The sequence below is a fragment of the Vibrio sp. R15-SG3-ISO1B genome (genome assembly GCF_059833835.1).
Genome location: NZ_JCBDGG010000029.1, coordinates 230,687 through 288,001, shown reverse-complemented (window position 1 = coordinate 288,001; position 57,315 = coordinate 230,687). Strand labels below are relative to the sequence as shown.

The following is a 57,315-nucleotide window of genomic DNA, read 5'->3' as shown; positions in this document are numbered from 1 at the left end:
TTCGATCTCCTTGCGCGCTTTGTGCATGTGGCCAGGAAACCATTGAATTGTGTTGTTAACCATTTGAATACCTTGTAATTACTCTTTTGTGCTTGAGCCAGATGAGAAATGAGTCATCCCATTCATCTCAGGTTTGGCACTGATACCGCGGGCTGACGATGTGTCTGCTTGCTCAATACACCTTTATCTATTGGCGCGATGTTACCATTTTATTCTACTCAGCGTTATGGCTAGCGTGCTTTTTACTGAATCGGGATGTGGAGATGTAATAAAAAGTCGCGGCCTATTTACCGCGACTTTTAGAGCATGAGTGCTTACCTGGGGAAGGTCAACACGTTGGCGGAGGTAGGGGAGCTCTGAAGTGTTTAACTATCGAGTATCGCGAGTGTGCGCGCGTTAGCTGAGCGATCAAAATGGACTTGAATTTTTGTGCCCAAGCGTTCGAAGATCACTTGGTCAAAGTCGGTGTTGATAATCTTGAAACCGTTCATGGCAAATAGACTTGTCACTTGGGTACGCTGTTTGAGTTCCAGTGCTGAAGCGAAGAGTTTTTCCATAGGTAAGCCCTCATTATGTCGTTATTTTAGTCATCCTAGCGCGTGCGAATCAGCGACTCAAATGACGAAAAAATAGCAATTTGACATAGTTTGCTGTCTATTTATTGAACAATGATGACAATGAATATTACTGAAGGCTTTTAGATGAATTTCATATACATTGACGCGGTTTTTGTGAACTCGGTGCAAGTTGTTTAATAGTGTATGGATTCATTTTTGTCGTGAATGACAAGCTTGGTTACAACTTTTTTGTTCGATAGGTCTATTTATTATCTTACCGCTAAGGTGGTGAGCTTTTTAGGCCAACGGCAGTGCGCTAAGGCAGCGGCGACATAAGCAAAGATTACGAGAAGTATCGTCATTGAGCGTCGATTTGTCTCGTTCTTCGAGCGAAAAGCACCAACATGTTGATTTTCCGAGGCTAATGTCACACTGAGTAGGGCTAGCACACTGAGAACACGTGTGTGTACTCTGTTGCCCGCTGATTGAGTCCATGATGTGATCACGTTGTTCATCAGAGTGCTGAGACCACTGAACGATTTCGTCCATAGTACGGTGACAACCGCTACAGATTCCGCCATTGTTTTTACATGCTGCAATGCAGGGTGTTTTCATAAATCGCTAGGTGTTAGAAGATAGGTGCGCAGAGGATAACACGTTCGAATCGCGCGTAAAAATGACTTGTTTTTGATAATGGTTCTCATTAATATTTAAGCCAAATCATAATAAAGAGTCACCTATGTTGTCTTTGTTTGCTGCTCTACTTTTCTCACTCGCGCTCGGGTTAAAACTGCACTTACCGCAATGGTTTATTATCGGCTATTTGGTGGTTATCGCTTTAGTTGAGCAATGGGCACCGGGCAGCGCCTTGTTGGTACTGATTGGCCTGTTTGTATGCTCACCCGTACTCATTCATCAAAAAGGTCGTTGGATCCCTTTATGGGTCTATGGGCTGTGCGTGGTCATTCCCGCCGCGTTTATCAAACTTTCTGTCTAACGCTTGTCCACTAAGGTGCATTAAGGTTGCTTGGCGTTCGCTGCCTTCGGTTTGACAGTATAGGGTTTGACAGTAAAAGCGACCGACTGATCATTTTTTAAAAAGACGTTGCTGGCGATAATACTGCCAAGCGAGATACAGCCGAGGGCGAGCAAGCTCACCGCGTTGGCACTTTCTTGCAAGAAAAACCAAGCTAAGAGCGTCGCGATAGCAGGTGTCGTCGCTGCAAACGCCGCGCTGCGCTCGGCGCCCAGATGAGCAATGGCATAAAGGTAGGTAAAGGCTGCAATAATGCCCGCTCCAACGCCTTGCAGTAAAAGATGGCGGAGTAATTCATCGTACGGCCACAGGGTGACGTCGACACTGGCTAAGGTGCTTGGCGCGGTCCCAGTCCCTATCAAGAGTGCTAACGTAAAGCTTGAAAGCAAGGATACCCATCCGGCGACGGCTAAGGCATTGAGCGCGGCGACTCTGGCGCAAATCGTAAACACACTCCACATGAAACTCGCCACAAGCAAGACAAGGTAACCATTAAGCTGATGGTGGCCCGCACTGGCCCCATAATGCAGAAATATCGCGATGCCAACCACAATCAGGCATAAACCTATCACTCTATGGTGGCTCAGTGATTGACGGTAAACCAACACCGCAAGCGCCGTGACAAAAAGCGGTAAGGTGCCGGGGATGAGTGCGCTGCCATCGGAAACCGGTGCAAGCTGCATTCCATTACCCGCGACCCATAGATAGGGAAGGCCGCAACCGATCAACAAGCCTAGTTTCAGCCTCCAAGGCGTATCTCGAATTGCCGCTCTGTGTTGGATGACAAACGGCAACAGAACAATTGCGGGCAGCATAAAACGCAGCAGCGCAATATCAGCCAGAGTCAATGTAGATTGAGCGCCCATACGTAGCGAAAGAAAAAAGCCTGACCACATCAGGAGGGTTGCCAGCATGGCAAGATAGCCTGTGAACATAATGCTTTAACATTTAATTATCATTTGCTAAGTATGAATCGTATGATGGGGTTAAAGATGGCAAAGTGAGTAGAAATCTACTTAATATGTGCCAAATTTTGCTAATGATAGAAGGTTATTTGATTGATATGGGCAACGTAGTATGGATCGAATTGATAAACACATTCTCTCGCTATTGCAGCGAGATTCGCGTCAATCTGCGGCGCAAATAGCGGAGAAAGTCGGACTGTCACCGTCACCTTGTGCGAGGCGAATTAAACGCTTAGAGGAGAGTGGGGTGATCAGCGGCTATCATGCAAAGTTAGACACGAGGCATATTGGGGTTGGAATGACAGTATTTGTCGAAGTGAGCTTGAATAACCATCAGGCGAGTTCTATTACCAGTTTCGAACAAGACGTGATTGAGATGGAAGAGGTGGTGAGCTGTCATGTGGTGTCGGGGGCGTACGATTATCTACTTGAGGTCGCGGCGCGCGATTTGAGTGGCTATGAAGCATTTACACGCAAGTTACAGACTCTCAATCATGTGAAAGACATTCACACCCATTTATCGATTCGCCAAGTGAAAGCATCGAGTGAGTGGCCAATCTACCGTTAGCCACTCACCTTGATCATGTGCGTAACGCGGCGAATTATTCTGGCTTGATGATGCTACCCAGCTCTAGCACTGGTGCCGCTTCGATGTCTTCGGCATTCATCATGGCGGAAATGCGTTGTACTGACGAGAGCAGCAACGACTGTTCCCACTCCTCCAGCTTTTGAAACTTATTGATGAAGCTTTGTTGCAGTGGCATTGGCGCTTCGCTGAGCACTTGGCGGCCTTTGTCAGTTAAGTGAGCGTGTACCTTGCGTTTGTCTTGCACGCTGCGCACGCGCTTAACCAGCTCATTGCGCTCGAGGCGGTCAAGGATGGTGGTGGCCGTCGCCTGACTCATGTTGGTGTGGTTAGATAGCTCACGAATGGTCACTTCACCGAGTTCTCGAATAGAGCGCATGAGTATTAATTGTGGCCCGGTTAGGCCTGACTCTTTACTCAGTTTCTTCGAGTGCAAATCAATAGCGCGCATGATTTGGCGGAGTGAAACCAAGACTTCTTCGTGCTTATCCAACTTGATACCTCTATTAACGTCGCGATGGAGCGGGGAAAATACCTTAATTAGTGAATCATTTGAAGTGTAAAGATCAACGTTCTTTCAGGCGTTTGACTGACCACCCATCGTGTAAATTATCATTAAGAAGAAGTGTAGTGATGAATTTAGTAGAGTTCAAATGTTTAGAATTCAAACAAAACCATTTCAGCGTTGAGTAAGGGTTTTGTTTAAAAATTGAACTTCTGCTAACCTTTTTGGGTGAAAAGTGAACGTTTAACCGAGGTTTAATGGAACATTTTATATGGGTGAGTACAATATGTGCGTTCGCGACGAGCTTGAACTTCGTTAGGAATGCGTCGTAAAGCGCAAGATATTAGTTTTACGACTAATGATTTTTATGTCAACAAGCTCGAACACACGCACTAATCATCTAAGAGAGGAACGATGACTAAGGGTATAGATAAGTACAGTATCGATAGCACCGACTACACCGTCGGGCAAGATAATGTGCAAAAATGGGGGTTTGATGTTCACAACCCTGTTTTTGGGATCAGCGCGGGTTTGATCGCGTTGTTCTTGGTAGCGACGCTAGTGCTTGATGCGGAGTCGGCTAAATCTGCGTTAGATGGCCTAAAATGGCAAATCATTGGCAGCTTTGATTGGCTGTTCATTTGGTCGGGCAACATTTTCGTGATCTTCTGCCTGGCGTTGATTGTCTCACCGCTTGGAAAAATCCGACTGGGCGGTCAACAAGCGACGGCGGACTATTCGTTCATCTCCTGGCTCTCTATGCTGTTTGCTGCTGGTATGGGTATCGGACTGATGTTCTGGAGTGTGGCAGAGCCCGTTGCGTATTTCACCGGATGGTATGAAACGCCACTAGGTGTGGAAGCCAACACAGAAGCCGCCGCCAAACTGGCTATGGGCGCAACCATGTTCCACTGGGGTCTGCACCCATGGGCTATCTATGGCGTGGTGGCACTGTCACTTGCGTTCTTTGCGTACAACAAAGGCTTACCGCTCTCAATTCGCTCAATTTTTTATCCACTTCTGGGCGATCGCGCTTGGGGCTGGGCAGGTCACGTGGTGGACATCCTCGCGGTTTTGGCTACCTTGTTTGGTTTGGCAACGTCTCTTGGTCTTGGCGCGCAACAAGCGGCCAGTGGTATTCACCATGTCTTCGGTATTGATGCCGGCCTAGGGCTACAGATTGTCGTGATTACTATTGTGACATTACTGGCGGTGGTATCGGTTGTTCGTGGTATCGACGGTGGCGTAAAAGTGATCAGTAACATCAACATGTTGGTAGCGTTCGTGCTGCTGATTTTGGTGGCTCTGATTGGTTATGCGGTTACGTTTGGCAACATCGGCACAACGCTGATGGCGTACGTTGAAAACATCATCCCGTTAAGTAACCCGCATGGTCGTGAAGACGTTGCTTGGTTCCAAGGTTGGACTGTTTTCTACTGGGCTTGGTGGATTTCATGGTCGCCATTTGTTGGTATGTTCATTGCGCGCGTTTCTAAAGGTCGTACCGTGCGCGAGTTTATGACCGCAGTATTGCTTGTCCCTACCGCCGTTACCTTGCTTTGGATGTCGGTCTTCGGTGGCATTGCGATTGATCAAGTGGTCAACAACATTGGTGAGCTAGGTGCCAACGGCTTGACGGATGTGTCGCTGGCGATGTTCCAGATGTTTGATGTGCTGCCAATGGGCACGATGCTCTCTGTGATTGCTGTGGTACTGGTCTTGGTGTTCTTTATCACCTCATCGGATTCAGGCTCACTGGTTATCGACAGCATTACCGCTGGTGGTAAAGTGGATGCGCCTGTCCTGCAACGTGTATTCTGGGCGTTCATGGAAGGGGCGATTGCGGTTGCGCTACTCTGGATTGGTGGTACGGAAGCGATTCAAGCGCTCCAAGCGGGTGCGATTTCAACCGCGCTGCCGTTCACGATTGTCCTGCTGTTGATGTGTGTCAGCTTGATACTCGGTATGCGTACTGAGAAATACAACCAGTAACTTATTCCATCAATAAGTGAAAATAAAACGGGAGACTCGAATGTCTCCCGTTTTTTATGCCTCGCTAAAATCGAAATCCACGACTTAAAGCCAATTAAATCCACAGTTTGCCAATGGGCGTTGAAGGTGCAAAGCGATAGGCGATTTGCGCTTGAAGAAGCTCAGCAGTTGCGATCGCATCGGTCAGGGCATGATGTGGCGTGTATTGTGGCAGACCGTAACGTGTGCGACTGGCCGCTAAACGGACCGATTGTGGTTTTTTGCCTTTAATCCGATTGATGATGCCCTGGGTCTGTTTCTTCTGCCATTCGATTTCAAGTTGCATGGTATCGACCACTGGAAACTCAATGCCTTCATTGATGCGAGTGCGCAGCGCTTGATCGAAAAACTCACGTTCGATTTTTTGATAGTGAACCACGGTGATCTTACCCGCCATTTGCTCTAATACTTGATCAAACACAGCAGACAAATCCGGAGCGTCCAGCACATCTGAGTGGGTAATGCCATGAATGACCACCGACTCTTCCGCTAACTGCTGACGGGGGCGAACGGTCCAGTGCTTGGCCTGATTCATGTAGATTCGATTAGAATCAAAGGGCACAGTCCCTATGGTGATGATGTCATCTTGATTGGCATCAAGGCCGGTGGTTTCAAAATCCATCGCAAGAAACTTCACCTCTCTAATTGGGGTGTCGAGCGCAGGCACACCCGCTTGGTAGTAGCGCAGCAGTCGCTCATCTTGAGTCAGTGCGAGCTTTTGTTGGAACTTGTTCGGCCAGTCTATGCTGCCAGCGAATTTGAGTCGATTTAGCATAGTGTCGCCTACTTAAAGTTGTTGCTCGCTTGATAGCGGAACTTGAGGAAGTTCTGCGCATTACTCAATATCTGAAACGCATCTTTGAGGTTGCGTCGTTCAAAATCAGACAAGTGCTCAGGCTCGATGTTGTTGTCTGGTTCAATCTCATTTTCCACATCATAGGCTTGGTGGCGGATACGTACCATAGAGATAAATTCCAACGCGTCACGCAAATCTCGCGCTTTGCCTTTTGGCAAAATACCCGCTTCTTGAATGTCATCAAGACGTTCGAATGAATTTCTTGAGCGAGAGCCAACGGCCAGTGCATGCACACGGATAAGGTCAGCGAGTGGCGCGGTGCCACGACGTTTTAAGTTGATCGAGTTTTTGTGCTGACCGTCTTTTTCCATCACAAAATCTTTAAAAAAGCCAAGTGGTGGGGTGCGGTTCATGGCATTGCGCGCCAAACACGCGAGAAAACGGTTGTTCTTACGGGCGCGGCGGACGATAAAACCATTGAGTTGCTCAGCGAACTTGAGCCTGCCATACACGCCATCTAAGTCAAAGAAAATAGAGGCATTGAGCAGCGCCTTAGGGTTTGGATCGTCAATCCAATCGGCAAAACACTCTTCCCATTCGGTGCGTGTCATTCGCCAGTCGGGGTTTGTCGCCATAATGTCGCCGGTGCAGTATTGGTAGCCGCAGCGATCAAGCCCATCACAGACGCGTTTGGCGAGCTGTGCAAAATAGTCATCGTGCAGATTTTTATCGAAACTGTTATCGAGAATAATGGCGTTGTCTTGGTCGGTAACTAATAGCTGCTCATCCCGCCCCATCGATCCCAGTGCGACAAAGCAGTAGGGAATGGGCGCTTCGCCGAGCTCTTCTTCCGCCAACTCGATGATACGCTGCTTAAAGCTGCGACCAATCACCGACATCGCGCTGCCGACCATGTGCGAGTTGGCGTCTTCGTTCACCAGACGGACGAAACTGTCCTTCACTTGTTGGGACAACACCGCCAATTCATCAATGCTTTGTTGCTGGAAGATGGTGCTCACAAGTAGCAGAGAGTTTTGCGACTCGTAGCGAACGATATCGGTAGCCTCAATGATGCCTATCGGTTTTTTGTCTTTTAGCACAGGTAAATGGTGCACGTTGTAGCGCAGCATGGTGAGCATGGCTTCATAAACGTAGGCGTTGTGATCAAGGGAGATGAGTTCGGTGGTCATCACGTCCGCCACTTGGTCTGCGGGGTTAAGACCCTGCGCGAGCACCCGTGTGCACAAATCGCGGTCGGTAATGATCCCGACTAATGGGTTGGTGTCTTCTTCATCGCTCTCGACGATATCAGCATCATAAATCAACAATGAAGAGACATTCTCATCGGCCATCTTGATTGCCGCATTTTGAATCGACTCGGTTTTGTAGATGTACGGTGCTTCACCGGTCAGCAAGGTGCGCACTTTGGATGTGGTGAGATCGTTTTGCTCGGTTGAGGTGGAAATCGCATGGCGCAGACGCGCACTGTCTTGCACTTCAACAAAATCGGCAAAGGATTCGTAGTTGTCGTAGAGGTGCTGGAACACCGCTTCTGGAATGCAATAGAGTAGGGTGTCGGTGATCGCTTTCGCCGGGAAGCGGACTTTGTTGTTGGTTAGTAGCCCCATTTGGCCAAATAAGGCGCCCTCATCGATTCGGTTATAGAGCTCCCCTTTGCGGCGGTAGACTTCAATGACGCCACTGCGAATCATATACAGATCGTGAATCTCATCGCCAAAGTGGATGACGGGTGTATCTTCACGAAAATAGGAGATTTCTATGCTTTTCGTGACGGTGTTGAGCACCTCATCTTCGAGTTCATCGAAAGGCGGGTGTTGGGCGAGGAAGTTTTTGATTTCGAGTAGTTCGGCTTCCATGACGGGATCCACTGTTGGCTGACTGAATGTCAATGGTACAACATCTAGGGTGGAAAGTGGCGCAGTGGCTTAAAAAATAAAGGCTTAGGCACAGTGCCTAAGCCTGGTTACAACTAAAATGAAATTCTAACTCGCTAAGGTTTAGCTCAGCCCGATGATGTTGCCGTCATCGTCGAGATCAAGATTCATAAACGCCGGTTTATCAGGGAGACCAGGCATCGTCATCACATTGCCACACAGGGCGTAGATAAAACCGGCACCTGCACACAGCTTGAGTTCCCGTACTGGCACATCAAAGTGACTAGGCGCCCCTTTGACTGCGCCATCAGTTGAGATGGACATGGGCGTTTTTGCCATACAGACGGCAAGGTGATCAAAGCCCTGCTGCTTGAACTGGGCCAGTTGCGCTTTCGCCAGCTCACTGAGCGTTATGGACGCCGCGCCATAGCCTGTTTCTGTTACCGCCATCAGTTTCTCTTCCACTGATTGGGAGAGTTTATACAGTGGCTTAAAGCTCGCGTTCGTCTGCGTTTGTTCCACCACCTTGGCGGCAAGCTCACGAGTGCCTTCACCACCAAGGGCAAAGCCTTCGCTGATAGAAACGGCGACATTGTTTGGCAGAGCTTCGATCAGCGCCTTCAGCTCAGCGAGCTCTTGTTCGCTGTCTTGCGGGAATCGGTTGATGGCCACAACCGCCGGTACGCCGTACTTGTTGACATTGTCGATGTGCCATTTTAGGTTTTCAAATCCAGCGTGCAGCGCGTTTTTATCATCATGGAATAGGGCGTCGGGCAAGGCTTGGCCTGGCTTTAAGTCGTAACAGCCAGAGTTGGCTTTAAGTCCGCGCAACGTTGCCACAATGACGGCGCAATCAGGCGCTTTGCCAGAGAATTGTGCTTTGATGTTGCACGCTTTTTCAAAGCCCATGTCTGAGCCAAAACCGCCTTCGGTGACCGTGAAATCGGCTAATTTGGTGGCGATATTGTCTGCGATGATGGAAGAGTTACCGTGAGCAATATTGGCGAAAGGCCCAGCGTGGATCAAGGTCGGCACACCTTCGAGCGTTTGCATTAACGTGGGTTCGATGGCGTCTTTCATACACACCGCCATTGCGCCGGCGACTTGCAAATCTTCTGCAGTCACGGGCTGCCCATCGAGATCATAAGCCAGTACGACACGGCCGATACGCTGGCGTAAATCGCTCAGGTTGCTGGCAAGGGCTAGAATGGCCATCAGTTCAGATGCGGCTGAGATGTCAAAGCCATCTTGGCGCTCAAACCCATTGATGGTTTTACCTGGCTCGTTCTGACCCACGCTGATCATGCGCAGTGCACGGTCATTATGATCCATTACTCGTTTCCATACGATGCGCTCTGGATCAATACGCAGTGCTTTGAGTCCACTGCGCGTTTCGAAATCGTCATAGCCGTTGCGCTGTTCATGATACAGACGCGCGTCAATGGCGGCCGCCGCGAGGTTGTGGGCAGCGCTCACAGCATGAATATCGCCAGTGAGGTGTAAGTTCAACTCTTCCATCGGTGCGACTTGAGAGTAACCGCCGCCGGCTGCTCCGCCTTTGACGCCAAACACGGGCCCCATAGAAGGTTGACGAATGCACGCCATTACTGAGCGCCCCAACTTTTTCAATCCTTGCGCAAGGCCAATCGTGGTGACGGTTTTGCCTTCGCCAAGAGGGGTTGGAGTAATCGCAGTCACGACGATCAGCTTGCCTGTAGGTTGATCATCGAGCCTTTTCAGTGTGCTCAGTGAGATTTTGGCCTTATATTTTCCTTGGCTGTGAAACTCTGATTCCGTTAATCCAGCGTTAAGCGCAACCTGATCGATAGATTGCAGTGATGTCGTGCGACAGATTTCAATATCGGACAGCATAAAACCCTCAAAATACAGACTCAAAAAGTGAGGCAAACGTTTGCGCACGAATGATAGCGTGTAATACTGCGTTGTAAAGCGCTTTTTAGTGACGGATTATTTTAGCGGATTGGGCGAAGAACGCCTACGAAAATTGGGTTGGACATGTAGGCCAACAAGTCAACGAACAATGTTGGAGTGAACAGAGCGAGTGACAGAATAATAAAACGCCCTGCAAGGCAGGGCGAGTGAGCCGGCCCAGTTGACTGAGCAACTATAGTTAGTACCAGTCGTCTTCCGGATAGAGCTTCCCTTCGGGTGCATAAGGGGAGTCATCACGGGTGTGAGATGACCGGTTTCTCAAGCTGTCGAGTTGGTGCTCTAACATCTGTACGGTGTCGTAATCACCTTCGGAGCACGCGACATAGATTTGTTGCTCCAATGCTCGGATATTGTCTTGAAGTCCCATAACTACCTCCGATAACACGTTAAACCCAATTAAAGCGTTTATCTGTTTTCAAAACGATTATAGTCCAGCAATCCAAATTCGATCGGCTGATCCGCTTTATACCACTCGTGCACGCGGTCACTGAACGGCCAGAATTCATCAGAACTGCGGCGAATCGCGAATTGATCCAGTATCTTGATGTAATCGTCTTCGGTTCGCAGCGCTTCTAATGATTCGACCAACTGATCGACCTCGGATTCCTCCAACGATAGGTACGCAGCCGGATAGCTACCGATCACTCCGCGCACTAAGGTTAAATCATCATTGGCGAAATCTCGGTTACTCTCCTCATTAAACAAGCTGGAAATATTGGTGTGAGCGTTATTGTGTAGCAGAGTAAACAACTGCTCTTGTCCGCTTGCCGCGCGCACCATGATCATTAGGCTTTGTGGCAAATGGACCAGACCTTCACCTTGTATTGCATCGATACGTCTCAGGCTTGCTTCACTGCGCTCACTTAGGCCTGTTTGCTCAATCTTGAAACGGTTGGACAGTACGGGGGCGAGTTGGGTTTGGAGAATGTCATACAGCTCCGCTTTCGGATCATCGCTGGCATAGCGCACTTGCGTTGGTTGGTTGAAGGGTTCGACGTTGCGCTGTAAGAAATCACTCAACTGAGCGCTCTGATCTTGATACCAGCTCGAATGCTCTTGATGACGAACCTCTTGAGGCAGCAAGGCGACAAAATTGCTTTCTCCCTCTAGGCGCAGGAAGTCCATAAACATGCGCGTCATCAATTGGTGGCCAAAGTTGCCATAGACATCGAAGCCTGCCACAAGGAGGTAATGAATGCGCTCTAACAAGGCATAATCAAGCACCCAAGCGGTTTTTGGTGGCGTGCCGACTAACCCTTGGACCACCGACGCACTATCAAAATGGCGAAATACCGTGAGAGCGGCATTGGGGTTCGTGCCACCGCCTGTCCAGATGATATCGGTGGTCAGGTGTTTGCCGTCTTTAAACCACTGATTGGTGAACTCAGATTTCGCTTTCAAATAGCGCGCTTGCTGCTTGGAATAACTGACCCAATTGGCAATCGGCAGCGTATTGCTTTCCAGCTCAGCAGGCAGTTTTAGGTTGTCGGCTTGCGAGCGATAAAACTCATTCACTTGCGGAATATCCGATTTATCGGGATCTAAGAAAAACACCCAAAATCGGTCATTGATGACATTGAGCGCCAATTGTCCTCGGCATACCGGCCCTTTGATGAAGGCGTTGATGGTATTTTGTGCGTTGTCGAGCAAGTAGTTGAAGCGTGCTTTGACGGGTAGATCGATAAAGGCCGTCATGGGATTCGCCGCGACATCAGGCTCATAACTGGGTAAGGTCGCGACGTCATACTCAGCATCAATAAACCAGCTTTTCCAGTTGTGGTAGCGCTGCTGATTAAGCGCATAGGGCATGTGCGTCTTATCGACAATAGTGCCTTGCTCAGGGATCAAGCGGTAGTATACGCGCGCCACGCCCGGATCATCGTACGGCCTGCGAGTGGCAATGCGCTGAACCGGCTCGCCCGGTGGGGTTGCTGAGCGTACGATAGTGAAAAATCTCGGCTGCGCATCGTCTATCTCAGAGAAATAAAGATGGAAGAGAAACAGGTGCTCATAGAGATAGCGTGCAGTCAACTGACCTTTTCGAGAAGGCAGATTAAGCAGTGCTTCGTACTGATCAACATGTTGCTGCTGCTCTTGGCTAAGCGGCAGCGGTGCGCTCATCGTTGCGCCGCCTTGCAGCCAGGCCATGAGAGTCGCGTATTCCTGTTGGGGTAAATTCGGCATGCCGTAGGGCATTCCCCAAGTTGGGTGATCCGCTTGGTATTGCTCAAACTCATCCATGGTTGGGCACACTTGGCTTCGGTCAATAGCAAAATCAAAACCTTCAAGTTGAACTTGTTTGGGTAGTGGGTGCGCCTCTTTTTGCATCAACATTTTCGCCATCAAGCCCGCCTCTAGGTTGGCGGTTGGTGTTTGATTGCGCTCGTTTAAAATCGGGTGAAAGCCGAGCTCGCGCCACTGCTGTGTGGTTTGCGCGTCTTCAAACAGACGCGTTGGGCTTGCGGCAGTCAGTCGCGTACCTTGATAGACCAGTTCTTTGCTGCCACCTCGTTCTATTCCTTCAACTGATGACATCTTGAGCTGGCAAGGGGCGTCGTAGCAGGCGTGGCAAACCACACAGCGTTTATCAAGAATAGGTTTGACTTGAGCATGAAAGAAATCGTGTCGTGTATCGCTCGCGTCGACTCGGCGCTCGCGTACTTGCTCTATGCCAAACAGCTGATCGTAATTCAGGCCAGCATAGGTGGCACAGCCGGCAAAAAAGAGCACGGTAATTAGGCTCAAGATCTTTTTTGGATTCATGATTTGGATGATTCCGCTGGTCAGTGATAGATGAATTGCAGCAAAAACTGAGCGATAGTGCAAATTAATGCGCATTTTCGCTCGAATAAGGTTCCGTCTGGTGAGTGACGTAACAGACCGAAAAAGGTACTTTAAGCCGTGTGAAGTGTTTAATCCAGCGCCATTGGTTATCTTGCAGTTTGTCACCGGGTCCTTTGACTTCTATCCACTGATATTGACCCTCTTTAAAGGCAATCAGATCCGGCTGGCCATTGCGATACAGCTTAAGATCGCTCAATAAAATGCGAAACAAAGCGATCAGTGTGGGTGTTGGAATGGTGTTTAACGCTAGGCTAAGCAGTGCTTCGTCCAATAGCGACCACTGTACAAACGCATTGTTGATGGCGTATTTGTCCCGATAGGTCGTGAGCAGTGCTGACCAGTCGCGCCCTTGTAGAGTTTGCATCACATGCTCAATCTCTTCGCGGCGTTTGCTTGCGAAATCTGAATGGTAGAGATCAAGCGGGCGATATTGGTAAGCATTGATGAATGCCCCTTCGACGGGCGCAAAGATGACAGGCCAAAATGCCAAACCAAATAAGCCATTGAGGAGCGCATTTTCACAAAAATAGACCTGCCAACCTTGCGCTTCTAAGTGAGCTTTCACCGCCAACTCAACCCGTTCTCGAGAGAGGTCAAGCGCAAGGTGCATCGCATCGTGCGCAGGCTTTTGCGCCCTGGGTACGCGCTCTCCCTGCTTGCGCTTTAATCGTTGTTGCAACTTGAGCGCGACTTCGTACTCAGCTTGGTCTCTTGGTGTATGTAACATCTTAGTGACAACGTCACTAAAATCTCTATTCAACTTATCTAGAATGCGCGCTTGTCGCTCACGGGTGGGAGGAAGATCTGTTTGCTGATACAGCGTCAGCGCCTCGTCAAGACGCTGGACGCGCTCAAGATCGCGCGCGATATCGTTGATGAGGTGCTGACGTTTGCGCTCCACGTAAGGGTGAGTATGCGAAGTGGGGATCTGATCGGCTAGCGTGACCAGTGTGTCGGCGCATTTTCTGTCGCCTTGTTGGTATTGCTCACTCAACTGACTGAGTTGCAGCAGACTATCGACATCGTCTCTGATTGGAAAAAAGCGCCGCTCGCGGCTCAGAGGATAGGGTTCGTAACGATGAAGGCCCAAGTCATCAAGGACAAATTGACTTAAATCTTGGTGGGTATTGGCGAAAAACAGCGTGAGAAGCAGATCGAGCATGCTGCCATGCTCAAGCTTGATCCAGTCAAAATCTAACGCGGAAGCGGTGAGAAAAGGCTCGCGGGGCAGCTCAGCCACCAAGGCTTCTTTCTTTCGCTGCTTATTGAGCGGTGAAAACAGAGCGACGATTTCGGGTTTGGTCAATAATGACGCGGCTAAGGTTTGCTTATCAATCGGACCATTAATAAGGATAAAACCGTGTTGCTCGAGTGTGCTTAACGCCTCGGTGATACTGCTGATTTCTGGATAGTGTAACTTATCACTGCGAAACCATTCGCCTTTACGGCTCAGTAATCGAACAAGCAAGCACTGAGCATCGCGGCTCTGCATATTAAAGCGAGCCAACCACGCTTGCTCGTCCTCATGCAGCAGGTCGCTGTACCACTGCTGAGCATGCGAAGTGAGCTTGATAAAATTGTCGAGGTAATAATGGGGCGCGAGCGTGGGTTGAGCGTCCATAACAATCTGTCTCGTCCTACATTACTTTGAAATACAAAAAAGGCTTACCGATCAGGGTAAGCCTTTTGCAAAACAAATCAATGTTTAGGCATTTTTCAACTCAGCAACTTTCGCTTCAGATAGCGGCTTGGTCACTAGCGCTAGCACGATACAAACCCCCATCATGACTGCTGAGATGGTGTAAGCAAGGCCGTATGCTTCGCCGTGCGTCATCGAGAAACCAACGACTGCCGCACCAATTGCACCGCCGATACCCCATGCAGTGTAGAGTACGCCGTAGTTCGTGCCGTAATTTTTCAGGCCGTAGAATTCCGCTGTCAAGGTTGGGAATACCGCTAGCAGTGTACCGTAACCCACCGCTGCTATCGCCGTACCGATGATCAGTGTGAACTCTGATTTGAAGGTGGCGAAAAGAGCCATGTTGATGCCTTGCAACACGAATGCGAGAAGCAGAGTGCGCACACCACCAATTTTGTCAGCCAAGATACCCGCAGCAACACGACCGCCAGAGTTAAAGACCGCAAGGATAGACGCTAGGTAAACCGCATTTGGCAGGTTTGCTTGAACACTTGCGATGGTGGTGATGTTACCAATGATCATCAAACCTACAGATGCGGCAAACGCGTACATAACCCAAAGCGAGTAGAACTGAGGCGTTTTCAGCATTGCTTTCCAAGACAAGTTCTCAGAAGTTTTTACTGCTTTTGGCGCCGCGCCCGCTTTTACTTTTGGTTCTGCTGGCGTGTAGCCTGCTGGTGGGTTGTTGATGGTGGCTGCAAGAGGAACCGCAATCGCGAGTACACCGGCACCAAGCACCATAAAGCTGGTCTGAATGCCCATACTGTCAATCAGCGCAGACGTCACAGGAGCAAGATAAATCGCTGCCAAGCCAAAGCCTGCCGCGATCAGACCATTAACCATACCTTTCTTCGAAGAGTGGAACCACTTCATCGCCGATGGAGACAAACATGCATAACCAAAACCGATACCGGCACCGGTAATCACACCAAAGGTGATGTTAAGCATCAGCGGGGTGGTCGCAAAACCAGACGCAATCATACCTAGACCAGTTAGAACTGTACCTAGAATTAGGATCAGACGTGGACCCATGCGATCTTGAAGAATGCCTGCAACTAAAAGACAGATAGAGAAAGTGATGGTTGCAGTGGCATAAGGGGCAGAAGCTTCAGCGGCGCTCCAGCCTGCTTCTGTGACGAGTGCCTTGTTAAATACGCTCCAAGCATACAAGATGCCAAGGCAGAGGTTGATACAGAAACCTGCTAGCAGGATGCGTGATGCTTTATCAATCTTGCTCATTATTCTCTTCTCTGTGAGTCTCTTCGGGGGAAGAGGCGGGTTAATGGCGGAATACTCAAATTTTGTTTGCGTTTATCAACATAAGACGCAACGGGCGCGAATTATAACCAATCTATATGTGATTGGAATCTCTTTTTGGGACAAAATAGAAAATAAATACTGAGATGTTAAGCGTTTGTTTTGTTGTTAAAAATGGCGCAACAATTGATGACTTTTCTGGTTGCAATTTGCGCGGTTTATGACCTAAGTTGTCAGTGGGCTATTGGTTTGGCATGTAGGATAGGGACGAATCATCTTGTCGGAATGATAGAAGTGCTGAGTAATTAGACACTTAACGTGTCAGTATTCGGTAAAAAATAGAGGCGATCTCTTTCAAACCGATGACTCTGTCGTTAGCATGCGCGCCATCATCAACAATGGAACGACAATAATGAAATCAAGCAAAGTAAAAGTCGCGGTGATTGCCGCGTTAGGCGTTAGCACACTGACGGGTTGTATGGGACAAATGGCGACAACTGGGCTTGTCACTAAATTCAACCTAGAAGCGGTAGATAACCGCTACGGCCGTGAAGGTTTGTTTGTTTTGCTGTCACCGGTTTACGGTATTGCCAGTGTCGCTGACCTGTTTATCGTCAACGCGGTGGAGTTTTGGACGGGCACTAACCCAATCACTGGGAAGTCTCCTGCGGTAGTGGATACGCCAACCGACAACTACATCAAGGTAAACGATAAGTTGGACAAGTCTCTAACGGATGTCCCGCTTTCCAGTGCGAACGAGATTGAAAACACAACGATTCAATCCATTGACGCCAATACCGTACAAATGGACATCGCTTACCTAGATGGAACAAGCAAAACGCTTACGGGCGTCAAAGGTGATGAGAGTGTAGCGTTTTACTTGAATGATGAGTTGATCACAACTGTATCAAACCAAGAATTAGAACAGTACGTGGTGAGCTCGCACATCTAATCGAGTCTCGCCCTGGAGCCTTCTGGGGCGATTTTTGGGTTCTATCACATCTATAAGTCTATTATCCGAGTCAACGCCTGCCACACTGGTCCTCAGATTTAACGCCCTTTTCGATCGCGCATCACTAATCCCAGCTAAACGAAAGTAGTAAGTTTTTGTTCACTATTGTTTAACAATCCGGTTGAACAGGATATAGTTGCAGCGAAACTAACTTTAGGAGTTTAAGGATGAAACTCACGATATCAGGGAAGTTACGTCTTAGTTTTGTGTCACTTGCAGTACTTTTTATCGTATCCGCTTTGTTTATTTTTCGCAGTGTTAACACTGTAGAGCAGCATACCGATTCGCTGCTATCGACCGATCTTCCGACGGTCGATGCTGCGCGTTCCATTCAGCAATCACTTCAAGCCACCGTATCCACGTTACGTGCCTATATGCTATTGGGCGGCGACGAGCGTGTCGGAGAGCAACAGTTCCAGCAGTTACAGCAAGCGATGGAGGGCCTGAATAACGCCTTGCCTACACTTGAGCCGTTAGTAAGTGAGGCGCAATACCAGCAGATCAATGCGGCTTGGCAGAATACCAGCGCACTGTTTTCACGTATCGCCCAACTCAGTCACAGTGACGAAAATTTACCTGCTCACTCATTGTTTATCTATGAAGCGGCGCCGATTGCCGAAGTGGCGTTAGATCAGTTGCAGGGCCTGATTAACGATGAAGCGGGCAATAAAGAGGGTGGAGAGCGCAAGCGCTTGTTCCGCTTGTACGCAGACAGTTATACCTCATTTGCAAATGCGCTGTCGGCGATGCGAGATTTTCTCCAATACGGCAAACAAGAGCACTTAGACAAGTACCATGAGTGGCTTGACCTGCATGCCAAACCAGTCAATGAAATTGAATCTAAATTAACCTTACTGTCGAGCAGTGATCAAGGTTTGTGGGAGCTGTTTAAAGAGATGCAGCAGCTATACTATCCATTAGCGGATCAAGTGGTCGCACTGCGACTCTCCACCGATTGGAATCAGGCAAACCAAGTGATGGCCAACGAGCTGATTCCCGCGGTGGATGATCTAGACCGTCAGCTTGAAGCCTTGATCGAGATACAACAGCAAAAAGCGGACATAAGCGGTGAGGGGATATTTACCTCCGTGACGACAGTCATCAGTGTTTTGGTTGGTTCAATCATTGCTGTGGTGATTGTGGCGGTGAGCTTGTCACAAGCGATGGGTAATAACATCGGCCGCCGTTTAAAAATTGTTTCCAAGCGCGCGCAGGCCATTGCTTCAGGGGATGTCTCTCAATCCCCATTGCGCATCGAAGGGAGCGATGAACTCGCGAGCTTGATGCTGTCAATCAATACCATGAACACGGCGCTGAATGAGATTGTTCATGGTGTATCGAGCAAGGCTCAGTCGGTCAACGACAGTATGAATGACCTACTCAAAGCCAACCAAAAGACCGCGTCTCAAGTGGCGCTACAAAAAGAGAAAATGAGCGATGTTGGCAATCAACTTGCCGATGTCAGTGAAAGTGCCCAAACCACTTCAGTTCAAGTGCAGCAATCGGCTGAGAGTTTGGCGCAATCACGCCAGCAGATTCGACTCGGTGGTGAGGCACTCGAACACAATCGCACCACAGTCGATGAGCTGCACAGTCGTATTGAAGCGGCCAATCAGCGAGTTGCTGAGTTGAGTAAAGAGAGTGAGGCGATTGGCCGCGTAACAGAGGTGATTGAAGGACTTGCGGAACAAACCAATCTACTGGCGTTGAATGCTGCGATAGAAGCGGCGCGAGCCGGTGAGTACGGGCGCGGTTTTGCTGTGGTGGCTGATGAGGTGCGTTTGCTTGCCTCACGTACCACGGAATCGACTTCTGAAATCAACGCTATCGTCAATGCGATTCAGACGTCGACCTCTCAAGTGGTCAGTGAGATAGAGCAAAGCCGCCATCTAGCGCAGCAAGGCGCAGCGCAAACCCAACAAGCCTATGGGACGCTGAGCCAGACTACCGACCAAATCGAACAGGTGAGCCAACAAATGAATGCCTTGTTGGATGCCGCGCAAAGACAATCTTCAGCAACGCAAGAGATACAGTCGATCATGGCGCAGGTGATCGCATCCGCAGAAGACGTGGCGACGATTTCTGTGTCGTCCTCACAGGTCACGGATACCGTCAAGCAAGGCATTTCTGATCTTAATGGCGAGATGCAGCGTTTTAAAACTGAGTAATAGACGCGTAGCGCAAACGTGATGGGGTAATGCCCCCACCTGTTTAGTGAGATCCAATTCTCAATTATGTGTATTGTTGCACTAAGTTTGTGGGTAAATCACGATGGGCGCAGGAAAAGCGTGCTGACGTCGTCTATACATTAACCGTTGAGTGAAGTATTGAAGCTCAAGCAATGCATGCTTGAGCTTTTTCGTTTAGGGGATGATGTGCGTCAGTTATTTGTACTGCTTCTGGTGTTGGTGGCTAACTCGGTGTATGCCGACCACGCGGAAACGATAGTCGTGACCAATTCCAAAGCCTGGAAGCCTTTTTCCTTTCTCAATCAGAAAGGGGAACCGGATGGGATCTTGGTTGATTACTGGCGCAAATATGGTGAGCTGAATAAGGTCAACGTCGAATTTTTACTCGTGGACTGGCAAGCCTCTTTGGATGCGATGAAAAGCGGTGACGCCGATATCCATGCCGGTTTGCTCTGGTCAGAAAGTCGAGAGCAGTATCTTGAGTATGGCCCGAGTATTATGAAGATCGATACTCAGCTCTATGTCCATCAATCGCTCATCACTCAAGACATTGATGAGTTTATGCGTGGTGACCACAATTATCGCGTGGGTGTTGTTGCCGGTGGTTACGAAGAGTCTTTTACCCGACGTGAATTCCCTGGCTTAGATGTCGTCAGTTTTGCCAACAACCAACTGATGATTGATGCCGCGTTTAATGGAAAAATTTCCGCCTTTGTTTCTGATCTTCAGGTCGCGAATTTTTATCTCTATAGCAGCGATGAACCTCACCGCTTTATTGGTGTTCGTCATCTTTATTCCGGCGACTTACGCCCTGCCGTGGCGGAAGGGGAGCGTGACCTCTATAACACCATCATCAGCAACCTCAAGCGTTTTAGTGAGGACGACAAAAACCAAATATTACAGCGCTGGATGTACGTCAGTACCGTCTACCCTAAATATTTGGTGCCGCTGATTGTTTTTGTCTGTACGTTGACGGCGCTTGGCTACATTGTGCTACTTAAAGTGACGGTGAAGCGGAAAACGGTGCAGCTGGAAGCAGCCAATCGTCGGTTGAAAAAGTTGAGTGAACAAGATGAGTTGACTGGAGTCAGCAACCGCCGTCATTTTATCCGTGAGTTCAACCGTGCCATCAGTCGAGGCCGGCCACTGGCGGTCATCATTTTTGATATTGATGACTTTAAACAGGTCAACGACACCTTTGGTCATCAAATAGGGGACTGCGTAATCCAAAATGTGGCGTGGGCAGCGCGGGACGCAATCACGAAACATTGCTTGCTGGGCAGAATCGGCGGAGAAGAGTTTGCTGTGTTGGTGTTTGGTGAAACGTCGAATACAGCTCGGTTAATTGCCCATCAGATTTGTGACAATGTCCGCCTTGTTGACTGCTGTATCGAAGGCACACGTCACGTGACTGTGAGCGTGGGCTGCGCAATGTACCCGAAGACCCACAAGGGCATTACGTTATCCGATGCGGACCACTTAATGTATGAGGCAAAAGCCAAGGGTAAGGACTGTGTCGTCAGTCGAACGATAGAGGCGTCGACCACTGAGCAAGAGTAGCGAACTCACGATGGGCAAGTTCGCTGTTTAGGTGGGCGTTAATTACCACATTAAATCATCAGGGACGACAAATTCTGCATATGGGTCGTCCTCTGCGATGGTCTCTTCATCCGCTTCTTTTTGATCGACGATGACACTCTCATCACGCTGAGCAATTTTATTCGCGACGCTACTTGGAATCACAACGTAAGACTCATCTTCGCGTACAATTGCAAGAATGCCTTTACTAAGCTGGGTTCGCACCAGTTCCGTCACATAGAGAGATTTGACCAATGTGCCATCGGTAAAGTTGTACTTGATCTCTCCATCGCCCAAGTCTAGCTTGTTCATCTGGATCAGTTGTTTCACTTGGGCGCGAATCTCTTTGCTTAAGCGCTGTTCGTTTTGTTCTTTGCTGAGTGCTTTATCACGTTCAACTTGCGCTTTTTTTTGCTCTTCGACGGCGGCTTTCACTTCACGCGCTTGAACACGCGATTTTTTTGAGCCTTTCTTGGCTTTCTTGAGTTTCTTCTCATTGACTAAGCCAGCTTTGAGCATTTGCTCTTGAAGGGTGAGTTTTGCCATGGCAATCAGTTCTCGGATAGCTATCTAAAATTGGCTTTATTCTAGCGAGCAAAACACGACAAATAAAGGATACCGACCGAATTGGGTGAGCCGCCCAGCCCAGAAAAAGGGTAAAGAGACGATGCGTCGATGAAAGTTTGCCCGTTACGTACAAAAAGCGTCCGAACGAGCTAAATAACTGGAAATTAGGCTTTTCTTTTTCATCGGATATGGCATAGTAAACACGCTTTCCGAAGATGCGTACTTCGTATAATGGCTATTACCTCAGCCTTCCAAGCTGATGATGCGGGTTCGATTCCCGCAGTACGCTCCAATCATTCCCAAACAATATTTTTATCCTAACCTATTGAATATTAAGCGCTTTATAGCGTGTTTTTTCATGTCTTAAATTCAAAATCGGGACGTTGCCTATTATGTCGGTGGCTTAATTTGGTGTCCCCCCTATTGCGAATAGGTCTTAGGTGTCGTTAAAGGTACTATAACCTCACTTTCTTCAGCCCAGCATTGCTTAAATTTATCGATAGGGTAGAAATCATCCCCTCGGCGTAAATTGAAAGCGTCGAGAAACATGTTGGCCATCGGCAAGCTACTATTCATACTGGATCAAGTGGAGTGGTAAGGACGTATGGCTAGAGTGTTGCGATAGCGCATCTCACACCTTTGTTGGATATTATTAGCTAAAGAGAAATTATGACCAAGATCTATTTCGTATGCGGTTTTATCGGCTCAGGTAAAACGACTTACTCCAAGGAACTAGCAAAAAAGTATGGGGCTTTTCGTTTCTCCATAGATGAATGGATGATTCCTTTATATGGTGAGCATATGGAGCGTGAACTCTTCGACAGTCGTTTAGCTGCGCTTCAAGACTTGTTTAAAGATTCTGCTCTTCAGCTTTTTACTCTCGGTGTACCAGTTATTTTCGATTTTGGTTTCTGGCGCAAATTTGACCGAGATGCTTTTATTCGCTGGGCATCAGAAAAGGGGGTTGAGAGTGAAGTGCATTACCTTGACGTACCTTTTGAAACATGTCGGCAAAGGGCGCTTTTGCGCAATTCAAATTTGGATGCCAAGTCGTATGAAATGACACCTGAAATGTTGGAGTTGTTCTGGTCTTGGTTTGAGATACCACTATCGGATGAAAATGTTGTTTGGGTTTATCGGGATACTCAATCATGCATGGAATAAGGCGTTAAAGAGTGACCGGATTGTCAATGCACCAATGTGGGGCTTATGCACCAGCATGATCTCATTTAGAGAGGTTGAGTGAAGTTAATCGATTTTAAGTTGTTGATTTTATATATCTTAATGGTTGGCATGAGTTTTGTAATACTCGATATAAGTTCACAAGAGCGCATAGTTAGCGGGTAACGTTGTCTGGCTAACATACAATTTGGAAAATAGACATCTAGGGTTCCGGCTGTTGAAACAGTGTCTGGGTCAAGAGTTGTCAACCTCGTAAGAGGTCACACGGAGGGATAGAAGCCCGGGAGATTGAACCAAACTTATTGGTTGCGTCTCTTGTGTTGATATTCAGTGACCTCATGGAGGAGATTCAAATGAAAGCTCACATCAAAAAAAGCCTACTCGCATCGGTTGTCGGCACTTCGCTACTGGCATCCGCTTTTTCACCTATAGCACTCGCTCAAGAGAAAGAGAAATTTACGCTGGCTTGGTCCATCTACGTTGGTTGGATGCCTTGGGATTATGCCGATCATGCTGGGATCATAGACAAATGGGCAGACAAATATGGCATTGACATCGATGTCGTGCAGGTGAACGACTATATAGAGTCGATCAACCAGTTCACGACAGGTCAGTTCGATGCCACTGTGATGACCAATATGGATGCATTAACGATTCCCGCTGCAAGTGGTGTGGACTCTACTGCTCTTGTGGTCGGTGATTTTTCCAATGGGAATGACGGTATTGTCCTTAAAGGGGACAAGCAACTTGAAGACCTAAAAGGCAAATCGATCAATCTTGTCGAGTTGAGTGTGTCTCACTACTTGATGGCCCGTGCATTAGAAAGTGTCGGCTTGAGTGAGCGTGATGTGAAAGTGGTGAACACCTCTGACGCTGATCTTGTTGCTGCGTTTAGCACAAGTGAAGTGACATCGGTTGTGACTTGGAACCCCCTTCTTAGCGAAATTACTTCTCAGCCAGACACCTCTTTTGTTTTCGACTCATCTGATATTCCTGGCGAAATCATTGATCTACTCGTCGTCAATACAGAGACGCTACAAAGTAACCCCGCACTAGGTAAAGCATTAACGGGCGCATGGTATGAGATCATGTCAATCATGCAATCACCTGAACAGGGCGATGAAGCCAAATCATATATGGCGCAAGCGTCAGGGACAGATCTTGATGGCTACAAGTCTCAACTCCAAGCGACCAACATGTTCTACTCAGCAGATGAGGCGGTCAGCTTTACGCAAAGCCCTAAACTGGCAGAAACGATGCAAAAAGTCAGTGAGTTTTCGTTTGAACATGGATTACTTGGCGAAGGTGCACCTGATGCGGGCTTCATTGGTGTAGAAACACCAACGGGTGTGTTCGGTGACCCTAGCAACGTCAAGCTCCGATTTACTTCTGAATACATGCAGATGGCAGCGGACAACACGCTGTAACCTCACCATTCGGTCGTTGTAATTGGAGTCATTATGACCAAAGTAATTAACCGTCACCCGTCTAAACTTGGGCGGGTTTTGCTCGGCGTGATGCCTTTTCTTATCCTGCTTGCCGTCTATGTGACGGCATCGGATGCGAGATTGGCGGCGAACTCCGCAGACAAATTGCTGCCAGCCTTCAGCAGTTTTGCTGATGCCATTGATAGAATGGCCTTTACCCCAAGTCGAAGAACGGGCGAATACCTAATGTGGACGGACACCTTTGCAAGCCTAGCACGGCTGGGCTGGGGGATTGGTCTCAGTGCTCTAATTGGTCTGTCATTGGGCATTGCGACCGGGAACGTTCCTTTAATGCGCGCGTCGCTATCACCGGTGATCACGGCCGTATCACTGATACCACCTATGGCGATTTTACCGATTTTGTTCATTTCATTCGGAGTGGGTGAATTGTCCAAGGTCGTGCTGATTGTCATCGGTGTGTGTCCAATCATCATTAGGGATATTCAACTTCGAGTGCAAAGCTTGCCGGATGAACAGCTCATAAAGGCTCAGACTTTAGGTGCGAACAGTTGGCAAATAATCGTGCGAGTGATCCTTCCGCAAATTATGCCCAAACTGATTGAAGCGGTTCGCCTAACCTTGGGTAGCGCATGGCTGTTTCTGATTGCTGCAGAAGCGATAGTCGCTACCGAAGGTTTGGGCTATCGTATCTTCTTAGTACGCCGTTATCTATCGATGGATGTGATTCTGCCGTATGTGTTGTGGATTACTCTCTTAGCTTACAGCATGGACTGGTTGCTGCGTCTAGCATCAAAAAAGCTCAGCCCTTGGTATCACCAGTCACAAGGAGAGAGCCATGGTTAACTCCACTACGAACAAAGAAAACACCCCTCCGATCATTCAAGTTAAACAGGTCTGGAAAGAGTATGGCGACAACATTGTTTTAGAGCGTCTAAACCTTACCGTTCATGAAGGGGATTTTGTCAGTATTGTAGGCGCCTCTGGGTGCGGTAAAACCACATTCCTCAATATGTTGCTCGGTACCGAAACACCCTCAAGAGGACAATTACTATTGGATGGCGAACCTTTGACTCAAGAACCTGGAGTCGAACGAGGCATCGTTTTTCAAAAGTACTCTGTATTCCCACACTTAACAGCACTTGAGAATGTCATGCTCGGTTATGAGTTTGAGTCGAATAGTCTTTCTAGCCGCACGCTGGGACGACTGTTTGGCTCGAAGAAGCAGCAGGCCAAAGAGCAGGCATTAAAGATGCTCGAGCAGGTTGGCCTTGTAGCGGCTCAAGATAAATACCCGCATGAGCTATCGGGTGGTATGAGGCAGCGACTCTCCATCGCTCAGGCGCTGATAAAAAGACCAAGAATTTTGTTGTTGGATGAACCGTTTGGCGCGCTGGATCCGGGGATTCGAAAAGATATGCATGTGTTAGTGAAGTCGCTGTGGAAAGAGCAAAATTTAACGGTGTTCATGATCACGCACGACCTGAGTGAAGGCTTCCATCTGGGCAACCGTTTATGGGTGTTTGATCATACTCGTCATGATGAGCAAGCGCCGGAGCGTTTTGGCGCTCAGGTGACATTTGATATCTCAACTGAGCAGTTGGACAACACGCCGCCAGACCAACTTTTTTCCAAAATTGCATAAGGAATAAAACATGTTAGCAAAACAGGATGTGATTTTTTCAGACACTCTGCCAGGGGCCGCGCATTGGTCAATGGTGGTACCCAAAGGGCGAACCGTACGCTTCATAGATACCGAGGGTGGTGCGAATTTGAGTGTGCTGTTCTACAACCCGGCTAATCTACTTGAGCGCTACAATGCGCCCGATACCTTGAAGTGCCAACATACGTTTAAGTTAACCCAAGGCCACTGCTTGTACTCTGATATGGGACGCATCTTCTGCTCGATTGTGCGCGATGATACTGGCTGGATTGATACGGTGTGTGGGGTCAGCAACAAACAAAAAGTGGCAGAAAAATGGGGTGAACGGGACTACCAAGCCCAACGCAATCAGTGGAAGCAAAATGGTTATGATGCGCTGTTGGTCGAGGTGGCTAAATACGGTTTAGGTAAGCGTGATTTGGCTGCGAACTTAAATCTATTTAGCAAAGTCGCCACCGATGAGGAGGGTAATCTTAACTACGACCCACAACACAGCAACGCGGGCGATAGCATTGAACTGCGATTTGAAATGGATACGTTGGTTGTGATGACCACTTGTCCACATCCACTTAATCCATCAAAAACCTACCCATACCAGCCCGTTGAGGTTTCGGTATGGGAATCTGAGCCAATGCGAGATGACGATAGCTGTCTCACTCATCGGGAAGAGAACGAGCGAGGCTTTGAAAATAACCGCCGCTATGCAGCAACGGCGAGTCGAACGTTTGAACCATCAGCCACCCGCCAATGTTGCTAAAGGAGCGAAACATGATTGTAGAGAGCCAATTACCACTTAATGAAGCCCTATATCGTGACACCGTGTCAGCGGGTGATTACTACATGAAAGTCGTCAAAAAAGGGCAGACTGTGCGCATTCTTGATATTGAAGGTAACCAAGCCGCAGATACACTGTTTTACAACGCCAATGATCCTTCAGAGCGTTACAGCGCGATGGATACGATTCGAGAGCAGGGAAATGTTTATCTAACCGCAGGCACGAAGATTTTATCTGATCAAGGCAACGTAATGCTTGAGATAGTGGCGGATACCTGTGGTCGACACGATACCTTGGGCGGCGCATGTGCGACTGAGAGCAACACTGTACGCTACTCGATAGACAAAAAGTGTATGCATGCTTGTCGTGATAGCTGGTTACTGGCGGTGGCTGAAAATGAGCAGTTTGGTATGTCGAAGCGCGACATCACCCATAATATTAACTTTTTTATGAATGTCCCCGTTACAGCCGAAGGCGGTCTGACTTTTGCCGACGGTATCAGTGGTGCAGGTAAATACGTGGAGCTTAAAGCTCACATGAACGTCATTGTGTTGATGTCAAACTGCCCACAATTGAACAATCCATGTAATGCCTACAATCCCACCCCCGTTGAGGTCATTATCTGGGAATAAAGGTTTTGGCAATAACGTCAGCAAGCACGCTGTCGAACATGAGCAAGGGACGACCCTAACGAATGCTCTTTGTTGTTCCGGGACGACCCGGATTTTAGGGACGAAATTATGTTTAGTAAGGTATTGATTGCTAACCGTGGAGCCATTGCCTGTCGAGTTATCCGCACGTTAAAACACCTCAATATTGGCAGCGTTGCGATTTACAGCGAATCTGATTCAGACAGTCTCCATGTTGTCGGTGCTGATGAGGCGTTCTCTTTAGGGCAAGGGGGCGCGACCGAGACCTACCTTGACCAAGATAAAATATTCTCCATCGCTAAAGAGTCGGGCGCGCAAGCGATTCATCCTGGCTACGGTTTCCTGAGTGAAAATCCAGAGTTCGTTGAACGCTGCGAACAAGAAGGATTGGTCTTTTTAGGACCCACAGCAGAGCAAATGCGTGCGTTCGGACTGAAACACTCTGCACGCCACCTTGCCACCCAAGCCGATGTGCCACTTCTCCCTGGTACGGGGTTGCTTAACGACAAGCAGCAAGCACTGCGTGAAGCGGAGAACATTGGTTACCCAGTGATGCTCAAAAGCACGGCAGGTGGTGGTGGTATCGGCATGCAGTGTTGTTTCACAAGCCATGAGTTGGATGAGGCTTACGACAGCGTTAAACGATTGAGTGAGAACAATTTCAGCAACAGTGGCGTGTTCATCGAGAAGTTTATACAACAAGCACGGCATATCGAAGTCCAGATTTTTGGCGATGGGCAGGGTCATGTCGTTGCCTTGGGCGAGCGGGACTGCTCGGCGCAGCGCCGTAACCAAAAAGTCATTGAGGAAACCCCCGCGCCTAACCTCGACGATGAAACTCGATCTAAGCTACAAGAGACCGCAGTGAAGTTGGCCGCTCAGGTGAATTACCGAAATGCAGGAACGGTGGAGTTTGTATTGGATCAGCAAACACAAGCCTTCTACTTCCTTGAAGTCAACACACGTCTTCAGGTTGAACATGGTGTCACAGAAGAAGTGTTTGGTGTGGACCTTGTCGAGTGGATGGTTCGCCAAGGGGCAGAGCAACTCGACTTAACAACGCTGGGCGCGCACCTCAAATCACAAGGTCATGCGATTCAGGTTCGTCTCTATGCGGAAGATGCCAACAAGAACTTTCAACCTTGTGCCGGTCTATTGAGCCATGTTGAGTGGGCAGAGCAAGAGAATTTGCGCATTGAACACTGGATTGAAGCGGGCGTCGAAGTATCACCATTTTTTGACCCTATGCTGGCGAAAGTGATCGTTCATGCTGCCGATAGAGACACGGCTCTGGCTGAACTTAAACAAAGCTTAGACAAAAGTACTATTTACGGAATAGAGCACAACAAAGCGTACTTGAGCCAGCTCTTAGCGAGCGAACGGGTTAAGAAAGGCGAGGTGCTGACTCAATCTCTTAATAGCTTTGAGTTCAAGCCCAATACCTTTGATGTGATCAGCGGAGGTACCCAAACCACCATTCAAGACTACCCAGCACGAACAGGCTACTGGGACATTGGCGTGCCGCCTTCAGGTCCGATGGATAGCTTGAGCTTCCGTTTAGGCAATAGACTGCTGGGGAATGATGAATCCAGTGCCGGTCTGGAAATGATTGTTTCTGGTCCAACGTTAAAATTTAACCAAGACACTCGTATAGCTCTAACGGGTGCAACGATTCAAGCGACGCTTGATGATCAAACAGTTGCGATGAATGCGGCCATCGGCATCAAAGCAGGACAAACGCTCAAACTCGGTAAAATACTCGATGGCGCTCGCACTTATCTCGCTGTTCAGGGGGGCATTGATTGTCCTCAATATCTAGGTAGCCGTTCAACCTTCACTTTAGGTCAATTTGGGGGCCATGCTGGGCGCGCATTGCTAGCGGGCGATGTGTTGCACATTCATCCCGTCGTTCAAGCGGGTGGCGCTGAAATTGGCTCACTTCCTCAGCCGATTTTCAACGGCGAGTGGCAGATTCGAGTGATCTATGGGCCGCACGGTGCGCCTGATTTTTTCACTCAGGAAGATATCGATACATTTTTTGATGCGCAGTGGAAAGTGCACTTTAACTCGAGCCGAACCGGTGTACGCTTAATTGGACCGAAACCAAATTGGGCGCGGGCTGACGGTGGCGAAGCGGGCCTTCATCCCTCTAACATTCACGATAATGCGTATGCGGTTGGTACCATCGATTTCACGGGTGACATGCCGGTCATCTTAGGGCCGGATGGGCCGAGCTTGGGAGGGTTCGTTTGCCCTGCCACCATCATCAAAGCCGATCTATGGAAAATGGGACAGCTCAAAGCAGGGGATAAGATTCGATTTATTCCGGTTACGGTAGAAAACGCCGAGTTAGCCGAGCGCGCGCAGCTGGCTCAAATTGAAGTCGGCGCTATTGATGAAATGGCGCTGCCAAGAGCAGATCTCGGCTCGCCCGTCATTAAAACAATACCAGCCAGTCAATATGGAGAACACGTGGTATATCGACCCAGTGGCGAGGATTACCTGCTGGTGGAATATGGACCACAAAGACTCGATATTCGTCTGCGATTTCGAGTTCATGCTTTGATGCTGAAGCTTCAAGAGCGGCGGTTGCTAGGTGTAGAAGAACTGACTCCGGGGATACGTTCCCTGCAAATTCACTATGATAACCTTATGTTGCCAAGAGCGCAGTTGCTTGAAGAGCTAGAAAAAATTGAAGCAACGCTGGATAACATCGATGATCTCGCTGTCCCTGCTCGCGTAGTGCATTTGCCACTCTCTTGGGATGATGAAGCCACTCGGCTGGCGATACGTAAATACGATGAGATCGTACGTAAAGACGCACCTTGGTGCCCAGACAACATTGAGTTTATTCGCCGCATCAACGGGCTTGATTCAGTCGAGGACGTTAAGCGCATTGTGTTCGATGCCAGCTACTTAGTGATGGGCTTAGGGGATGTGTATCTTGGCGCGCCGGTCGCAACACCAATGGATCCTCGTCACCGCTTGGTCACGACTAAATATAATCCAGCACGTACTTGGACGCCTGAAAACGCGGTAGGCATTGGTGGCGCCTATTTGTGTGTCTACGGCATGGAAGGCCCCGGGGGGTATCAATTTGTCGGTCGCACTTTGCAAATGTGGAATCGCTATCGTCAAACAGAAGCCTTTACCAAGCCTTGGCTATTGCGCTTTTTTGACCAGATTAGGTTCTATGAAGTGAGTGCACAAGAGCTATTGGATATCCGTGAAAAGCATCCTCTAGGTCACTACCCAATTAAAATTGAACAGACAGAGTTTTCACTCGCGGACTATCAATCCACTCTTGATGACCATGCCGATGAAATAAAGCAAAGCAAAGCACGCCAGCAACAAGCATTTGAACAAGAGCGCCAACGCTGGGAAGAGTCTGGACAAGCGAATTTTGTCGCCACTGAAATTGAGCAGTCGAATGTACACACTGAGCTTGCAGAGGGACAAGAAGCCATTGAGAGTCATGTTGCTGGCAACATCTGGCAAGTGCTTGTCAAGCCTGGCCAAACGGTAAAAGAGAACGACGTCGTGATGATACTCGAAGCGATGAAGATGGAGCTTGAGGTGACCGCGAGTGTCTCTGGTGTGATTGACTCGATATGCCACGAGGCGGGCGCACAAGTCCATGCGGGTGAGCCACTGCTTGTCGTCAACATCTGCAAGGCATGATTCGGTTTTTGAGGATAGAAAAGATGACAGATTCAAATACAAGGTGTCAGGCAATGGAAGAGCCAACAACGATCGGTCGCTTACTTGAAGCATACCGTAATGGTGATATAGAGGTAGAGACGTTTTTGCGCAGCAAACTGGCGCAAGTGAGAGCGGATCAATCCAATGCCTGGGTGTCAGTGATTTCTGACCAGCAACTGGGGCAGTATCTCGCTCAACTTTCAGGGCAAGAGATTGACCAGCTACCTCTGTTTGGTGTTCCTTTTGCGATCAAAGATAATATCGATTTGCAGGGGTTAGACACCACCGCGGGTTGCGAGGCATACCGCTATCAACCAACGGAGTCGGCTTACGTTGTTCAGCAGTTGATAAAAGCAGGTGCAGTCCCCTTAGGTAAGACGAGCCTTGACCAGTTCGCCACTGGCTTAGTGGGTACACGCAGCCCTTGGGGAGCAGTGAAAAATAGCTTTGATCCTAAATACATCTCAGGCGGTTCGAGCTCTGGCAGTGCCGTTGCGGTTGCGAGCAACCAAGTTTACTTTGCATTGGGTACCGATACCGCGGGTTCAGGACGCGTCCCGGCAGCATTTAACAACCTTTATGGCCTCAAACCGAGCAGAGGGGTGTTGAGCTGCAGTGGCGTTGTTCCGGCCTGCCGTACACTAGATTGCGTGACGTTTTTTACCAAGTGTGCTGAAGACTTAAGCACCCTCTACCGAGTCGGCGCAAGCTACGATGAGAGCGACTGTTATGCTCGCCATGTCCTTATACAAGGACAAAACATAACGACGCAGTTTTCAGGATTGAGGGTCGGAGTTCCAGGTGAAGACCAGCTTAAATTCTTTGGTAATGAAGACTACCGTAAGCTCTATGCTCAGTCGGTTGCTCGCTTAGAGTCTTTGGGCGCGCAGACTATTCCTTTCGATTTGTCACCCTTCTTAGAGGCCGCCAATCTTCTTTACCAAGGTCCTTGGGTTGCGGAGCGATACGCCGCGATTGAATCCTTCTTCAACGATAATCAAGAACAGTGTTTAGAGGTGATTCAAACGATTGTCGGTGGAGCGAAACAATTATCGGCTGCGGATACGTTTAAAGCCATGTATCTACTGCAAGCATTTAAAGTTCAGTGCGATAAATTGATGGAAAATGTGGATGTTGTGCTAACCCCTACCGCCGGCACGATTTACACCATTGATGAGGTGAACAATAACCCGATCGGGCTCAATTCAAACCTTGGTTACTACACCAATTTCATGAACTTACTCGACTACAGTGCGATCGCAATGCCAGCAGGTTTCACCGACGCCGGACTCCCGTTTGGCGTAACTCTGTTTGCCCAAGCGTTTCATGACGAAGCCTTGATTACGTTAGCGACCGAGTGGCAGAGAACAATGAACTTACCGCTAGGGGCGACCGAGATAGAATTAGAGAGCAGCGAGAGTGTGGACCTATTGGTTTGTGGTGCACACATGAAAGATTTAGCGCTCAATCATCAACTGATTGAGTTAGGTGCGAACTTTAAACGGCGAACCACGACATCTGAACACTATTCTCTTTATTGCTTAGCCGGCGGACCCCCACTGAGACCGGGCTTAGTCCGTCATTCAAACCAAGGGCAAAAGATTGAAGTTGAAATTTGGCGCGTGCCGAAAAAGCAGCTTGGTTCCCTGTTGATGCAAATCCCCCATCCATTGGGGTTAGGCCGCGTTGAGATTGATTCTGGTGACTGGGTTACAGGGTTCATATGTGAAGAGATTGGCATTGAAGGGGCTACCGACATTACCCAGACTGGAGGGTGGCGGTATTATCTGCAAGAGTTATCTGAACGCTGCTAAAATATGTTTATAACCCCCCATGCCAACATCATGTGGCATAGGGGGTTACAAATTGATGAGAAGGCGTGAATGGACATCAGTATGATCTACGTGCTGACCTATTCAGCCTGCTCACGATTTATCGATGGATCAAGAATCCACTCAGCGCTGTCGTTGAGCACGTCCATTTTTGTAATTTTACCCTTCCTGACTTCAAATCTATCTGTGTAGCGATTGCCATCGAAATGGCGTCCATCTGGCCACTGACCATACAAAAAACCTGTTGAATACACGACGCAGTGGCCCTCTTTTTCCATTGCATCGTATTGCTGAATGTTCTTTTTCACCCATTGGTATCGTTGTTGGTTAAAAGCCGTGATGGCGTGGGTATCCTCCATTTCTCTTCGACCTGTAAAAGTGATTTTAACGTCAGGGTCCATAAACGTCGCGGCCGTCTCCGGATCTGGCTTCATTGATGCTTCTAAAAATTGTTGGACGATGTCTACAGCATTCTCTAGTTCACTCATCGATTCATTTCCTTATGTGGTTTGATTTGGTGCAAAAATGTTAATTTTTGTGCCTTTTTTGTGCAAAGTGCGCCTCTAATCGGCTGAAAACCGCACTTTTTCGTATGGCACCTAAATTGCTAGCAATTATTGTGCAATAGCTAGCAATCAATAAAAAGAGGGATCTTATGAAATATTCAATTATCAAAAAATGGGTCAGACAGGGACTTGGGATAAGCGCTTTGGCCGCTGCGTCTTTGACGGCGTTTTCAACCATTGCGCAGGAGCCGATTAAAGTGGGATTAGTTGCTGCTCTATCAGGCCAGTCGGCGAAATCAGGAGAGGCGATCACTCGTGGGTTAGAAATTGCGATTGATGAGATAAACGAAGGTGGCGGCGTATTAGGTCGACCACTTGAACTGGTGCGACGTGACGATGAAAGCAACCCATCAAAAGGGCTGTTAGCGGCACGCGAGTTGATTCAAAAAGAAGAGGTCGCGGTGTTATTTGGTGGTTTAGACACGCCCGTTTCGCTTGCGATTGTACCTGTCGCCAACCGAATGAAAATGCCCTTCATGGGGGTGTGGGCCGCGGGTACACCCATTACCAAAAATGGCGCTAAGGAGAACTATGTGTTTCGTGTCTCAGCGGTGGATGAGGTGGTCGACGAAGCGCTGGTTCAGTATGCCATCGATAAGTATGCGATGAAAAAGCCAGGCATGTTGCTGATAAACAACCCTTGGGGTGAGTCGAACGAAACAGGTTTTCGCCAAGCTCTCAATAGTCGTGGCATAGAACACACCGGTATTGAGCGTATTGAATCTGGTGACGTTGACTTAGTCCCACAATTGACCCGTTTAAAAGAGAAAGGGACGGACACGCTATTAATGGTAGCGAACGTCGCGCCTTCTGCTCAGGTGGTCAAATCACTTGAACGTATGGGCTGGGATGTCCCTGTAGTCTCCCACTGGGGACCGGCGGGTGGACGTTTCGGTGAGCTAGCTGGTCCAACGGCCGATCGAGTGCACTTTATTCAGACGTTTACCTTTACGGATACCACAACCGGAAAAGGCGGCGAGGTATTTGGCAAGTTACAAGCGAAATTCCCAGAGATACAAAGTGTTGCCGATGTGACTCCAGCCGTTGGCATTGCCAATGCGTATGACGCGATGCATTTAACGGCGCTCGCAATCAAGAATGCTGGATCTACGGAGGGGAGCGCGATTCGTGAAGGGTACTACCGCATTGATGACTATCAAGGGCTGATCAAGGATTTCAAGCGTCCGTTTACAGAAACACAGCATGATGCGATCGGCCCCAATGACTACGTGTTCACACACTTTGTGAATAACCAAATCGTTCCAGTTCAGTAACGATCGGTTTGGGTTATTCATCCATCACCATGTAAAGGAGAGCGTAGCGCCATGTTAACCGCCGCGATCATAACAGGCCTTGGTCTGGGGAGCATGTATGCTCTCCTTGCTTTGGGTTTCCATATTACCTTTATCGTCAGTAAGACGGTGAATTTTTCTCAGGGCAGCGCGATGATGCTTGGTGCTGTGCTGGCTTACACATTATGTATCACATGGGGTATGCCGTATTGGGTTGCTTTTTCTATCACACTGCTTTTAAGCGCATTATATGGACTGGTCATCGAGCGGTTCTTAGTGCGTCCGTTTGCCAGCAAAGGCTCCGATGCGTGGCTTATGGCGACAGTGGCTGGGGGGATATTGATGGACAACGCGGTTCTGTTCAGTTTCGGCAAAGAGCCAAGGCAGTTCACCAACACGTTCGCGACGACAAGTCTTGAGCTATTTGGTAGCGGTGTTTATGTACTGCAAGTCATGATCCCGGTTGTCGGGGTGGTCATTGCAGGTTTACTTGTCTTGGTCGTAAGGCATACCCAACTTGGTAAGGTGCTGCAGGCGAGCGTTCAAAACCCCAATTCAGCGCAGTTAATGGGGATTAATGTTAGTCGCGTGGTCGCCGTCAGTTTTGCTGTCTCTACGGTACTTGCGGCAATTGCAGGCATTCTCATCGCGCCGCTCTATGCCGTGCATTCGGACATGGGAACATTGTTTGGCTTGAAGGCGTTTGCTGTTGCTATCCTTGGCGGGATCGCGAGTGCCTCCGGCGTATTCAGCGCAGGGCTTATTTTTGGTTTAGTTGAAGCGATTGTCACCGTCTATTTTGGCTCTGCATTTACACAAATTATTACCTTTACTCTGGTCATTATAGCTTTGGCTGTGAAGCCGAATGGCCTGTTTGTTAAAGGTCAGGAGGTGAAGGTATGAGCGCTATCAATACCAAGTCTTGGTTATGGGTGGCGCTGTTCACCCTAGTAGGGGCGATATTGTGTTTCCTACTCGACAGTTATTCTCTGCTGGTTTTTACCCTATGCGTGTTAACGGCTATCGTCGGAGTCGGGCTCAACATATTAATGGGGATGAGTGGTCAGATAAGCTTCGGTCACATTGCTTTCTACGCCATCGGTGCTTACGTGAGCGCATTATTATTGCTCAATGATGTGCCGTTTGTGCTCGCCTTAGCTGCGGCATGTTTAGTGTGCGCAGCCATTGGAGCATTACTCGCCATTCCAGCTATGCGTGTTACTGGCCCTTACTTGGCAATGGTGACGATAGCTTTTGCCTTTGTGGTTCATCATGGTTTGATGGAGTGGAAGAGCCTCACTGGAGGCGCCAACGGATTGATGGGTATCATGATGCCGCAATTCGGAGAGATGGAACCTGAACGTCTACTTGCCTTAACCAGCACTGCCATTTTAGGCTTGGGGTTACTCACCTATCAGCTGTTTTATTTCAGTGGCTGGGGCAAAGCGATGCGCGCGGTCAAGTCGAGCCCTATTGCCGCGAGATCACTAGGATTTAACCCAGTACAGACGCAAACGCTCGCGTTTTCTTTGTCTGCGGCATTTGCCGGTATCGCCGGGGCGATGATCCCTCCGCTGATGATGTACATCAGCCCAAGTACATTTCCGTTTACCCAGTCAATTTTGTTCGTTCTCGTCGTTATTTTGGGGGGAGTCGGCACGCTATGGGGGCCGGTCATTGGCGCTACTGTGGTCGTGTTATTGCCTGAACTCCTAGCGCCTCTGGCCGAATATCGCCTGCTGATATTCGCTGTTTTGCTATTGGTGGTTCTATGGGTGGCGCCAAGAGGTTTGATAGGAGAGGCCGCAGCGAAATTTCGTCGTTCATTCACCCAACTTCCGCCTAATTCTGTCAATCGTCATCTTATCGCGACGTTTTATGATCGTGCTGACAACGGGTTGAACGCGCTCAAAGTCAATAATATCGGTATCACGTTTGGTGGCGTGGTTGCGGCGAAAGCGGTGAGTTTTGAAGCGCCGTTAGGCAAAGTGACGAGCATCATCGGCCCTAATGGCGCGGGCAAAACCACCGTGCTCAATATGATCAGTGGTTTTTATACGCCCGATCAAGGCAGTGTGATGTTGAATGAAGAAGTCGCGGGGCTTCCTGCACACCGCATTGCCCGAAGTGGTGTTGCTCGCACCTATCAAACCACACAACTGTTTGAGGATATGTCGGTCATTGAAAACCTGCTTGCTGCAATGCAGCAGGGTACACTCGGTCACCCGTTTTATGCGGAGCAATCCGGTCAAAGAGATCTGGCGTTAAACCTATTGGCTTTGGTGGGCTATCGTGGCTCTATCCACACACCAGCGGAAGACTTGCCACATGTCGATCGACGTTTGGTCGAGATTGCGCGTGCGTTGGCGACATGCCCGTGGGTGATACTGCTGGATGAACCTGCAGCTGGGCTGAGTAGAGAAGACACCGATCAGCTCGCTCAATTAATTAAGTCGATTGCAGGCTTTGGTATTGCAGTCATCTTGGTTGAGCATGATATGAAATTGGTGATGGGTGTCAGTGATGACATATTAGTACTGGATGCAGGAACGCCCATTGCCTTCGGCAAACCTCAACAGATACAACAAGATCCCAAAGTCATCGCCGCTTATCTTGGCGCAACCAGTTATACCGCACCGCCGCGTGAAAACAGATGGAAAGCGGAAAAAGAAGCCGTGTTGTTTACCAAGCAATTAACGATAGATTACGGTGCCTCACCGGTTGTGCACGAAGTGGACATTGAAGTGAACCCAGGTGAGTGTGTCGCCATCTTGGGCGCCAATGGCGCTGGAAAGAGCAGCATTTTACAAAGCCTCGCTGGTTTGAAAAAACCGCGCAGCGGTACGATTGGTCTTGACGATGCTTATATCCATCACCTCGATGCGAGTCAAATAGCGAAACGCGGATTGGCTTTGGTACCCGAAGGTCGTCAGTTATTTGGTGAGCTCTCCGTCAGAGATAATTTGTTAATGGGAGCACACAGCCGTCTAGATGAAGTGGATAAAGAGTCAGAAATTGAGGCTATTTTGGCGCGATTCCCTCGTCTTCGCGATCGTATCGACAGTCAGGCGGGCCTTCTATCCGGAGGTGAGCAGCAGATGGTGGCGGTAGGCAGGGCATTAATGGCGAAGCCACACATTTTGTTGTTGGATGAACCGTCACTTGGGCTCGCACCTTCGATGATCGCTGAGCTCTATGATGCGCTCGCGCAGCTCAGAGATGACGGCGTGACCATCTTACTGGTTGATCAGATGGCGAACCTTGCCTTGCAGATAGCCGATCGCGCGTACCTGCTTGAAACGGGCACCATTGTACAAACCGGCAGTTCGGAACAGCTACGATCAGATTCTGAGCTAGAAAAAGCGTATTTAGGAGTAAGCTCATGATAGCCGATACTGTAGTGACCAATTGCCGCTTGGACGGCGAGCCACAACTTAACTGCGCATTTATCAACGAGGGGGTGTTTGTTGGCTTTAAACGGCAAGTTGAACTTGAACCCAGTGAACTGAGGGGTAGGAAAGAGATAGACGCACAAGGCAGGTTGATGCTACCCGGTCTGGTAGAAACCCATGTACATCTTGATAAAGCATGCACGGTATCTCGGTGTGCCTTGCAAAAAGGCACACTGCAAGAAGCGATTGAACAGACCTCACGGCTAAAAGCGGAGTTCACTTATCAAGACATCTATCAGCGCGGGAAACAGATACTAGAGAAGGCCATCAAGCATGGTACCAGTTATATGCGTACGCATGTAGAGATTGATCCTGTGATAGGGTTGGTTGGTTTTCAGGCAATCTCAGCGCTCAAAAAAGAGTATGCCTGGGCGATAACGCTGGAGTTGTGCGTCTTTCCGCAAGAAGGCCTTCACAATAACCCGGGAACGTACGAATTACTGGCTGACGCACTCGATCAAGGGGCGGATCTGTTGGGGGGGTGCCCTTATACCGATAGTGAACCAGAGCAGCAGGTAAGGGTGCTGTTTTCTTTGGCCAAGCAATACGATGTGGATATTGATTTTCACCTTGATTTTGACCTTGATACATCCACCATGACATTGCCGTTTGTCATCGAGATGACGCAGGCATTTGATTATCAGGGACGGGTTACCGTTGGGCATGTGACAAAACTATCGGCGCTGCCATCACAAGCGCTCGCGCCCATAGCAGCACAAATGGCTATGGCAGGTGTTCATTTGACGGCGCTGCCGAGCACCGATCTTTTTCTCAACGGTCGTGATTTTGATTGTCTGATACCGAGAGGGGTGGCGCCGCTCAAGCCGATGAGTCAGCGCGGGGTGTGCTGCTCAATATCGAGCAACAACATTGAGAATCCATTTACACCTTATGGCGACGCGTCTCAAATCAGGATGGCGAATCTGTATGCCAACATTGCCCATTTGGCGACAAAAACAGAGTTAGCGCAGTGTTTTGATTGGGTTTGTACGGATTCAGCAAGGCTCATGAAAATTGATCAGCATGGCATAGGGGTCGGAAAGGCGGCGGACGCGGTGTTTTTTGATGCGTTAGACAAAGCCGATATCGTCGCGAAGATAGCGCTCCCCACTATGGGTATCAAGCGCGGAAACGTCACCTTTACCAGGCCAGAAGTGCAGTTGCATCAATTGGAAAAGGCGCAATAAACGCTGGCTTGACGTCAGTATAGCTTGGGCGTAAGGCTCAGAGAACGAGAAAGAATAAGTGGTAAGCACAATACTGATATCAAAGGTTGAGTGCTTCACTCAAATCGAGTTCTTGCTCTTTGTGACGGCTTAAGTCGAGCTCAGCCTCAAGATGGTCGAGGTGGGCTAACATCACAGAGACGGCAAGGCTTGTGTCGCCAGACTTTAATGCCTCTATAAGCTGCAGGTGTTCATCATGCTGGCAGGTGGGAACGTCGTTACGCTGGTAGAGTGCGACGATTAACGAGCTGCGTACCATCAGGTTGTCAAACATCTCCATCAATACCGTATTGCCACAGAGTCGCGCTAAGAGACGATGAAAGTCACACAGCGCGTCGACAATTTCTCGTCGATCATCGGTATGTACAGCAGCATGCTCACGCTCAATGTGTGCAAGAATCTCATGCCAATGGTCGGCCATCAGTTCGGATGAAATACCTTCTACGATACCTCTTTCAATCACCCGACGAGCCGCAAATACTTCTTTAGCTTCGGCTTCACTAGGTTTGGCCACCATCGCGCCACGGTTGGGCTCTATCTTAACGATGTGTTGCAGGGCCAAGCGTTGTAGCGCCGTTTGTACATGGTTACGGTTGGCTTGAAGTGCGGAGACAATTTGCGCTTCAACCAAACGCTGTCCCGGTTTTAGTTTGTGTTGCGCGACAGCAGTTGATAGCGCCGCCATAATTCTCTGCACTTCCTTTTGTTTATGCGTCGATGTGGTGGAACGCGACGTAACCATGTTTTTCAAGCCTTTGTAACCTATTCACTATCGTTAAGTCTAACTCTGTTTTCCCGCTAGTGACAACGTTATACCTTGTTTATATTGTTGATTTTCATCATCGACGACCAGTAAGTCAGTCGTTTTATTTATCGCACTGCTATTCTCACCATGAAACTTTTTCATGTTTAAAGTGAAGTAATACCAATATTCTTCAACTCGTGAACTCCGTATAACTGGCGTTAGGCTTTGACCCACCCAGCAGAGCCTAAATCGTCAGCGTTTTCTTAGGAAATAGGATAATTACAATGAATAACGAGTTCACTTTTAGGATTAAAAGCCTGCGTTTTGATGAGCATTATCAGCCGTCAGACAACACGCGTATTACCACCAACTTTGCAAACTTGGCACGGGGCGAGCAGCGTCAAGAGAACCTGCGAGCGGCGCTGCGAATGATGGACAATCGCTTTAATTCGCTTGCCCATTGGGACAATCCTACTGGTGATCGTTACGCATTGGAGTTGGACATCATCTCCGTCGAGATTGCGTTGGACGGGCAAAGTGACGCTTTTCCCTCGATAGAAGTCCTGCAAACGCATATTTTGGATCGTAAAAACAATCAACGCATTGAAGGTATCGTGGGGAATAACTTCTCTTCCTATGTGCGCGATTACGATTTTAGTGTCTTACTGCTTGAGCATAATAAGCAGACGAGCCAGTTTAGTGTGCCGCCAAAATTTGGTGAGCTGCATGGTCAACTGTTCCAGTCTTTTGTTCGCTCTGCGACATATCACCAATCGTTTAACAAGCGTCCGGTGATTTGCCTCAGTGTTTCTGACAACAAAATCTATCGCCGCACCAGCAATCAACACCCGGTGCTCGGTGTTGAGTATCTGCCGAATGAATCGTCGCTTACTGAGCAGTATTTCAAAAAGATGGGCTTAGACGTACGTTACTTTATGCCGCCGAACTGCGTCGCGCCCCTGGCTTTCTACTTCTTTGGCGACTTACTCAATGATTACACCAATCTTGAACTCATTAGCACGATCAGCACGATGGAGACCTTTCAAAAGATTTATCGCCCAGAGATCTACAACGCTAACGCAGCCGCGGGCGCGGTGTATCAGCCAAAATTGAACAATCTCGATCACTCTCTGACACAAATCGTCTATGACCGAGAAGAACGCAGCCAATTGGCAGTAGAGCAAGGGAAATTTGCACAAACGCACTTTATTCAACCGTATCAAGCGCGACTTGATCAGTGGTCAGAAAGCTACGCGTAACCATGATGAAAATACTGTGAAGGAACAATCGATGAAAACATTACTACCGACATCAACTGCGGGAAGCTTACCTAAACCGTCATGGCTTGCCGAGCCGGAGACACTCTGGTCCCCGTGGAAGTTAGAAGGGGAAGCGCTGCAAGATGGAAAACGCGATGCTCTGCGTGTTGCCTTGCAAGAGCAGCAATTCGCGGGCGTTACTATCGTCAGTGACGGCGAGCAAACGCGCCAGCACTTTGTCACTACATTCATTGAGCATTTGGGTGGGGTGGATTTCGACAATCGTCAAACCGTGACCATTCGTAATCGTTATGAAGCAAGCGTGCCAACCGTGGTTGGCCCGGTAAGTCGCATCAAACCCGTGTTTGTCGAGGACGCGAAATTTTTGCGCCAGCAAACTGACCAACCCATCAAGTGGGCACTGCCTGGGCCGATGACCATGATCGATACCTTGTATGATGCGCACTACAAAAGCCGTGAGAAATTGGCGTGGGAGTTTGCCAAGATCCTCAATCAAGAAGCAAAAGAGCTTGAAGCGGCAGGTGTCGATATCATCCAGTTTGATGAACCCGCGTTTAATGTGTTCTTCGATGACGTGAACGACTGGGGAATCGCCTGCTTAGAACGTGCGATTGAAGGGCTTAAATGTGAAACCGCGGTGCACATCTGCTATGGCTACGGTATCAAAGCCAACACTGACTGGAAAAAAACGTTGGGCAGCGAGTGGCGCCAGTATGAGGCCGTGTTCCCTAAGTTGCAGCAATCAAACATCGATATTATCTCACTGGAGTGCCACAACTCACGTGTGCCGATTGAGTTGTTATCATTGATTCGAGGCAAAAAAGTGATGGTGGGCGCTATTGATGTCGCCACTCATGACATTGAAACGCCAGAAGCGGTCGCAAGTACGCTCAGAGAAGCGCTCAAATATGTCGATGCCGATAAGCTGTACCCTTGTACCAACTGCGGCATGGCACCTTTGCCTCGCGAGGTCTCTGCTGCCAAGCTCAAAGCATTGAGTGACGGCGCCAAAATAGTCCGAGACGAGTTAGTCGCATCGGCGTAACGCATTGTTGAGCTCGGATTGTATGCGCTGGGTTTGACAGCCTCACCACTGAGGTCTATATTCAGCGCGTTATTTCACCTAAAGCGAGGACACAAGATGATTGTAATGATGAACAGCAACTGGGCAGTGAAAGGGTAAACCGCCAAATCGCTCTTTGTGGACAATCCACAGTTCCCCTTCTTTGCCCGGTATCGCCGGGGTCAACTCTATCCGAATTAGACCCTAATGCTCTATGTATTAAGGCGCATTGTTGCGTCTGGGATAATTCAATCATGAATACAAAATTTTCTTTTTTAACCGCGGCCAACAAAAAGCCGAATTTGCTTAAACGTCTCGGTTGGAAGCCATTTTTTCAGCAGCAGATCTCATTAGACGATTACGATGATACTCGCTGGGCTCGCGTCATCGCACATCATCGCAGTGGTTACGTGGTGCTAAGCCAACAAAGTGACGGCTATCAAGAGCATCATTTACCGATCACCCGTTCATTGCCAGCGATGACCGTTGGCGATTGGCTAGTGTTGGATGGTCAGCAACAGTTCTCGTCTCTACTTGAACGCCGAAGCCTGTTTAGCCGAAAAGCCGCAGGGACAAAGGTCGAACAGCAACTGATTGCTGCCAATGTGGACACCGTATTTATCGTCTGTTCGCTTAACTATGATTTCAACCTAAGCCGCATTGAGCGCTACCTTGCCCTTGTTAATGAAGCCAAGGTTGAGCCCGTAGTCGTGCTGACTAAAGCCGATTTGTGCGAGGATGAAGCGGCGCTGCGCCAACAGGTGCAGCAATTGGATCCATTTCTCATGGTTGAGAGTGTCAATGCGCTTGACGCTAACCGCGTAAGTCGCTTGATGAGCTGGTGCGGCGAAGGCCAAACGGTGGCGTTTATCGGATCGTCTGGGGTGGGGAAATCCACGCTCGTCAATACCTTGCTAGGAGAGCAGGAGCAAGCGACCGGAGGTATCCGTGAGGATGACAGCAAGGGTAGGCACACCACCACTTCGCGCTCGATTCACTTTCTGCCCTCGGGCGCGGTTTTGCTCGATACTCCGGGAATGCGAGAAATTCAACTGGCGGACTGTGAAGATGGCGTGAGTGAGACTTTTGCAGACGTAGCGAGCTTGGCTAAAGCGTGCCGCTTTGGTGATTGTCAGCATCAAAGTGAGCCGGGCTGCGCCGTGCAGCAAGCTATCGCCAATGGTGAGTTGGATGAACGCCGTTTTCACAACTACCAAAAGCTCTTACGTGAGCAGGCCCACAACGGCGCCACGCTTGCGCAGCAACGCGCAAAAAGTAAACAATTTGGCAAAATGGTGCGACGGGTGATGGGAGAAAAGCAAAAACGCAGAAACGGGGTGTAATCTCGATAAGCATCAAGGAGGCGAAATGCCTCCTTGAAATTAGGCAGCGGCCGTTTCATGCTGATCGTATCGTTATTAAATGGTGATTACACTAAGTTATCACCTCAACTCTATATTGGTGTTATCCATGAAATCTTCACTTGGCTTCTTTCTTTTCAGCAGCGCGTTTTATGTCAGCGCTGATGTGACATTACCGCCGTTTGAGATTAATGACTCAACGTGGCGTGAAAAAGTGTTTTCTGGCAATACTCAATATCAGCCAATGCTAGGTGGTTCAGTGCTGCAAGCAGTCAGTGAAGAGAGTGCGTCTGGCTGGGTAATCGCTAAGCGTGTTGATCTTTTGCAGACACCGATGATCCATTGGCGATGGAAAGTGGACCAAGCACTCACCAGATTAGACGAGCGCAGCAAACAAGGGGATGATTATGCCGCGCGGATTTATCTTGTGATGGAAAAGGGCTTGATGGGACTAAGCTCACAAGCGCTCAACTACGTTTGGTCGAGCTCACAAAGTGAAGGCACTTCTTGGGATAATGCTTATGCAGGTGAAAGGGTCAAAATGTTAGCGGTGAAAGACCACGAGGCAAAACTTGGCTTATGGCATGATGAAAAGCGTAACGTTTATCAAGACTTCATCACCTACTTTGGCGACAAGGGTAGTGATATCGATAACGCCCGCGCGTACCAGTATATTGATGTCATTGCTATTATGACCGATACGGACAATAGTGGCGAGCAAGCCCATGCGTTCTATGGTGAAATAAGGTTTACAGAACAGTGAGTAATGTTTGTCACCATGGAATTTTAGTGATGAATGTTTTTGGGGTTTTATGAGTGATGGATGTCGAATAGAATCGGTTGTTCATAAACGACGAACCTCAGATCTCCCATTTGACCCCAGATGGGTAATCTCCATAATTGACCGAGTAGTGCTATGACTTTTTCTCCTATCAAAACTGCTGTAGTGGGCTACGGCTTTTCTGCAAAAACCTTCCACATCCCGTTTATTACCAGCTTAGAAGCCTTTGATTTTGTTGCTGTCAGCACCAGTAAGGCGGAGGTGGCCCAAGATTGGCCAAACGTCCAGCACTTTACAGACGCCGTGGCGATGCTTACTCAATCTGACGCTGAACTGGTGATTATTACCGCGCCCAACAGTGAACACTTTCCGTTAGCGAAATTAGCATTGGAAAAGGGGAAGCACGTCATCATTGAGAAGCCGTTTGTGACGAATGTGCAAGATGGTCAGGCGTTGATTGATTTGGCGAAACAAAATCAGTGTCTACTCAGTGTTTACCACAATCGACGTTGGGATGGAGACTTTTTAACCGTTAAATCCCTTATTGAAGAGGGCAGAGTGGGTGACGTTAAACATTTCGAGTCTCACTTTGACCGATTCAGACCCGAAGTGCGCGTTCGCTGGCGTGAACAGGCAACCGATGGCGGCGGTATTTTATTCGATCTTGGCTCGCATCTTATCGATCAAGCGCTTGAACTGTTTGGCTTACCAGAGGCGATCAGTGCTCATTGCAAAATGCTGCGTCCATCGAGCACCACGGTGGATTACTTCAACGTTACGCTTCATTACCCCAACCGATTAGCAGTACTTCATGGCGATATGTTCAGTGCGGGCCCCAACCATCGTTTTAGCGTTAAGGGCACACAGGGCAGCTATGAAAAATACGGTCTTGATCCGCAGGAGTCTCAGCTAATTTCAGGAATGACACCTTTAGACCTAAGCTGGGGCCAAGAAAGTGAGGCGCACTTTGGGCGTTTTTATCACGGTGAAGGCTCTGAGCGCATTGACACTTTTTCGGGTCAATACCAAACCTATTTTGAGCAAATGGCCAGCGCCATTCGACACAACACGCCAGTCCCGGTAACGCCCGAACAAGCGCTAGTGACGATTCGCCTGATTGAATTAGCGATGCAGAGCAGTCGCTTAGGGCAAACATTAGCACTGGAAGATCAATGGGAGTGGAATCAATGACTCAAGCGTCAATAGAGGTATTGTTAGAGCAAGAAGCTCAACTTCAGTTTGAACGCTTTAACAATGAGACAGCATGGGAGCTGGGGCTGGCGTTAAAACAGCGTGCCGAAGCGCAGTCGGCGGCTGTGCTGGTTGAAGTGTATGCATTTGAACAGGTCATCTTTCAGTTCGCCATGCCCGGAAGCACAGCCGACAATCTAGACTGGGCGATGCGCAAACGCCGCTCTGTGATGCGATTTGGCCACAGCTCCTATTACTTAGGTCAGTACAATGCGCAAAAGCAGCGAGATTTTGAACGCCAAGCGCACCTAGATGCGACTCAGTACTGTGCGCATGGTGGGTCATTCCCGATTCGAATTCGAGGTTGTGGCCTTGTAGGTGCCATCACGGTCTCGGGGTTACCTCAAGCTGACGATCATCAGTTAGTGATTGAGGTGTTGAGTGACTATTTTGCGAATTGTTCAAGAGTCACCTAAATCTAGGTGACCTAAATCTGATGGCGAACAGTCTTATGCTAGGGCGTTGGGATGCCCAGTTCAGCGCGCATTTGATCAATAATACGCATGTGCTCTAGCGTTGATGAGAGAGGGTGAATCTCACTAAATACTTGGCCACTGCGAATGCATGCCATGGCTTCACGAATCTGGTATTCAAACCCACCGCCGTGATGGGTGACCTGAAAGGTTTCAGGGGCGTTATCGTCAGCGTAGAGCGTGGCAGATTGGGCACCAAAGAAAGGCGCATCAATGACAATGCGTCCATGAGTGCCTGAGATTTGCATCACCATTGGCTCATCCACATGGAAGCTACAATGAAAGGTGGCATGTCGGCCGTCACCATAATCTAAAAGTGCATTAACCGTTTCTTCCACCCCTGTTTGCCCGACATCGCCGCTCAGTTTCCAGTCACACGGCGCTTGACCAAATAGGAGGTTCGATAGCGCGATATTGTAAATGCCAATGTCGTGCAGCGCGCCACCCCCAAGCAAGGGATCAAATAAACGATCATTTGGGTCAACATCCACCTTAAAACAAAAGCTCGAGTGAACCTGTTTCACTTCGCCAATTTGCGCCAACCATGTGTTCATATTTCGCCAAACAGGGAGAAATTTCGACCACAGCGCCTCCATGATGAAAGTGGACTGTTCTAAAGCGAGGCTCGCCAACGCTTGTGATTGCGCGGCATTCATCGTCAATGGCTTTTCACATAACACCGGTTTTCGGGCCAACAAGCATTGTTTTGCTAGCTCAAAGTGAAACGCATGAGGTGTGGCGATGTAGATGGCATCGATGTCGGGGTCGCGAATTAACTCGGCGTAATCCAAATATATGCGATCGATTCCATACTGCTCAGCGAACGCCGTTGCGCGCTGTTTATCTCGACTGGCGACGGCTGTGATACAGGCATCGTCGACAACACTGATCCCTTTGGCAAAGTTATGCGCGATGCGACCCGGCGCAATCACGCCCCATTTCATGACGGGTTGAGTGTGAGTGGCTGACATGAGTTCTCCTTTCTCTTTGCAGTCTGCACTATAGCGTATTAATTAGGCAGCTCATGCGCACACAAACGAGAGTGTGAGCACTCTCAACTGCTTACCTTACTCGGTGACCATTTCTGGTGAAGGTTTCATGGCGGCCTCATCACTCACGGAAGTGGTCGTCTGATTGCTGAGGTGATAAATCATCGCAGGTAAGTCGTTACGATAGAAGCTGGCAGTATAAGCACTGTTCGCTTTAGGCAGTGAAGCGGCAAATCGCTCAAGATCGGCACTCAGCATGTCCAGTGATGTCTCTTGGGCCGCATCAATTCGCTCATCAATCGTCTTGACCAAGTTGTTTAACGTCTCTTGGTATTGCTCAACCGTGTGGCTGTTGACCGGTTGAAAAACGAAAAACAGGTTGGCTAAACGGAGCACGGCCATTTCTGTTTCTGGAGTTAGGGCATCAAGGGCACAAAAGCGTTCTATGTGGCCTTTGAATGTCTGTTTAATGCGTTTGGAGCGCAGCAATAGCGTCTGCTTTGCGTCTTGGCGACTTTTTCTACGTACAGATTCGGAGTGATAGTAGTGCGCCAGCAGCGCGGTAAGGACGATAGCCAACAAAATAACAAGGGTGAGTAACATAAAAAAGGAAAGGCAAGGATAACGTGGTAAAACAATGCATTAGTTTATATATCAATAGCGTTGAAAAGCAAAGGGTTTGATGGTGCAAACCCAATGCGTGTAATGGTTTGTGTGAGGACGGCGTTTTAGAGAAAACAGATCTCCGACGCTATTACCCGACTAATCCCAGATGGGTGCTAACCCATCTGGGTCGACTTCACGCCCATTTCTTTCTAATGCGTCGATGCGTGCCATATTATCATCACTCAGTGTTAGCTTTTGCGCCTCAAGGTTGCTGGCTAAGTTATCGCGCTTGGTCGATGAAGGGATCACAGCGTAGCCTTTGTTTAGCGCCCAAGCGAGTGTAACTTGTGCTGGGGTTGCGTTGCACTCAACCGCGATCTGTTTGATGACCTCATCGTGAAGCACTTTGCCGTAGGCGAGCGTCATGTATGACGTCACCTGAATCCCTTGGTGTTGCATGAATTCAACCAGTTTGTTGTTTTGCAAATAAGGGCTCAGTTCAATTTGGTTAGTGGCAATGTGATCGACACCGACGATATCAATCGCTTGCTGAAGCAGGTCGATATTGAAGTTCGACACGCCAATCTGTTTTGTCAGACCAAGCGTCTTTGCTTCCATCAGCGTCTTCATGTACTCCTCGATATTCTTGTCTGTCCCCGGCCAATGAATCAGAGTGAGGTCGACGTAATCCGTGTTGAGTTTCTTAAGGCTCTCTCGAAGGCTAGCAATAAGTGATGCCTCACTCATGTTATCCACCCAAATCTTGGTGGTAATAAATAGAGATTCACGAGACAGATGACTTGCCGCGATCACCTCTCCAATATCCGCTTCATTGCCATAGATTTGCGCTGTATCAATGGCGCGATAGCCCAAGTCGAGCGCGTGTTTGACCGATTGTTTTACTGTGTCTCCTGTCAGACGAAATGTGCCGACACCGAAAGTGGGAACTGCCATATGAACTCCTATTTTTAAAGGAAGGGTTTGTGTGCTGACTAATGTACGGTGCCTATTTCTTGCAGTATAGTTAACAAAAAGAAAATCTAATTTGATAATTGGTAAACAATGAAAGCGACCCTCGATGAGATGAAGACGTTTGTGACTGTAGTGGATGTGGGTTCGATCAGCGATGCTGCACAAGTATTGTCGGTGACGGTCTCTGCTGTCAGTCGCACCGTATCGCGCTTAGAAACGAAACTCGACACGACGCTGCTTAATCGTACAACGCGAAAGCTAGATGTGACGAGTGAAGGGACGGTCTACCTCGCCAAAGTTCGGCAAATCTTGGATGAGGTAGAAGCGGCGGAAGCGCAGCTGACCAGCCAAAAAACACAACCATCAGGATTGTTGAGAATCAATGCCGCGACCCCTTTTTGTTTGCATGTGCTGACGCCATTAATTGCTCGCTATCAGCAAACGTATCCTGATGTGGAGATTGAGTTAAATTCCAATGAAGAGAACATCGATCTGGTCGGCAAAAAGACCGACATTGCGTTTCGCATCGGAGAACTAAGAGATTCAACGCTCAGAGCCACGTTTATTGGCCATAGCCGTATACGCATTCTCGCCAGTCCTGCGTATATTGAAGCACAAGGCAAACCTAACTGTGTTCAAGATCTGCTGTCGCACAAATTGCTGGGCTTTAGCCGCCCGGAGTCGCTAAAAGATTGGCCATTGCTTGATGACAGTAACAAGCTCATCAAGATCACGAGTAATCTACGTTCGGACAACGGGGAAACGATTCGTGCCTTAGCACTGCACGGTGCTGGGATCGCGTGCTTGTCAGACTTCATGACTTATCAAGATAGGCAGAGTGGTGCCCTCACTGAATTGCTTACAGATGCTTCACAAGACATTCGTCAGCCTATTCACGCTGTCTATTACCGTAACTCTGCTACGTCACGACGCATCAGTTCTTTTATTGATTTCGTCAAGAAAGAAGTGACAGTGCAAGAGGGACGTTTTTTGTAATGCCGATGCCTACTCGCACCATCAATCACAAGGACAAATAATGCTGGAACTAGGAATGAACCGAGAGCAATGGATGATCAGTGCTATCTTACTAGGTACGGTGTGCCTGTTTTTGCTCAGACGGTGGCGACACGATATGGTGGCTTGTGTAGGTAACGAAACAAAAAAGGGGAGCCATTCGCTCCCCAAGACAGTGTTGACGTGGTGGAATAAAAACTTAGGCCGTAGCGAACTTGTAGGTGCGGTAACCACCGAGTAGGTTGCGCGCCTTAAAGCCGTTGTTGACCAATTGACGGTAGGCCACGTTACCGCGTAACCCTACTTGACAGTAGATAACGATCTCTTTGTCTTTAGGTAGCTCGTTCATGCGGTGACGCAACTGGTCGACAGGGATGTTAATCGCACCATCGATGTAACCGACTGATTCCAACTCACCTGGGTTACGCACGTCAAGCAAGACTTGGTCCTCTGTGAGGTTGTCGATTTCATCAAAGTGAATCGCTTTGCTGTCGCCTTTGATTAGGTTGTTGGCAACAAACGCGGCTTGGTTGATGACGTCTTTTGCCGAGCCGTACGGTGGGGCGTAAGTTAATTCAAGGTGCTGCAACTGATCGACAGTCATACCTGCGCGCTGAGCTACCGCCATCACGTCAATGCGTTTATCGACGCCATCTTTACCGACCGCTTGTGCGCCCAAAATCTTGTTAGGTTTTGATGGGAGTAGAGCTGCTCTAAGGTTTCTGGATAAGTTTCAACTCAACTATAAAACGGGACAAGAGTTGGTTTACATCGAGCTGTATCTGAACTCAGAAACGAAAGATTATCTTCAATTCAGATAATATCCTGTAGTTAATGACTTGGTTTTAATTGTCCGACCAGATTTTACCAATGTTGCTAGGTAAAATCTGGGTAGGGGGCTTGTTGAAGACGAAGGGCGAAAGATTTGAAATCAAATCGGTTATGTTAAGGATTCTATTAGGTTGGTGTGGTGTAAGGGAATTGGCAACCCTGAAGCCATTATTCGGGAATTGAGCTAATATGATGATTTGGTGGCATTACATGGCCGATGAACTGAACAGCGCATTTTGAGCCGTACTACTAGGCCTGATGATGCGGATATTCCTTTTCCTGTTATTTTTGAAGGTGGCGATGATAGGCTTGTACAAATATACAACTATGATGAGCTACTTCAGGAGTCGGTGGAACAGCAACAATGTATCGTCAGTTTTCATTCGATGTTTGCTGCTGGAACCTACCTTGCGTTCAAAATGGAAGTACCCGAAAGAGTAACTGTCGATTTGAAAGTGAAATCAGAAGGCAAATTACGGTTGGAAGTTAACCAAATTAAATGTAAGAACAACAGGGAGCCTAAAGAGGAAACAAAGGCATTGGTGTATGAGTTGGTAGATCAACTGCGGCTAAATGATTCTGACATTGCGGCAATAGATTTTGCAGGTGATTTTTTATAAAAACAATGCATTAGAGTCGATCCCGAGCCAGGCTCGGAATATTTCGACATGAACTTGCTTACGTTACGTGGTAACGAGTATTGGATAATGCTGACGTAAGCTTAGACCAAATTATTTCAATGAAGGTTAACAGGACAAAAAATGAATCTAGATTTCATGAGTGACGTCATTCGAATTGAAACTGAGAACCATTTAAAAGAGCTTGTTAAAAAGCATGACGATGTATTGTTAGCAATCTCAGAGGATTGGTGCTCTGTTTGTCGGGTAATGGAAGGTACTCTGATCAATGCGGCCTTTGAGCTGAAGGGTAAGGCGGTTGTTCTGAAATCTGATGTTGAGGCTTCGAAATCCATATCTGAACGATTAGGACTAAGAAGTATTCCTGCGTATGTTGTTTTCAAAGAGGGCCAAGTGACAGAAATAATGTATGGGCGGCAGACTATTAAAGATCTAACTAACAGATGGACTTTAGTATAGAGTAGCTAGAAATAATTAGGGAAGCCGATAGGCTCCCCTAAGAATTAGCACAACTTAAGCCTTTGAGAACATGTAAGTTCTATAGCCACCAACTACATTGCGAGCGTTGTAACCATTATTTGTTAGTTGGCGACAAGCGACGTTACCACGTAACCCAACAGCGCAAAGAACAACGATTTCTTTATCCTTTGGAAGCTCGTTCATACGGTTACGAAGTTCGTCCACAGGAATATTTATTGAGCCGCGTAATGTACCGAAGTTTTCAATCTCTGCTGGTGTGCGCACATCAAGAACGATTTGATCTTCAGTCAGTGTTTCAAGCTCTTCAAACTGAATAGCCTTAATATCACCTTTCTCAATATTGTTGGCTACAAATGCAGCTTGGTTAATTACGTCTTTCGCACTACCAAACGGTGGAGCATAAGTCAGTTCAAGATGTTGAAGTTGATCGATAGTCATGCAAGCACGTTGTGCCACCGCCATGATATCAATACGCTTATCAACACCATCTTTACCCGCAGCTTGAGCACCGAGTATTTTTAAAGTATCTGGGCAGTAAAGCATCTTAAATGAAACAATTTCTGCGCCAGGGTAGTAGCTTGCATGGCTTGCAGTGTGAACATAAACCTTCTTATATGGAATACCTTCGTGTTTCAGTGTTTTTTCATTTTTACCAGTAGAAGCAATCGCTAGATCGAAAATCTTACAAATAGCAGTACCTTGAGTTCCCTGATAAGTTTCATTGCGACCAAGCATGTTATCTGCCGCCATGCGTCCCTGACGGTTAGCTGGGCCAGCAAGGGGAACAAGGGTAGGGTTGCCAGTAACGAAGTCAGCTTCTTCTATCGCATCACCTACCGCATAAATGGAAGGATCGCTTGTTTGCATGCTAGGCGTTGTCCAGATGCCGCCTAATTCACCAATTCTCAAACCAGCATCCTGGGCTAGTTTGATTTCAGGACGTACACCGATAGCCATCACAAGTACTTCTGTCTTGATCATGTCTCCGTTGCTTAAAGTTAGATTGAGGTGCCCCTGAATATGAGCATGCTCATCAGTTTCACCACTTTCTAAGTTAGGGACATGAGGCTCTTGTACATACTCTACAGCTTCTAGAGCAACGCCTAAGCGAAGGTCGACATCATGAGCTTTGATCTCAGCATGAGCAAAGCCAGCCATTTCACGATCGACTGGTGTCATTACTTGATCAGCAAGCTCAACTAATGTCGTCTTAATACCTAGCTGATGGAATGCTTCCATCATTTCTAATCCGATAAAACCACCACCTACAACTGTCGCATGTTCAGGACGGTTCATCTTTATTGTGTTAATAATTTTATCCATATCTGGGATATTCCGCAGAGAATGGGTTAGGGGATTATCAATTCCTGGGATAGGTGGAACAATTGGGCCTGCACCTGGGCTGAGCAGTAGAAAGTCATAGCTTTCAGTGTACTCAGAACCGTCTAGTACATTTTTGATAGTAACAAACTTTTTTTCTTTGTCGATGCTAACCACTTCACTCATGGTTCTTACATTAACATTAAACCGTGCAAGGAAACTTTGAGGAGTTTGAAGAAGAAGGTTAGCCCTTTCCGTGATATCTCCGCCTATATGATATGGTAATCCACAATTCGCAAACGATACGAACTCGCCTCGTTCAAACATAATGATTTCAGCATCTTCGCTTAAGCGACGAGCACGTGCCGCAGCTGATGCACCGCCAGCAACACCACCAACGATTACTATTTTTGTCATTCTTGGTTACTCCAAATCCTATAAAAAGGTAAGCAATAGACACTCCCCAAAAAGAGTGGTTTATTGTTTACTTTTCTAACGAAACAAACTCACCACGTTCCAACATGATGATTTGAGCATCCTCGCTAAGGCGACGAGCACGAGCAGCCGCAGATGCACCACCTGCAACACCGCCTACGATAACAATTTTAGTCATGGGTGACTCCGATTAGTGAAAACCAAGTTTTTTCAAAAAGAAAGCGGCAGGGCACAAACCTGTAAACGCGCTTTGAATCAAGTTAACGCCAACAAACACGGTTAGCCAAACAAAGTGGCTGCTGACGGTGAAGGTCAGGACCACCGAGAGCAGAACCATACTGCCTGCCAGTACACGAATAGCATTTTCTAACGTCATGATCGTTCTCCCTTCGAATCATTTTCGTGATGAAACCCTCGTACTATAGAACTCTAAATTAGAAAAGTCTAATGTTTATTTGCCTAATTGCAAAAATACTAAATTAGTATTGACTAAATTAGGTTAGAGTTTATTATCAAGCCATTCGTTAGAGAGCATTCCATTGCAAAATAATAGGTGTGTCATGAGTGAACAAACATTGAATCTAAGCCAAATGCAACAAAATGCGGTTGAGGCTTCTGAGCTACTCAAGGTCATGGCTCACCCAGAGCGTTTGATGGTCTTATGTCAATTGACGCAAGGCGAAGTCGGCGTTGGGGCGTTGCAAGAAGGGTCGGCACTGAGTCAATCCGCCTTCTCTCAACATCTTACTGTGCTGCGTAAGCACGGGTTAATACAGGCGCGTAAAGAGTCCCAACAGGTGTTCTACTCCTTGGCAGATGCGCGAGTGATTCAACTTATTCAGAGTTTAGAGACGATTTTTTGCGCTCGATAACACAGGGTAAACCCAACATTAATATATACAACATTTAGAGGTAAATATGGCGTTCACAGTTCCTTGGGAATCGTTAGCAGGAGGCATGTTACTTGGGGTTTCAGCCACGATTTTGTTGCTGATTAACGGAAAAATCGCGGGCATTAGCGGCATCATGACGGGGCTACTTACGCCGAAATCGAACGATTTTTCTTGGCGATTGCTTTTCGCGGTGGGCATGGTCTCGGGCGGTATTCTTGCAGCCTTGCTGTTTGTTGACGATGTGGTGACGGTCTATTCAACCAGTGCGACAGGATTGGCGCTCGCCGGTTTGCTTGTTGGAGTGGGTACACGCCTTGGCAACGGTTGCACCAGTGGGCACGGTATTTGTGGCCTTGGCCGTTTGTCTAAGCGTTCAATGGTCGCGACTGGCGTCTTTATGGGCGTGGCAGCGCTGACGGTATTTGTTCGATTCCACCTTGTATAACCCTAGGATCTTCTCATGAATAAAGTTGTTTTTCGTCTAACGTCACTGTTGGCAGGCGTGTTATTTGGCATGGGCATGGTGGTGTCGGGTATGGCAGACCCAAACAAAGTTCTGGGCTTTTTGGACATCGCGGGTCAGTGGGATCCAAGTTTGATGTTTGTGATGGGCGGCGCCTTGTTGGTGTTTATGCCGAGCTATTTTTTGTTGATTAAACCCAAGAAAAAGCCGCTCGCAGCACAGACCTTTTGCCTAGCAAAAAGTAAGCAGATTGATGGTCGATTGTTAAGCGGCGCTGCGCTGTTTGGCGTGGGTTGGGGGCTAGCCGGCGTTTGCCCAGGACCTGCAATGGCCAGTCTTGGTTTAGGTAACGTGGGCGTGTGGATCTTTTTTGCCAGCATGATGGTTGGTCTAGGGGCCACTAACCTAATGATTTGTTTTAAAAACAGCCGCAAGTCACAGTCTCAACTGGCTTAAGTTTTACACTGATACATAACCCCTCAAAAAAAGGAGCGGCGATCATGAAAAGGACATTTCAACTCTCTGTAGTCACGTCTACACTGGCCGTGAGCCTGATGGGCTTTTCTTATGTGAGCATGGCTAACCAGAATGACACCTTGTACACGGTCACACGCGCTCCGATGGCGCAGAGTGTCCATTTAGATGGCGTGATTCAACCCGTCAATCAAGGAACCGTCGCCGCTCAGACGTCTGGGCGAGTTGTGAGCCTGCACGTTGATGTCAATGATGTCGTTAAACAAGGGCAAGTGTTGCTTGAAATCAGCGCGGTGCAACAATCGGCCTCGCTCGATGCCGCCAATGCACAACTGGCTAGTGCGATTGCGCTTAATCGTGAGGCGCAAGCTCAGGTTGCCCGGTATCGTCAACTCTTCCCGAAAGGGGCGATTTCTCAAGATCAAATGGACAGCGCAGAAGCGCGTGCGCGCAGCACTGCAGCGTCAGTGAAAGCGGCGCAAGCAAGTGTCGCTCAGGCAAAAGAGTCCCTTGGCTACACCAGTATTCAAGCGCCTTATGACGGCGTGGTCACAGCGCGTCATGTCGAACTGGGTGAAACCGTTGCGCCAGGGTCGCCACTACTTAGTGGCTTCTCTTTAGATCGCCTGCGCGTTGAAACGCAAATTCCTCAGCTCTATCAACCACTTGTTAAGGATGTCTCTCAATTTGATGTGATGGCACCCAATGGCGAGCGCGTCGCGCCCACCTCCTATAACTTGTTCAGCTATGCCGACACCACGTCTCACACCTTCAAAATTCGTTTGGATTTACCCGACAGCAAAGATTTGCCTGCTAATGCGAGCGCCTTGGTGCCGGGAATGTGGGTGAAAACTGAGTTTCGCTTCGGTGAACGCGTCATACAAATGATTCCCAATGAGGCGGTAGTACGCCGAGGCGAGTTAAGTGCGGTTTACCGTCAAAGTGAGAACGGACCGGTGCTTAACCCAGTGCGTTTAGGTCAACAAGTGGGCGAGTACGTTGAGGTGCTGTCTGGGTTGGAAGAGGGAGACGCGATCTACGCGACCCTGCCCACATTAAGCCAGCAGCAATAAGGGCAGGGGGAAAGTCGCATGGAACATAAGCTAGGGATCTCAGGCCGTATTGCCGCAGCATTTCAAAACTCAGCCATGACGCCATTGTTGGCGTTGGTGGGCTTATTGATGGGCCTGTTTGCGGTTATCATCACTCCCAAAGAAGAAGAGCCGCAAATCGATGTCACCTTCGCGGATGTGTATATTCCCTTCCCCGGCGCAACGCCCGCAGAAGTGGAGAGCCTAGTCACCACACCCGCAGAACAGATCATTTCTGAAATTCAGGGTATTGATAAAATCTACTCCTTCTCGCAGCCCGATGGCGCGATGATCGTCGCGATCTTTGATGTTGGCGTTAGCCGTAACGACGCTGTCGTGCGCATTTATAATAAACTCTATTCCAATAAAGACTGGATGCCGCAGGGCGTGGGTGTCGGTGAGCCCGTCATTAAACCCAAAGGGATTGAGGATGTGCCGATCGTCAGTATCACCTTATCCAGCCCATCGGCGAAGCTCGATCAGCAGCAGTTAACTCAGGTAGCACACGGATTAGAAACTGAGCTTAAACGCATTGAAGGGACACGAGACATCTATACAGTCGGCAGTCACGAGACCATTGTTGACGTGCGTTTAGATCCTGTAAAGATGAACAGTTTTAATATCACCTTGGATCAGCTCAATCAGCATTTGCCCGCCGCGAATCAAAGCTCACCCATGCTGAGCTTGACCCATGAAAATCAACAGTTTCCAGTTCAAGTCGGCCAATTTCTTTCACGCGTTGAAGAGGTGAAACAGCTAGTGGTCGGGTTGTATAACCAAACCCCCGTCTATTTAGAAGATATTGCTACGGTTAGCTTAGGCACTAACACGCCGACGCAGCAGGTGTGGACGAGCTCAAAAGAGGGCTTGCATCCCGCAGTCACGCTCGCGGTGGCAAAA

The 57,315-nt window shown here is 48.4% G+C and carries 53 protein-coding genes, 1 tRNA gene, 1 pseudogene and 1 riboswitch (2 of these 56 only partly in view); of the genes and pseudogenes, 33 read left to right on the top strand and 22 right to left on the bottom strand.

The annotated features are described in order from the left end of the window. The 3 genes from ylqF to AC6R0S_RS08270 all read right to left on the bottom strand — a co-directional run. Positions 1-63, bottom strand: the 5' portion of a protein-coding gene (ylqF, locus tag AC6R0S_RS08280) for a ribosome biogenesis GTPase YlqF (RefSeq protein ID WP_500637673.1). 882 nt of this gene lie to the left of the window's left edge; the window shows 63 of its 945 coding nt (coding positions 1-63); it begins with the start codon at positions 61-63; its stop codon lies beyond the left edge, outside the window. 302 nt (positions 64-365) lie between these two features. Next, a complete protein-coding gene (locus tag AC6R0S_RS08275; protein ID WP_500637672.1) occupies positions 366-557 on the bottom strand; it encodes a hypothetical protein in 192 nt (63 codons plus the stop codon). 297 nt (positions 558-854) lie between these two features. Beyond that, on the bottom strand, positions 855-1,172 hold the full coding sequence (locus AC6R0S_RS08270; RefSeq protein ID WP_500637671.1) for a DUF1289 domain-containing protein: 318 nt from the start codon (positions 1,170-1,172) through the stop codon (positions 855-857). Between the two features lie 124 nt (positions 1,173-1,296). Here AC6R0S_RS08270 and AC6R0S_RS08265 point away from each other — a divergent pair, with 124 nt between their 5' ends. Further along, positions 1,297-1,554 carry a hypothetical protein gene (locus AC6R0S_RS08265; RefSeq protein WP_500625241.1) on the top strand — a complete coding sequence of 86 codons (258 nt, stop codon included), beginning with the start codon at positions 1,297-1,299 and terminating at the stop codon, positions 1,552-1,554. Positions 1,555-1,574: 20 nt separating this feature from the next. Here AC6R0S_RS08265 and AC6R0S_RS08260 read toward each other — a convergent pair whose 3' ends face one another. Next, the gene (locus AC6R0S_RS08260; protein ID WP_500633565.1) at positions 1,575-2,528 is read right to left on the bottom strand and encodes a DMT family transporter; all 954 of its coding nucleotides are present in this window, start codon (positions 2,526-2,528) and stop codon (positions 1,575-1,577) included. A 142-nt stretch (positions 2,529-2,670) separates the two neighbouring features. Here AC6R0S_RS08260 and AC6R0S_RS08255 point away from each other — a divergent pair, with 142 nt between their 5' ends. After that, complete coding sequence (locus AC6R0S_RS08255) at positions 2,671-3,126, top strand: Lrp/AsnC family transcriptional regulator (protein WP_500633566.1); 456 nt, start codon at positions 2,671-2,673, stop codon at positions 3,124-3,126. 34 nt (positions 3,127-3,160) lie between these two features. Here AC6R0S_RS08255 and AC6R0S_RS08250 read toward each other — a convergent pair whose 3' ends face one another. After that, positions 3,161-3,637, bottom strand: a complete 477-nt coding sequence (locus AC6R0S_RS08250; protein WP_487903384.1) for a MarR family winged helix-turn-helix transcriptional regulator — start codon at positions 3,635-3,637, stop codon at positions 3,161-3,163. A 426-nt stretch (positions 3,638-4,063) separates the two neighbouring features. On the opposite strand from AC6R0S_RS08250, the gene AC6R0S_RS08245 reads away from it, so the two are divergent. Next, entirely contained in the window at positions 4,064-5,641 is a 1,578-nt protein-coding gene (locus tag AC6R0S_RS08245) for a BCCT family transporter (protein WP_500625245.1), read from the top strand. A 94-nt stretch (positions 5,642-5,735) separates the two neighbouring features. Here the strand turns inward: AC6R0S_RS08245 and AC6R0S_RS08240 are convergent, their stop codons facing one another. The 7 genes from AC6R0S_RS08240 to AC6R0S_RS08210 form a co-directional block, all read right to left on the bottom strand. Then, positions 5,736-6,455 (bottom strand): 3'-5' exonuclease, encoded by a 720-nt coding sequence (locus tag AC6R0S_RS08240; protein ID WP_500637670.1) that lies wholly within the window; start codon positions 6,453-6,455, stop codon positions 5,736-5,738. Positions 6,456-6,463: 8 nt separating this feature from the next. Further along, complete coding sequence (locus tag AC6R0S_RS08235; RefSeq protein ID WP_500637669.1) at positions 6,464-8,353, bottom strand: putative nucleotidyltransferase substrate binding domain-containing protein; 1,890 nt, start codon at positions 8,351-8,353, stop codon at positions 6,464-6,466. A gap of 141 nt (positions 8,354-8,494) precedes the next feature. Continuing rightward, positions 8,495-10,243 carry a formate--tetrahydrofolate ligase gene (locus AC6R0S_RS08230; RefSeq protein ID WP_500637668.1) on the bottom strand — a complete coding sequence of 583 codons (1,749 nt, stop codon included), beginning with the start codon at positions 10,241-10,243 and terminating at the stop codon, positions 8,495-8,497. 259 nt (positions 10,244-10,502) lie between these two features. After that, positions 10,503-10,691: a hypothetical protein gene (locus tag AC6R0S_RS08225; RefSeq protein WP_487903389.1), complete on the bottom strand. Its 189-nt coding sequence runs from the start codon at positions 10,689-10,691 to the stop codon at positions 10,503-10,505. A 38-nt stretch (positions 10,692-10,729) separates the two neighbouring features. Then, positions 10,730-13,087, bottom strand: a complete 2,358-nt coding sequence (locus tag AC6R0S_RS08220; protein WP_500628400.1) for a fatty acid cis/trans isomerase — start codon at positions 13,085-13,087, stop codon at positions 10,730-10,732. A 64-nt stretch (positions 13,088-13,151) separates the two neighbouring features. Continuing rightward, on the bottom strand, positions 13,152-14,789 hold the full coding sequence (locus AC6R0S_RS08215) for a VRR-NUC domain-containing protein (RefSeq protein ID WP_500637667.1): 1,638 nt from the start codon (positions 14,787-14,789) through the stop codon (positions 13,152-13,154). 84 nt (positions 14,790-14,873) lie between these two features. After that, positions 14,874-16,106 carry an L-lactate MFS transporter gene (locus tag AC6R0S_RS08210; RefSeq protein ID WP_500631983.1) on the bottom strand — a complete coding sequence of 411 codons (1,233 nt, stop codon included), beginning with the start codon at positions 16,104-16,106 and terminating at the stop codon, positions 14,874-14,876. Positions 16,107-16,536: 430 nt separating this feature from the next. Here AC6R0S_RS08210 and AC6R0S_RS08205 point away from each other — a divergent pair, with 430 nt between their 5' ends. From AC6R0S_RS08205 to AC6R0S_RS08195, 3 genes are all read left to right on the top strand, one after another. Next, positions 16,537-17,076 carry a DUF3332 domain-containing protein gene (locus AC6R0S_RS08205; RefSeq protein ID WP_500633571.1) on the top strand — a complete coding sequence of 180 codons (540 nt, stop codon included), beginning with the start codon at positions 16,537-16,539 and terminating at the stop codon, positions 17,074-17,076. A 227-nt stretch (positions 17,077-17,303) separates the two neighbouring features. Next, positions 17,304-19,304: a methyl-accepting chemotaxis protein gene (locus AC6R0S_RS08200; protein WP_500637666.1), complete on the top strand. Its 2,001-nt coding sequence runs from the start codon at positions 17,304-17,306 to the stop codon at positions 19,302-19,304. Between the two features lie 207 nt (positions 19,305-19,511). After that, positions 19,512-20,885: a transporter substrate-binding domain-containing diguanylate cyclase gene (locus AC6R0S_RS08195; RefSeq protein ID WP_500637665.1), complete on the top strand. Its 1,374-nt coding sequence runs from the start codon at positions 19,512-19,514 to the stop codon at positions 20,883-20,885. A 42-nt stretch (positions 20,886-20,927) separates the two neighbouring features. Here AC6R0S_RS08195 and AC6R0S_RS08190 read toward each other — a convergent pair whose 3' ends face one another. Then, positions 20,928-21,449, bottom strand: a complete 522-nt coding sequence (locus tag AC6R0S_RS08190) for a DUF2058 domain-containing protein (protein ID WP_487903396.1) — start codon at positions 21,447-21,449, stop codon at positions 20,928-20,930. Between the two features lie 238 nt (positions 21,450-21,687). Between AC6R0S_RS08190 and AC6R0S_RS08185 the strand changes: the two genes are divergently transcribed. The 9 genes from AC6R0S_RS08185 (at position 21,688) to atzF (ending at position 32,701) form a co-directional block, all read left to right on the top strand. Next, positions 21,688-21,762, top strand: a tRNA-Gly gene (locus AC6R0S_RS08185). Positions 21,763-22,139: 377 nt separating this feature from the next. Continuing rightward, entirely contained in the window at positions 22,140-22,634 is a 495-nt protein-coding gene (locus AC6R0S_RS08180; protein ID WP_500637664.1) for a P-loop nucleotide/nucleoside kinase family protein, read from the top strand. A 209-nt stretch (positions 22,635-22,843) separates the two neighbouring features. Further along, a riboswitch (guanidine-I (ykkC/yxkD leader) is annotated at positions 22,844-22,941 on the top strand. Between the two features lie 64 nt (positions 22,942-23,005). Continuing rightward, a complete protein-coding gene (locus AC6R0S_RS08175; RefSeq protein ID WP_500637663.1) occupies positions 23,006-24,079 on the top strand; it encodes a putative urea ABC transporter substrate-binding protein in 1,074 nt (357 codons plus the stop codon). A 33-nt stretch (positions 24,080-24,112) separates the two neighbouring features. After that, complete coding sequence (locus AC6R0S_RS08170) at positions 24,113-24,943, top strand: ABC transporter permease (protein WP_500637662.1); 831 nt, start codon at positions 24,113-24,115, stop codon at positions 24,941-24,943. Then, positions 24,936-25,742 carry an ABC transporter ATP-binding protein gene (locus AC6R0S_RS08165; RefSeq protein WP_500631977.1) on the top strand — a complete coding sequence of 269 codons (807 nt, stop codon included), beginning with the start codon at positions 24,936-24,938 and terminating at the stop codon, positions 25,740-25,742. Before AC6R0S_RS08170 ends, AC6R0S_RS08165 begins: the two co-directional genes overlap by 8 nt. 10 nt (positions 25,743-25,752) lie before the next feature. Beyond that, on the top strand, positions 25,753-26,517 hold the full coding sequence (locus AC6R0S_RS08160; RefSeq protein WP_500637661.1) for an urea amidolyase associated protein UAAP1: 765 nt from the start codon (positions 25,753-25,755) through the stop codon (positions 26,515-26,517). 11 nt (positions 26,518-26,528) lie between these two features. Continuing rightward, positions 26,529-27,167: an urea amidolyase associated protein UAAP2 gene (locus AC6R0S_RS08155; protein ID WP_500634063.1), complete on the top strand. Its 639-nt coding sequence runs from the start codon at positions 26,529-26,531 to the stop codon at positions 27,165-27,167. Positions 27,168-27,275: 108 nt separating this feature from the next. Then, entirely contained in the window at positions 27,276-30,866 is a 3,591-nt protein-coding gene (gene uca, locus AC6R0S_RS08150; protein ID WP_500637660.1) for an urea carboxylase, read from the top strand. A 53-nt stretch (positions 30,867-30,919) separates the two neighbouring features. Beyond that, positions 30,920-32,701: an allophanate hydrolase gene (gene atzF, locus AC6R0S_RS08145; RefSeq protein WP_500637659.1), complete on the top strand. Its 1,782-nt coding sequence runs from the start codon at positions 30,920-30,922 to the stop codon at positions 32,699-32,701. A 98-nt stretch (positions 32,702-32,799) separates the two neighbouring features. Here atzF and AC6R0S_RS08140 read toward each other — a convergent pair whose 3' ends face one another. After that, the gene (locus AC6R0S_RS08140; protein WP_500634060.1) at positions 32,800-33,207 is read right to left on the bottom strand and encodes a nuclear transport factor 2 family protein; all 408 of its coding nucleotides are present in this window, start codon (positions 33,205-33,207) and stop codon (positions 32,800-32,802) included. A gap of 167 nt (positions 33,208-33,374) precedes the next feature. Here AC6R0S_RS08140 and AC6R0S_RS08135 point away from each other — a divergent pair, with 167 nt between their 5' ends. The 4 genes from AC6R0S_RS08135 to AC6R0S_RS08120 are packed head-to-tail and all read left to right on the top strand — an operon-like array spanning position 33,375 to position 39,216. Next, positions 33,375-34,559, top strand: a complete 1,185-nt coding sequence (locus tag AC6R0S_RS08135; protein WP_500637658.1) for an ABC transporter substrate-binding protein — start codon at positions 33,375-33,377, stop codon at positions 34,557-34,559. Between the two features lie 51 nt (positions 34,560-34,610). Next, a complete protein-coding gene (locus AC6R0S_RS08130) occupies positions 34,611-35,480 on the top strand; it encodes a branched-chain amino acid ABC transporter permease (protein WP_500634058.1) in 870 nt (289 codons plus the stop codon). Next, positions 35,477-37,963, top strand: a complete 2,487-nt coding sequence (locus AC6R0S_RS08125) for a branched-chain amino acid ABC transporter ATP-binding protein/permease (protein ID WP_500637657.1) — start codon at positions 35,477-35,479, stop codon at positions 37,961-37,963. Before AC6R0S_RS08130 ends, AC6R0S_RS08125 begins: the two co-directional genes overlap by 4 nt. Continuing rightward, the gene (locus tag AC6R0S_RS08120) at positions 37,960-39,216 is read left to right on the top strand and encodes an amidohydrolase family protein (RefSeq protein ID WP_500637656.1); all 1,257 of its coding nucleotides are present in this window, start codon (positions 37,960-37,962) and stop codon (positions 39,214-39,216) included. The genes AC6R0S_RS08125 and AC6R0S_RS08120 overlap by 4 nt, the downstream gene beginning before the upstream one ends. 79 nt (positions 39,217-39,295) lie before the next feature. On the opposite strand, the gene AC6R0S_RS08115 is transcribed toward AC6R0S_RS08120, so the two are convergent. Further along, on the bottom strand, positions 39,296-39,940 hold the full coding sequence (locus tag AC6R0S_RS08115; RefSeq protein ID WP_500625267.1) for a GntR family transcriptional regulator: 645 nt from the start codon (positions 39,938-39,940) through the stop codon (positions 39,296-39,298). 344 nt (positions 39,941-40,284) lie between these two features. Between AC6R0S_RS08115 and AC6R0S_RS08110 the strand changes: the two genes are divergently transcribed. The 6 genes from AC6R0S_RS08110 to AC6R0S_RS08085 all read left to right on the top strand — a co-directional run bounded on the left by AC6R0S_RS08110 (position 40,285) and on the right by AC6R0S_RS08085 (position 46,152). Next, entirely contained in the window at positions 40,285-41,259 is a 975-nt protein-coding gene (locus AC6R0S_RS08110; RefSeq protein WP_500634055.1) for a DUF1852 domain-containing protein, read from the top strand. A gap of 31 nt (positions 41,260-41,290) precedes the next feature. Then, positions 41,291-42,325 (top strand): methionine synthase, encoded by a 1,035-nt coding sequence (locus AC6R0S_RS08105; RefSeq protein ID WP_500634054.1) that lies wholly within the window; start codon positions 41,291-41,293, stop codon positions 42,323-42,325. A gap of 272 nt (positions 42,326-42,597) precedes the next feature. Continuing rightward, on the top strand, positions 42,598-43,686 hold the full coding sequence (gene rsgA, locus AC6R0S_RS08100) for a ribosome small subunit-dependent GTPase A (RefSeq protein WP_500637655.1): 1,089 nt from the start codon (positions 42,598-42,600) through the stop codon (positions 43,684-43,686). Positions 43,687-43,813: 127 nt separating this feature from the next. Continuing rightward, positions 43,814-44,467 (top strand): DUF3047 domain-containing protein, encoded by a 654-nt coding sequence (locus tag AC6R0S_RS08095; protein ID WP_500634052.1) that lies wholly within the window; start codon positions 43,814-43,816, stop codon positions 44,465-44,467. Positions 44,468-44,620: 153 nt separating this feature from the next. Beyond that, entirely contained in the window at positions 44,621-45,676 is a 1,056-nt protein-coding gene (locus AC6R0S_RS08090; protein WP_500637654.1) for an oxidoreductase, read from the top strand. After that, complete coding sequence (locus AC6R0S_RS08085) at positions 45,673-46,152, top strand: heme-degrading domain-containing protein (protein WP_500637653.1); 480 nt, start codon at positions 45,673-45,675, stop codon at positions 46,150-46,152. Before AC6R0S_RS08090 ends, AC6R0S_RS08085 begins: the two co-directional genes overlap by 4 nt. Positions 46,153-46,190: 38 nt before the next feature. Here the strand turns inward: AC6R0S_RS08085 and AC6R0S_RS08080 are convergent, their stop codons facing one another. The 3 genes from AC6R0S_RS08080 to dkgB all read right to left on the bottom strand — a co-directional run bounded on the left by AC6R0S_RS08080 (position 46,191) and on the right by dkgB (position 48,758). Beyond that, positions 46,191-47,180, bottom strand: a complete 990-nt coding sequence (locus AC6R0S_RS08080; protein ID WP_500637652.1) for a Gfo/Idh/MocA family protein — start codon at positions 47,178-47,180, stop codon at positions 46,191-46,193. A 96-nt stretch (positions 47,181-47,276) separates the two neighbouring features. Continuing rightward, on the bottom strand, positions 47,277-47,801 hold the full coding sequence (locus tag AC6R0S_RS08075; protein WP_500637651.1) for a hypothetical protein: 525 nt from the start codon (positions 47,799-47,801) through the stop codon (positions 47,277-47,279). A gap of 159 nt (positions 47,802-47,960) precedes the next feature. After that, positions 47,961-48,758, bottom strand: coding sequence for a 2,5-didehydrogluconate reductase DkgB (dkgB, locus tag AC6R0S_RS08070; RefSeq protein ID WP_500637650.1), 798 nt, complete (start codon positions 48,756-48,758; stop codon positions 47,961-47,963). 108 nt (positions 48,759-48,866) lie between these two features. Here dkgB and AC6R0S_RS08065 point away from each other — a divergent pair, with 108 nt between their 5' ends. Then, on the top strand, positions 48,867-49,772 hold the full coding sequence (locus tag AC6R0S_RS08065; RefSeq protein ID WP_334551798.1) for a LysR substrate-binding domain-containing protein: 906 nt from the start codon (positions 48,867-48,869) through the stop codon (positions 49,770-49,772). Between the two features lie 217 nt (positions 49,773-49,989). On the opposite strand, the pseudogene AC6R0S_RS08060 reads toward AC6R0S_RS08065, so the two are convergent. Further along, positions 49,990-50,475: pseudogene (locus tag AC6R0S_RS08060) on the bottom strand (rhodanese-like domain-containing protein); the annotation flags it as partial. A gap of 382 nt (positions 50,476-50,857) precedes the next feature. Here AC6R0S_RS08060 and AC6R0S_RS08055 point away from each other — a divergent pair. Further along, positions 50,858-51,241 carry a hypothetical protein gene (locus tag AC6R0S_RS08055; protein WP_500637649.1) on the top strand — a complete coding sequence of 128 codons (384 nt, stop codon included), beginning with the start codon at positions 50,858-50,860 and terminating at the stop codon, positions 51,239-51,241. A gap of 141 nt (positions 51,242-51,382) precedes the next feature. Further along, positions 51,383-51,718 (top strand): thioredoxin family protein, encoded by a 336-nt coding sequence (locus tag AC6R0S_RS08050; RefSeq protein WP_500637648.1) that lies wholly within the window; start codon positions 51,383-51,385, stop codon positions 51,716-51,718. Between the two features lie 54 nt (positions 51,719-51,772). On the opposite strand, the gene AC6R0S_RS08045 is transcribed toward AC6R0S_RS08050, so the two are convergent. The 3 genes from AC6R0S_RS08045 to AC6R0S_RS08035 all read right to left on the bottom strand — a co-directional run bounded on the left by AC6R0S_RS08045 (position 51,773) and on the right by AC6R0S_RS08035 (position 53,870). Continuing rightward, on the bottom strand, positions 51,773-53,476 hold the full coding sequence (locus AC6R0S_RS08045; RefSeq protein ID WP_500637647.1) for an FAD-dependent oxidoreductase: 1,704 nt from the start codon (positions 53,474-53,476) through the stop codon (positions 51,773-51,775). Positions 53,477-53,543: 67 nt separating this feature from the next. Then, a complete protein-coding gene (locus tag AC6R0S_RS08040) occupies positions 53,544-53,672 on the bottom strand; it encodes a hypothetical protein (protein WP_500637729.1) in 129 nt (42 codons plus the stop codon). 12 nt (positions 53,673-53,684) lie between these two features. Continuing rightward, positions 53,685-53,870, bottom strand: coding sequence for a YgaP family membrane protein (locus tag AC6R0S_RS08035; protein ID WP_334551801.1), 186 nt, complete (start codon positions 53,868-53,870; stop codon positions 53,685-53,687). A 184-nt stretch (positions 53,871-54,054) separates the two neighbouring features. On the opposite strand from AC6R0S_RS08035, the gene AC6R0S_RS08030 reads away from it, so the two are divergent. The 5 genes in view from AC6R0S_RS08030 to AC6R0S_RS08010 are tightly spaced (at most 46 nt apart) and all read left to right on the top strand, a layout consistent with a single transcriptional unit that may run on beyond the window. After that, the gene (locus AC6R0S_RS08030; protein ID WP_500631956.1) at positions 54,055-54,366 is read left to right on the top strand and encodes a metalloregulator ArsR/SmtB family transcription factor; all 312 of its coding nucleotides are present in this window, start codon (positions 54,055-54,057) and stop codon (positions 54,364-54,366) included. A 46-nt stretch (positions 54,367-54,412) separates the two neighbouring features. Beyond that, complete coding sequence (locus tag AC6R0S_RS08025) at positions 54,413-54,832, top strand: YeeE/YedE family protein (RefSeq protein ID WP_500631955.1); 420 nt, start codon at positions 54,413-54,415, stop codon at positions 54,830-54,832. Positions 54,833-54,847: 15 nt separating this feature from the next. Then, a complete protein-coding gene (locus tag AC6R0S_RS08020; protein ID WP_487902882.1) occupies positions 54,848-55,306 on the top strand; it encodes a DUF6691 family protein in 459 nt (152 codons plus the stop codon). A 44-nt stretch (positions 55,307-55,350) separates the two neighbouring features. Further along, positions 55,351-56,397, top strand: a complete 1,047-nt coding sequence (locus tag AC6R0S_RS08015; protein WP_500637646.1) for an efflux RND transporter periplasmic adaptor subunit — start codon at positions 55,351-55,353, stop codon at positions 56,395-56,397. Positions 56,398-56,415: 18 nt separating this feature from the next. Then, positions 56,416-57,315: the start of an efflux RND transporter permease subunit gene (locus AC6R0S_RS08010; protein WP_500637645.1), read on the top strand. Its footprint extends 2,256 nt past the window's final position; the window shows 900 of its 3,156 coding nt (coding positions 1-900); the start codon lies at positions 56,416-56,418; its stop codon lies beyond the right edge, outside the window.

What these genes read in the sequence shown, in the direction of transcription:
- AC6R0S_RS08275 (WP_500637672.1), bottom strand. Translation starts at nt 557, where the DNA reads ATGGAAAAACTCTTCGCTTCAGCACTGGAACTCAAACAGCGTACCCAA.
- AC6R0S_RS08270 (WP_500637671.1), bottom strand. Translation starts at nt 1,172, where the DNA reads ATGAAAACACCCTGCATTGCAGCATGTAAAAACAATGGCGGAATCTGT.
- AC6R0S_RS08265 (WP_500625241.1), top strand. Translation starts at nt 1,297, where the DNA reads ATGTTGTCTTTGTTTGCTGCTCTACTTTTCTCACTCGCGCTCGGGTTA.
- AC6R0S_RS08260 (WP_500633565.1), bottom strand. Translation starts at nt 2,528, where the DNA reads ATGTTCACAGGCTATCTTGCCATGCTGGCAACCCTCCTGATGTGGTCA.
- AC6R0S_RS08255 (WP_500633566.1), top strand. Translation starts at nt 2,671, where the DNA reads ATGGATCGAATTGATAAACACATTCTCTCGCTATTGCAGCGAGATTCG.
- AC6R0S_RS08245 (WP_500625245.1), top strand. Translation starts at nt 4,064, where the DNA reads ATGACTAAGGGTATAGATAAGTACAGTATCGATAGCACCGACTACACC.
- AC6R0S_RS08240 (WP_500637670.1), bottom strand. Translation starts at nt 6,455, where the DNA reads ATGCTAAATCGACTCAAATTCGCTGGCAGCATAGACTGGCCGAACAAG.
- AC6R0S_RS08235 (WP_500637669.1), bottom strand. Translation starts at nt 8,353, where the DNA reads ATGGAAGCCGAACTACTCGAAATCAAAAACTTCCTCGCCCAACACCCG.
- AC6R0S_RS08230 (WP_500637668.1), bottom strand. Translation starts at nt 10,243, where the DNA reads ATGCTGTCCGATATTGAAATCTGTCGCACGACATCACTGCAATCTATC.
- AC6R0S_RS08225 (WP_487903389.1), bottom strand. Translation starts at nt 10,691, where the DNA reads ATGGGACTTCAAGACAATATCCGAGCATTGGAGCAACAAATCTATGTC.
- AC6R0S_RS08220 (WP_500628400.1), bottom strand. Translation starts at nt 13,087, where the DNA reads ATGAATCCAAAAAAGATCTTGAGCCTAATTACCGTGCTCTTTTTTGCC.
- AC6R0S_RS08215 (WP_500637667.1), bottom strand. Translation starts at nt 14,789, where the DNA reads ATGGACGCTCAACCCACGCTCGCGCCCCATTATTACCTCGACAATTTT.
- AC6R0S_RS08210 (WP_500631983.1), bottom strand. Translation starts at nt 16,106, where the DNA reads ATGAGCAAGATTGATAAAGCATCACGCATCCTGCTAGCAGGTTTCTGT.
- AC6R0S_RS08205 (WP_500633571.1), top strand. Translation starts at nt 16,537, where the DNA reads ATGAAATCAAGCAAAGTAAAAGTCGCGGTGATTGCCGCGTTAGGCGTT.
- AC6R0S_RS08200 (WP_500637666.1), top strand. Translation starts at nt 17,304, where the DNA reads ATGAAACTCACGATATCAGGGAAGTTACGTCTTAGTTTTGTGTCACTT.
- AC6R0S_RS08190 (WP_487903396.1), bottom strand. Translation starts at nt 21,449, where the DNA reads ATGGCAAAACTCACCCTTCAAGAGCAAATGCTCAAAGCTGGCTTAGTC.
- AC6R0S_RS08180 (WP_500637664.1), top strand. Translation starts at nt 22,140, where the DNA reads ATGACCAAGATCTATTTCGTATGCGGTTTTATCGGCTCAGGTAAAACG.
- AC6R0S_RS08175 (WP_500637663.1), top strand. Translation starts at nt 23,006, where the DNA reads ATGAAAGCTCACATCAAAAAAAGCCTACTCGCATCGGTTGTCGGCACT.
- AC6R0S_RS08170 (WP_500637662.1), top strand. Translation starts at nt 24,113, where the DNA reads ATGACCAAAGTAATTAACCGTCACCCGTCTAAACTTGGGCGGGTTTTG.
- AC6R0S_RS08165 (WP_500631977.1), top strand. Translation starts at nt 24,936, where the DNA reads ATGGTTAACTCCACTACGAACAAAGAAAACACCCCTCCGATCATTCAA.
- AC6R0S_RS08160 (WP_500637661.1), top strand. Translation starts at nt 25,753, where the DNA reads ATGTTAGCAAAACAGGATGTGATTTTTTCAGACACTCTGCCAGGGGCC.
- AC6R0S_RS08155 (WP_500634063.1), top strand. Translation starts at nt 26,529, where the DNA reads ATGATTGTAGAGAGCCAATTACCACTTAATGAAGCCCTATATCGTGAC.
- uca (WP_500637660.1), top strand. Translation starts at nt 27,276, where the DNA reads ATGTTTAGTAAGGTATTGATTGCTAACCGTGGAGCCATTGCCTGTCGA.
- atzF (WP_500637659.1), top strand. Translation starts at nt 30,920, where the DNA reads ATGGAAGAGCCAACAACGATCGGTCGCTTACTTGAAGCATACCGTAAT.
- AC6R0S_RS08140 (WP_500634060.1), bottom strand. Translation starts at nt 33,207, where the DNA reads ATGAGTGAACTAGAGAATGCTGTAGACATCGTCCAACAATTTTTAGAA.
- AC6R0S_RS08135 (WP_500637658.1), top strand. Translation starts at nt 33,375, where the DNA reads ATGAAATATTCAATTATCAAAAAATGGGTCAGACAGGGACTTGGGATA.
- AC6R0S_RS08130 (WP_500634058.1), top strand. Translation starts at nt 34,611, where the DNA reads ATGTTAACCGCCGCGATCATAACAGGCCTTGGTCTGGGGAGCATGTAT.
- AC6R0S_RS08125 (WP_500637657.1), top strand. Translation starts at nt 35,477, where the DNA reads ATGAGCGCTATCAATACCAAGTCTTGGTTATGGGTGGCGCTGTTCACC.
- AC6R0S_RS08120 (WP_500637656.1), top strand. Translation starts at nt 37,960, where the DNA reads ATGATAGCCGATACTGTAGTGACCAATTGCCGCTTGGACGGCGAGCCA.
- AC6R0S_RS08115 (WP_500625267.1), bottom strand. Translation starts at nt 39,940, where the DNA reads ATGGCGGCGCTATCAACTGCTGTCGCGCAACACAAACTAAAACCGGGA.
- AC6R0S_RS08110 (WP_500634055.1), top strand. Translation starts at nt 40,285, where the DNA reads ATGAATAACGAGTTCACTTTTAGGATTAAAAGCCTGCGTTTTGATGAG.
- AC6R0S_RS08105 (WP_500634054.1), top strand. Translation starts at nt 41,291, where the DNA reads ATGAAAACATTACTACCGACATCAACTGCGGGAAGCTTACCTAAACCG.
- rsgA (WP_500637655.1), top strand. Translation starts at nt 42,598, where the DNA reads ATGAATACAAAATTTTCTTTTTTAACCGCGGCCAACAAAAAGCCGAAT.
- AC6R0S_RS08095 (WP_500634052.1), top strand. Translation starts at nt 43,814, where the DNA reads ATGAAATCTTCACTTGGCTTCTTTCTTTTCAGCAGCGCGTTTTATGTC.
- AC6R0S_RS08090 (WP_500637654.1), top strand. Translation starts at nt 44,621, where the DNA reads ATGACTTTTTCTCCTATCAAAACTGCTGTAGTGGGCTACGGCTTTTCT.
- AC6R0S_RS08085 (WP_500637653.1), top strand. Translation starts at nt 45,673, where the DNA reads ATGACTCAAGCGTCAATAGAGGTATTGTTAGAGCAAGAAGCTCAACTT.
- AC6R0S_RS08080 (WP_500637652.1), bottom strand. Translation starts at nt 47,180, where the DNA reads ATGTCAGCCACTCACACTCAACCCGTCATGAAATGGGGCGTGATTGCG.
- AC6R0S_RS08075 (WP_500637651.1), bottom strand. Translation starts at nt 47,801, where the DNA reads ATGTTACTCACCCTTGTTATTTTGTTGGCTATCGTCCTTACCGCGCTG.
- dkgB (WP_500637650.1), bottom strand. Translation starts at nt 48,758, where the DNA reads ATGGCAGTTCCCACTTTCGGTGTCGGCACATTTCGTCTGACAGGAGAC.
- AC6R0S_RS08065 (WP_334551798.1), top strand. Translation starts at nt 48,867, where the DNA reads ATGAAAGCGACCCTCGATGAGATGAAGACGTTTGTGACTGTAGTGGAT.
- AC6R0S_RS08050 (WP_500637648.1), top strand. Translation starts at nt 51,383, where the DNA reads ATGAATCTAGATTTCATGAGTGACGTCATTCGAATTGAAACTGAGAAC.
- AC6R0S_RS08045 (WP_500637647.1), bottom strand. Translation starts at nt 53,476, where the DNA reads ATGACAAAAATAGTAATCGTTGGTGGTGTTGCTGGCGGTGCATCAGCT.
- AC6R0S_RS08040 (WP_500637729.1), bottom strand. Translation starts at nt 53,672, where the DNA reads ATGACTAAAATTGTTATCGTAGGCGGTGTTGCAGGTGGTGCATCTGCG.
- AC6R0S_RS08035 (WP_334551801.1), bottom strand. Translation starts at nt 53,870, where the DNA reads ATGACGTTAGAAAATGCTATTCGTGTACTGGCAGGCAGTATGGTTCTG.
- AC6R0S_RS08030 (WP_500631956.1), top strand. Translation starts at nt 54,055, where the DNA reads ATGAGTGAACAAACATTGAATCTAAGCCAAATGCAACAAAATGCGGTT.
- AC6R0S_RS08025 (WP_500631955.1), top strand. Translation starts at nt 54,413, where the DNA reads ATGGCGTTCACAGTTCCTTGGGAATCGTTAGCAGGAGGCATGTTACTT.
- AC6R0S_RS08020 (WP_487902882.1), top strand. Translation starts at nt 54,848, where the DNA reads ATGAATAAAGTTGTTTTTCGTCTAACGTCACTGTTGGCAGGCGTGTTA.
- AC6R0S_RS08015 (WP_500637646.1), top strand. Translation starts at nt 55,351, where the DNA reads ATGAAAAGGACATTTCAACTCTCTGTAGTCACGTCTACACTGGCCGTG.